Annotated in this window: 52 protein-coding genes, 1 pseudogene and 1 riboswitch; of the genes and pseudogenes, 18 read left to right on the top strand and 35 right to left on the bottom strand. The window is 74.6% G+C overall.

From position 1 onward, the window contains the following. Positions 1–94 precede the first annotated feature (94 nt). From ABZ573_RS27450 to ABZ573_RS27430, 5 genes are all read right to left on the bottom strand, one after another. A complete protein-coding gene (locus ABZ573_RS27450; RefSeq protein WP_358121890.1) occupies positions 95–1,027 on the bottom strand; it encodes a PfkB family carbohydrate kinase in 933 nt (310 codons plus the stop codon). A gap of 108 nt (positions 1,028–1,135) precedes the next feature. Further along, positions 1,136–2,746, bottom strand: a complete 1,611-nt coding sequence (locus ABZ573_RS27445) for an asparagine synthase-related protein (RefSeq protein WP_358121888.1) — start codon at positions 2,744–2,746, stop codon at positions 1,136–1,138. Between the two features lie 4 nt (positions 2,747–2,750). Then, entirely contained in the window at positions 2,751–3,713 is a 963-nt protein-coding gene (locus tag ABZ573_RS27440) for a DUF5715 family protein (protein WP_327028603.1), read from the bottom strand. Positions 3,714–3,851: 138 nt separating this feature from the next. Further along, positions 3,852–4,646, bottom strand: coding sequence for an isocitrate lyase/phosphoenolpyruvate mutase family protein (locus ABZ573_RS27435; RefSeq protein ID WP_151455268.1), 795 nt, complete (start codon positions 4,644–4,646; stop codon positions 3,852–3,854). A 575-nt stretch (positions 4,647–5,221) separates the two neighbouring features. Beyond that, positions 5,222–5,971 (bottom strand): winged helix-turn-helix domain-containing protein, encoded by a 750-nt coding sequence (locus tag ABZ573_RS27430; RefSeq protein ID WP_358121885.1) that lies wholly within the window; start codon positions 5,969–5,971, stop codon positions 5,222–5,224. A 132-nt stretch (positions 5,972–6,103) separates the two neighbouring features. Here ABZ573_RS27430 and ABZ573_RS27425 point away from each other — a divergent pair, with 132 nt between their 5' ends. After that, positions 6,104–8,323, top strand: a complete 2,220-nt coding sequence (locus ABZ573_RS27425; RefSeq protein ID WP_358121883.1) for a family 43 glycosylhydrolase — start codon at positions 6,104–6,106, stop codon at positions 8,321–8,323. Positions 8,324–8,495: 172 nt separating this feature from the next. Here ABZ573_RS27425 and ABZ573_RS27420 read toward each other — a convergent pair whose 3' ends face one another. After that, a complete protein-coding gene (locus tag ABZ573_RS27420; protein ID WP_151453519.1) occupies positions 8,496–9,023 on the bottom strand; it encodes a 2'-5' RNA ligase family protein in 528 nt (175 codons plus the stop codon). A 113-nt stretch (positions 9,024–9,136) separates the two neighbouring features. On the opposite strand from ABZ573_RS27420, the gene ABZ573_RS27415 reads away from it, so the two are divergent. Beyond that, a complete protein-coding gene (locus ABZ573_RS27415) occupies positions 9,137–10,933 on the top strand; it encodes a DEAD/DEAH box helicase (protein WP_151453520.1) in 1,797 nt (598 codons plus the stop codon). Between the two features lie 88 nt (positions 10,934–11,021). Here ABZ573_RS27415 and lon read toward each other — a convergent pair whose 3' ends face one another. The 5 genes from lon to ABZ573_RS27390 form a co-directional block, all read right to left on the bottom strand. After that, positions 11,022–13,352, bottom strand: coding sequence for an endopeptidase La (lon, locus tag ABZ573_RS27410; protein ID WP_358121881.1), 2,331 nt, complete (start codon positions 13,350–13,352; stop codon positions 11,022–11,024). Between the two features lie 38 nt (positions 13,353–13,390). Beyond that, the gene (locus ABZ573_RS27405; RefSeq protein WP_327028607.1) at positions 13,391–13,648 is read right to left on the bottom strand and encodes a hypothetical protein; all 258 of its coding nucleotides are present in this window, start codon (positions 13,646–13,648) and stop codon (positions 13,391–13,393) included. Positions 13,649–13,671: 23 nt separating this feature from the next. Further along, positions 13,672–14,778, bottom strand: coding sequence for a putative manganese transporter (locus tag ABZ573_RS27400; protein ID WP_358121879.1), 1,107 nt, complete (start codon positions 14,776–14,778; stop codon positions 13,672–13,674). A 67-nt stretch (positions 14,779–14,845) separates the two neighbouring features. Next, complete coding sequence (locus ABZ573_RS27395; protein ID WP_151453524.1) at positions 14,846–15,715, bottom strand: manganese catalase family protein; 870 nt, start codon at positions 15,713–15,715, stop codon at positions 14,846–14,848. Positions 15,716–15,801: 86 nt separating this feature from the next. Further along, entirely contained in the window at positions 15,802–16,533 is a 732-nt protein-coding gene (locus tag ABZ573_RS27390) for a HAMP domain-containing sensor histidine kinase (RefSeq protein WP_358121877.1), read from the bottom strand. Positions 16,534–16,591: 58 nt separating this feature from the next. Between ABZ573_RS27390 and ABZ573_RS27385 the strand changes: the two genes are divergently transcribed. Then, positions 16,592–17,233 (top strand): response regulator transcription factor, encoded by a 642-nt coding sequence (locus ABZ573_RS27385; protein ID WP_151453526.1) that lies wholly within the window; start codon positions 16,592–16,594, stop codon positions 17,231–17,233. Between the two features lie 136 nt (positions 17,234–17,369). Next, positions 17,370–17,717, top strand: a complete 348-nt coding sequence (locus tag ABZ573_RS27380) for an Lsr2 family protein (protein WP_132234604.1) — start codon at positions 17,370–17,372, stop codon at positions 17,715–17,717. Between the two features lie 34 nt (positions 17,718–17,751). On the opposite strand, the gene ABZ573_RS27375 is transcribed toward ABZ573_RS27380, so the two are convergent. Next, the gene (locus tag ABZ573_RS27375; protein WP_358121874.1) at positions 17,752–17,970 is read right to left on the bottom strand and encodes a hypothetical protein; all 219 of its coding nucleotides are present in this window, start codon (positions 17,968–17,970) and stop codon (positions 17,752–17,754) included. A gap of 65 nt (positions 17,971–18,035) precedes the next feature. Between ABZ573_RS27375 and ABZ573_RS27370 the strand changes: the two genes are divergently transcribed. After that, on the top strand, positions 18,036–19,286 hold the full coding sequence (locus tag ABZ573_RS27370; RefSeq protein WP_192581310.1) for an MFS transporter: 1,251 nt from the start codon (positions 18,036–18,038) through the stop codon (positions 19,284–19,286). A 52-nt stretch (positions 19,287–19,338) separates the two neighbouring features. On the opposite strand, the gene ABZ573_RS27365 is transcribed toward ABZ573_RS27370, so the two are convergent. Both ABZ573_RS27365 and ABZ573_RS27360 read right to left on the bottom strand, forming a co-directional pair. Then, positions 19,339–20,592 carry a hypothetical protein gene (locus ABZ573_RS27365; protein WP_358121872.1) on the bottom strand — a complete coding sequence of 418 codons (1,254 nt, stop codon included), beginning with the start codon at positions 20,590–20,592 and terminating at the stop codon, positions 19,339–19,341. Positions 20,593–20,916: 324 nt separating this feature from the next. Then, entirely contained in the window at positions 20,917–21,801 is an 885-nt protein-coding gene (locus ABZ573_RS27360; protein WP_358121870.1) for a hypothetical protein, read from the bottom strand. Positions 21,802–21,953: 152 nt separating this feature from the next. Between ABZ573_RS27360 and ABZ573_RS27355 the strand changes: the two genes are divergently transcribed. Further along, on the top strand, positions 21,954–22,520 hold the full coding sequence (locus ABZ573_RS27355) for a GNAT family N-acetyltransferase (RefSeq protein ID WP_327028612.1): 567 nt from the start codon (positions 21,954–21,956) through the stop codon (positions 22,518–22,520). Between the two features lie 19 nt (positions 22,521–22,539). Here ABZ573_RS27355 and ABZ573_RS27350 read toward each other — a convergent pair whose 3' ends face one another. Next, positions 22,540–23,412 carry a phytanoyl-CoA dioxygenase family protein gene (locus ABZ573_RS27350; protein WP_358121868.1) on the bottom strand — a complete coding sequence of 291 codons (873 nt, stop codon included), beginning with the start codon at positions 23,410–23,412 and terminating at the stop codon, positions 22,540–22,542. 143 nt (positions 23,413–23,555) lie between these two features. On the opposite strand from ABZ573_RS27350, the gene ABZ573_RS27345 reads away from it, so the two are divergent. After that, complete coding sequence (locus ABZ573_RS27345; RefSeq protein WP_358121866.1) at positions 23,556–24,284, top strand: helical backbone metal receptor; 729 nt, start codon at positions 23,556–23,558, stop codon at positions 24,282–24,284. Positions 24,285–24,308: 24 nt separating this feature from the next. On the opposite strand, the gene ABZ573_RS27340 is transcribed toward ABZ573_RS27345, so the two are convergent. After that, positions 24,309–25,235 (bottom strand): TerC family protein, encoded by a 927-nt coding sequence (locus tag ABZ573_RS27340; protein ID WP_358121919.1) that lies wholly within the window; start codon positions 25,233–25,235, stop codon positions 24,309–24,311. 420 nt (positions 25,236–25,655) lie between these two features. Next, positions 25,656–26,354 carry a CBS domain-containing protein gene (locus ABZ573_RS27335; protein ID WP_358121864.1) on the bottom strand — a complete coding sequence of 233 codons (699 nt, stop codon included), beginning with the start codon at positions 26,352–26,354 and terminating at the stop codon, positions 25,656–25,658. Between the two features lie 214 nt (positions 26,355–26,568). On the opposite strand from ABZ573_RS27335, the gene ABZ573_RS27330 reads away from it, so the two are divergent. Together ABZ573_RS27330 and ABZ573_RS27325 are read left to right on the top strand one after the other, a co-directional pair. Continuing rightward, entirely contained in the window at positions 26,569–27,144 is a 576-nt protein-coding gene (locus ABZ573_RS27330) for a DoxX family membrane protein (RefSeq protein ID WP_225852041.1), read from the top strand. A gap of 191 nt (positions 27,145–27,335) precedes the next feature. Continuing rightward, a complete protein-coding gene (locus tag ABZ573_RS27325) occupies positions 27,336–27,728 on the top strand; it encodes an FKBP-type peptidyl-prolyl cis-trans isomerase (RefSeq protein ID WP_151453536.1) in 393 nt (130 codons plus the stop codon). Positions 27,729–27,950: 222 nt separating this feature from the next. Here ABZ573_RS27325 and ABZ573_RS27320 read toward each other — a convergent pair whose 3' ends face one another. Continuing rightward, positions 27,951–28,301: an STAS domain-containing protein gene (locus ABZ573_RS27320; protein ID WP_151453537.1), complete on the bottom strand. Its 351-nt coding sequence runs from the start codon at positions 28,299–28,301 to the stop codon at positions 27,951–27,953. A gap of 153 nt (positions 28,302–28,454) precedes the next feature. Here ABZ573_RS27320 and ABZ573_RS27315 point away from each other — a divergent pair, with 153 nt between their 5' ends. Then, on the top strand, positions 28,455–29,471 hold the full coding sequence (locus tag ABZ573_RS27315) for an SMP-30/gluconolactonase/LRE family protein (RefSeq protein ID WP_358121861.1): 1,017 nt from the start codon (positions 28,455–28,457) through the stop codon (positions 29,469–29,471). Positions 29,472–29,631: 160 nt separating this feature from the next. Here ABZ573_RS27315 and ABZ573_RS27310 read toward each other — a convergent pair whose 3' ends face one another. The 5 genes from ABZ573_RS27310 to pdhA form a co-directional block, all read right to left on the bottom strand. Beyond that, positions 29,632–30,897, bottom strand: a complete 1,266-nt coding sequence (locus tag ABZ573_RS27310) for an Ig-like domain-containing protein (RefSeq protein WP_358121859.1) — start codon at positions 30,895–30,897, stop codon at positions 29,632–29,634. 340 nt (positions 30,898–31,237) lie between these two features. After that, positions 31,238–32,887, bottom strand: a complete 1,650-nt coding sequence (locus tag ABZ573_RS27305) for a right-handed parallel beta-helix repeat-containing protein (protein WP_358121917.1) — start codon at positions 32,885–32,887, stop codon at positions 31,238–31,240. A 139-nt stretch (positions 32,888–33,026) separates the two neighbouring features. Then, the gene (locus tag ABZ573_RS27300) at positions 33,027–34,439 is read right to left on the bottom strand and encodes a dihydrolipoamide acetyltransferase family protein (RefSeq protein WP_358121857.1); all 1,413 of its coding nucleotides are present in this window, start codon (positions 34,437–34,439) and stop codon (positions 33,027–33,029) included. Continuing rightward, on the bottom strand, positions 34,436–35,452 hold the full coding sequence (locus tag ABZ573_RS27295) for an alpha-ketoacid dehydrogenase subunit beta (protein WP_151453541.1): 1,017 nt from the start codon (positions 35,450–35,452) through the stop codon (positions 34,436–34,438). The genes ABZ573_RS27300 and ABZ573_RS27295 overlap by 4 nt, the downstream gene beginning before the upstream one ends. Then, positions 35,452–36,618, bottom strand: a complete 1,167-nt coding sequence (pdhA, locus tag ABZ573_RS27290) for a pyruvate dehydrogenase (acetyl-transferring) E1 component subunit alpha (RefSeq protein WP_151453542.1) — start codon at positions 36,616–36,618, stop codon at positions 35,452–35,454. The genes ABZ573_RS27295 and pdhA overlap by 1 nt, the downstream gene beginning before the upstream one ends. Before the next feature lie 104 nt (positions 36,619–36,722). Here pdhA and ABZ573_RS27285 point away from each other — a divergent pair, with 104 nt between their 5' ends. Continuing rightward, positions 36,723–37,229, top strand: a complete 507-nt coding sequence (locus ABZ573_RS27285) for an Lrp/AsnC family transcriptional regulator (RefSeq protein ID WP_132234638.1) — start codon at positions 36,723–36,725, stop codon at positions 37,227–37,229. 22 nt (positions 37,230–37,251) lie between these two features. Here the strand turns inward: ABZ573_RS27285 and ABZ573_RS27280 are convergent, their stop codons facing one another. Both ABZ573_RS27280 and ABZ573_RS27275 read right to left on the bottom strand, forming a co-directional pair. Continuing rightward, on the bottom strand, positions 37,252–38,223 hold the full coding sequence (locus ABZ573_RS27280) for a DNA primase small subunit domain-containing protein (protein WP_358121854.1): 972 nt from the start codon (positions 38,221–38,223) through the stop codon (positions 37,252–37,254). A 190-nt stretch (positions 38,224–38,413) separates the two neighbouring features. Then, a complete protein-coding gene (locus tag ABZ573_RS27275; protein ID WP_151453556.1) occupies positions 38,414–38,644 on the bottom strand; it encodes a hypothetical protein in 231 nt (76 codons plus the stop codon). 215 nt (positions 38,645–38,859) lie between these two features. On the opposite strand from ABZ573_RS27275, the gene ABZ573_RS27270 reads away from it, so the two are divergent. From ABZ573_RS27270 to ABZ573_RS27250, 5 genes are all read left to right on the top strand, one after another. Beyond that, positions 38,860–39,603: an alpha/beta hydrolase gene (locus tag ABZ573_RS27270; protein ID WP_358121852.1), complete on the top strand. Its 744-nt coding sequence runs from the start codon at positions 38,860–38,862 to the stop codon at positions 39,601–39,603. Positions 39,604–39,724: 121 nt separating this feature from the next. Beyond that, positions 39,725–40,456, top strand: coding sequence for a histidine phosphatase family protein (locus ABZ573_RS27265; protein ID WP_358121850.1), 732 nt, complete (start codon positions 39,725–39,727; stop codon positions 40,454–40,456). Beyond that, positions 40,440–41,309 (top strand): NAD(P)H-hydrate dehydratase, encoded by an 870-nt coding sequence (locus ABZ573_RS27260; RefSeq protein ID WP_151453546.1) that lies wholly within the window; start codon positions 40,440–40,442, stop codon positions 41,307–41,309. The genes ABZ573_RS27265 and ABZ573_RS27260 overlap by 17 nt, the downstream gene beginning before the upstream one ends. Positions 41,310–41,456: 147 nt before the next feature. Beyond that, positions 41,457–42,944, top strand: coding sequence for a S8 family serine peptidase (locus tag ABZ573_RS27255; RefSeq protein WP_151453547.1), 1,488 nt, complete (start codon positions 41,457–41,459; stop codon positions 42,942–42,944). Positions 42,945–43,056: 112 nt separating this feature from the next. After that, positions 43,057–43,557 (top strand): hemerythrin domain-containing protein, encoded by a 501-nt coding sequence (locus tag ABZ573_RS27250; protein WP_327028624.1) that lies wholly within the window; start codon positions 43,057–43,059, stop codon positions 43,555–43,557. Between the two features lie 42 nt (positions 43,558–43,599). On the opposite strand, the gene ABZ573_RS27245 is transcribed toward ABZ573_RS27250, so the two are convergent. Both ABZ573_RS27245 and ABZ573_RS27240 read right to left on the bottom strand, forming a co-directional pair. Continuing rightward, entirely contained in the window at positions 43,600–44,451 is an 852-nt protein-coding gene (locus ABZ573_RS27245; protein ID WP_327028625.1) for a metallophosphoesterase, read from the bottom strand. 89 nt (positions 44,452–44,540) lie between these two features. Beyond that, complete coding sequence (locus ABZ573_RS27240) at positions 44,541–45,347, bottom strand: SDR family NAD(P)-dependent oxidoreductase (protein ID WP_358121847.1); 807 nt, start codon at positions 45,345–45,347, stop codon at positions 44,541–44,543. Positions 45,348–45,519: 172 nt separating this feature from the next. Beyond that, a riboswitch (ZMP/ZTP riboswitch) is annotated at positions 45,520–45,609 on the top strand. Positions 45,610–45,626: 17 nt separating this feature from the next. Here ABZ573_RS27240 and ABZ573_RS27235 point away from each other — a divergent pair. Further along, positions 45,627–47,066 carry a glycine hydroxymethyltransferase gene (locus tag ABZ573_RS27235; protein WP_327028626.1) on the top strand — a complete coding sequence of 480 codons (1,440 nt, stop codon included), beginning with the start codon at positions 45,627–45,629 and terminating at the stop codon, positions 47,064–47,066. A 308-nt stretch (positions 47,067–47,374) separates the two neighbouring features. Here the strand turns inward: ABZ573_RS27235 and ABZ573_RS27230 are convergent, their stop codons facing one another. The 3 genes from ABZ573_RS27230 to ABZ573_RS27220 all read right to left on the bottom strand — a co-directional run bounded on the left by ABZ573_RS27230 (position 47,375) and on the right by ABZ573_RS27220 (position 49,001). After that, a complete protein-coding gene (locus ABZ573_RS27230; protein ID WP_151453552.1) occupies positions 47,375–47,776 on the bottom strand; it encodes a hypothetical protein in 402 nt (133 codons plus the stop codon). After that, positions 47,773–48,588 carry a methyltransferase domain-containing protein gene (locus ABZ573_RS27225; protein WP_358121845.1) on the bottom strand — a complete coding sequence of 272 codons (816 nt, stop codon included), beginning with the start codon at positions 48,586–48,588 and terminating at the stop codon, positions 47,773–47,775. The genes ABZ573_RS27230 and ABZ573_RS27225 overlap by 4 nt, the downstream gene beginning before the upstream one ends. A gap of 119 nt (positions 48,589–48,707) precedes the next feature. Beyond that, positions 48,708–49,001 carry a hypothetical protein gene (locus ABZ573_RS27220; protein ID WP_151453554.1) on the bottom strand — a complete coding sequence of 98 codons (294 nt, stop codon included), beginning with the start codon at positions 48,999–49,001 and terminating at the stop codon, positions 48,708–48,710. A gap of 55 nt (positions 49,002–49,056) precedes the next feature. Between ABZ573_RS27220 and ABZ573_RS27215 the strand changes: the two genes are divergently transcribed. Beyond that, entirely contained in the window at positions 49,057–49,701 is a 645-nt protein-coding gene (locus ABZ573_RS27215; protein WP_225852043.1) for a TetR/AcrR family transcriptional regulator, read from the top strand. Positions 49,702–49,873: 172 nt separating this feature from the next. Here the strand turns inward: ABZ573_RS27215 and ABZ573_RS27210 are convergent, their stop codons facing one another. The 5 genes and pseudogenes from ABZ573_RS27210 to ABZ573_RS27190 form a co-directional block, all read right to left on the bottom strand. After that, positions 49,874–51,565 (bottom strand): ribulokinase, encoded by a 1,692-nt coding sequence (locus ABZ573_RS27210; protein ID WP_358121842.1) that lies wholly within the window; start codon positions 51,563–51,565, stop codon positions 49,874–49,876. Positions 51,566–51,758: 193 nt separating this feature from the next. Beyond that, the gene (locus ABZ573_RS27205) at positions 51,759–52,019 is read right to left on the bottom strand and encodes a hypothetical protein (RefSeq protein ID WP_132234668.1); all 261 of its coding nucleotides are present in this window, start codon (positions 52,017–52,019) and stop codon (positions 51,759–51,761) included. 67 nt (positions 52,020–52,086) lie between these two features. Continuing rightward, complete coding sequence (locus ABZ573_RS27200) at positions 52,087–53,415, bottom strand: PLP-dependent aminotransferase family protein (RefSeq protein ID WP_358121840.1); 1,329 nt, start codon at positions 53,413–53,415, stop codon at positions 52,087–52,089. A gap of 3 nt (positions 53,416–53,418) precedes the next feature. Next, a complete protein-coding gene (locus tag ABZ573_RS27195) occupies positions 53,419–54,543 on the bottom strand; it encodes an alpha-hydroxy acid oxidase (protein ID WP_358121838.1) in 1,125 nt (374 codons plus the stop codon). Positions 54,544–54,653: 110 nt separating this feature from the next. Further along, positions 54,654–55,571, bottom strand: a pseudogene (locus tag ABZ573_RS27190) (alpha/beta hydrolase); the annotation flags it as partial. Positions 55,572–55,677: the final 106 nt, after the last annotated feature.

Here is a 55,677-nt window from a genome sequence, read left to right as displayed (position 1 = left end):
GTCCACCGGGATACCCGGGCCACTGAGGCGGAAAACCCTCCTCCGTGGACAAACCGTCCGCCGCCGCCGGCGTACCGTGGGAAGTGACCGCCCGTCACGTGGCCGGGATCCGGTCGAGCTGCGCGCGGATCGCCTCCGGCGTCAGCGCGGGCCGGCCGCCCGGATGGCCGACGGTCGCACCGGCCGCCGCGACCGCGTGCCGGGCGACCCGCTCCCGGGGCTCGCCGCGCAGCACGCCGAGGGTCAGCGCGGCGACGAACGCGTCTCCGGCGCCGGTGTCGTCCACGGTGGGCGTCTCGCTCAACGGCAGGAACAGCTCGCCGTCCGGCCAGACGAACGCGTTGCCCTTCCCGGCCACCTCGACGGCCAGCAGCGACGGGCCGCGACGCAGCAGCCCACGCCCGGCGGCGAGCCCCGCCTCGGCGTCGCGCGGCGCGTGGCCGGTGATCAGCTCCACCTCCTGCGCGTCGGCCCGCAGCACGTCGGCGAGGGCGAGCAGCGCGTCGGCGTCGGCCGCGTCGGTCGGCGCGCCGTCGAGCACGACCAGCCGGCCGGCCTCCCGGGCGATCCGGGCCGCGGCCAGGGCGGCCCGCGCCGGCTGCTGGAGCTGCACCAGCACGGCCCGTGCGGCCCGCAGCGCGGATGCCGCCCCGGCGACGTCGTCGCAGGTGAGCAGGGTGGCCTTGGCAACGTCCTCGAGGTAGCGCCAGTCGGCGTCGGCGTCCACGACGTCGACGATGAGCGCGGTCGGGGTGCCGGGCCGGCGCCGTACCCACTGGACGTCGATGCCGTCGGCCCGCGCCAGCGCCAGCAGCCGCTCCCCCACCTCGTCGTCGCCGACCACCCCGAGCAGACCGACGGCGGCGCCGAGCTGCGCCAGCCCGACGGCCTGGTTGGCCCCCTTGCCGCCGAGCAGCTCGCGCCGCCGCCGTACCGGGGCGGTCCCGCCGGCCTCCGGGACCTCGTCCACCCGCAGCACGAGGTCCCGCGCCAGCTGCCCGACCACCATCACGTCCAGTCCCGCCATGCCCGGAGCACTACCCGCGAGCGCCCGGGTTGATCCGCGCCGGGCGGGAGGCGTCGCCGTTGGCGAGGCGCGCCCCGGCCGACGACGCGAGGGGTGCGTGGCGCGCGGTCAACCGGGCAGCGGCGCCTCGTCGCCGCGCGTGCGGCGCGGCCCGACCAGCCGGCGCACCATCGGGGCGGCGTTCCACTTCGCCGCGCCCACCAGGTCGCGGGCGTGCTCCAGGACGGTGTAGTCGGGCCGGGCCCGGCCGTCGGCGATGGCCCGGTCCAGGTCGTTGCCGCACCGGGTCAGCACGCTGTCGAAGTCGCGGCGCACCGGTTCGAGCAGGTGGTAGCCGAACGAGCGGTGCAGCCGAGCGAAGAGCGGCTTGTAGAGCCGGGCCCGCTCATGCAGCCCCGAGGAGTACGACATCGGGTTCTTCGGCCGGCGCCGGACGTAGTCGGGCAGCAGGTCGGCAAAGGCCCGACGGACGATCCACTTCTCCTGCCCGTCGCGCATCTTCAGCCCGATCGGCAGCCGCATCGCCAGCTCGACCAGGCTCAGGTCGAGAAACGGCACGCGGGCCTCCACCCCGTGCCCCATGCTGGCCCGGTCGACGCGCTGCAACTCCGTACGGCAGAGGTTGCGGATCTTGTGCAGGAAGAGCCGGCGGGACGCCTCGGGGCCGACCTCGTGGTACATGGGGTAGCCGCCGAACAGCTCGTCGGAGCCGTCGCCGGTGAGCACCACCTTCACGCCCAGCTCCCGCAGCCGGCGGAACAGCGGCACGGTGACCACCGCGTTGATGATGTCGCCGTACTCGGTCAGCTCGGACATCCGGATGGCCTCCCGGATGTCGGCCAGCCGGATGTCGCGCGGGCGCAGCTCGACCACCTCGTGCGGCACCCCCAGGTCCTTCGCGAGCCGCCGCGCGTACGCGACGTCGGGGCTGTCGGGCACGCCGACCGTGACCGCGACGCAGTCGGGGTGCATCTCGCGCACGTGCAGCAGGGCCAGCGAGCTGTCCAGCCCGCCGGAGAGCACCACCCCGACGGTGAGGTCGGTGTCCACCCGCATCCGGATGCTGTCGGTGAGGGCAGCACGGACGAGCAGGGCGGCCTCGTCCGGGTCGTCCACCACCGGCAGCCCGTCGCCGAGGGTGAGCAGGTCGACGTACGCGCGCAGCCGGACCGGCCCGTCGGGCTCGACCCAGCCGTGGTGCCCGGGCGGCACCTCGACGATCGGCACGCGGTGCCCGACCAGCGCCTTGACCTCGCTGGCGACGTGCAGGCAGCCGGGCGTCCGGGCCCAGTACAACGGCTTGACGCCGAGCGGGTCCCGGACCAGGTAGGCCCGGCCGGTGGCCCGTTCCACGACGGCGAAGGCGTACTCGCCGCGCAGCCGGGTCACCATGCCCTCGCCCCACCGCAGGAACGCGGCGAGCACCACCTCGGTGTCGCCGGTGCCGCGGAAGCGGTGTCCCAGCCGGACCAGTTCCGCGCGCAGCTCGGGGTGGTTGAAGACCTCGCCGTTGTAGCAGAGCAGCCACCGCTCGTCGGCGGAGGCCCACGGCTGCACGGCGCGTTCGCGGTCCACGATCGGCAGCCGACGGGTGCCGGTGAGCAGGCCGTTCTCGTAGCGGGTCTCGGTGACCTCGCCGCGCGGGGCGAGGGTGGCGAGCATCCGCCGGAAGATCGTCGGATCGGCCTCGGGGCCCAGGCTCAACGCGATGCCACACATCGGCTCAGACCCCCATCTCGGCTTCGTACGCCCGACGCAGCCGCCGCCGCGCCGCCGGCGCGAGGCACAGGTGCCACGCCTGCCCCTCGTCGACCACGTTGACCTCGCCGGCCCGCTGCCGTGCCAGCAGCAGCTCGGCCAGGGTGTCCCGCGCGCCGAAGCGGCCGAACCACTCCATCTCGACGTCGACCGCCCAGCCGAGGCAGTGCCCGCTGGGCAACATGGCCGCGTACCCGAGTCGGCGCAGCCGGTGCTGGTGCTCGGCGCTGCGGACCAGGCTGGTCACCCACAGCGGCGGCGTGGCGGGCGGGGTGCTGGCGGCGAACTGCCGGGCGATGTCGTTGAGCAGCGCCACCATCTCGCGGCGGGCCCGCCGGAACCGCAGTCCGGCGGTGCGCGGCGTGGCGTCGGGCCGCAGCCGGCGCCGCACCGCCCGCAGCCCGCGGCGGAGCAGCGTCCGCGGCTGCTCGGTGTAGCGGAAGTTCAGCAGGTCCCGGCGGCGCAGCCACTCCAGGTCGACCAGGTCGGGGCTGGCGTCCACCTGGGCGTCGGTGAGGTAGGTCGGGGTGTCGCGCCACCACATCACGTCGACGCGGGAGAGCAGGTAGATCCGGACCAGCGCGGTGAGGTCGGCGGCGGAGCTGCGCGCGTTGGGCTGGTAGCGGGCCATCTCCAGCAGCAGCGTCTCGCGGGCGCCGATCAGCCCCTGCGGGGTGGCGTCGAGCACGGCGGCGATCGCGGGCTCGCGCAGCCGGTCGTCGATCAGCACCTGCCGGGCGGCGGTGCAGGACGCGCCGGCCAGGGCGCCGACCTCGACCAACAGCTCGGCCACGGCGGCCCGGTAGGCGTCGAGGTCCGGCGTTGCGGCGGGCCGCGTCGGGGTGGAGAACGCGCGCCGCCGGGCCGGGGCGGCGGGTGTGACGGAGGAGCCGGGCTGCTGTCCCGGGCTACGGCTGGGCACTCGCATGGTCGGGTCCTCTCTCCCGTCACGGCATCACTGTGCATCGCCCTGCACACACCGTAATCAGACTGGACGGGAGAAGTCCGAACAATCCTCCTATCTACTCCTTCGGAACGCACGGCGGTCACCGCCGCGCACGAAGGGTCACGGTCGGGACGCCCCGCTCAACCGCTGCACCTCGACGTACGAGGGCGGTTCCGCGCGCGGCGCGGCGCCGGACCGGACGGCGTCCAGGGCGTCCAGCGCGGCGCCCAGCGCGGCCCGGAACAGCAGCGAGCCCGTGCTCACCCGGGCCACGCCGAGCGCCCGCAGCTCGTCGAGGGTGGGCCCGCCCGGCCGGTGCAGCACGTTCAGCGGCGCGTCGATCCCCGCCACGAGCGCGGCGACGGTGGCGGCGTCCGGCGCCCCGGGCACGAAGATCCCGTCCGCCCCGGCGGCCAGGTAGGCGCGGGCCCGGCGCAGGGCCTCCGGCAGGGGATCGGGCGTGCCGAGCCACCACGGGTCGGTGCGGGCGTTGACGAACAGGTCGGGCGCCGCGGCCTTGATGGCGGCCACCTTCGCCGCCGCCAGCTCGGGCGGGTCGAGAGTGCCGTCCGCCCGCCCGTCCTCGACGTTCACCCCCACCACGCCGAGCGCGGCCAGCTCCGCCGCCAGCCCGGCGACGACCGCCGGGTCGTCGGCGTACCCCGCCTCCACGTCAACGGTCACCAGCACCGGCAGCGGGCGCAGCGCCCGGGCCAGGCGGAGGTTCTCCGCCCGGGTGGCGGCCGCCGCGTCCGGCACGCCGGCGGCAGCGGCGACCCCCAGGCTGGTGGTGCCGACCGCCGGGTACCCGCGCGCCGCGAACGCGGCGGCGCTGGCGTGGTCCCAGGCGTTGGGCAGCAGCAGCGGCCGGGCGGCGCGGTGCAGGGCGTGGAAGGCGGCGCAGCGCGCGTTCATCCGGGTTCCACCTCGATCATGGTCGGGCCCCGTGGGGCCGGCGACGGTCGTCTCCCGGCGACGGTAGGGCCGGAACCCTACGGCGCCCGCCGAAACGTCGGCTGCCGGCGTGTGCGCTGCCGGCGCGGTACGGGCCACCGGACCACTGCACGGATCGTCGCTATCGGTCGACGCCAGCCAGGCCGTCACTATGCGTGACATTCAGCGCGGCCGGCCATCATGCCTCCGGCCCCTTTGCTCTGCATCCACATACGCAACAGCTACTGACGGTCAACGAGACTCGCGCCCTCGATCATCTCGCCTCTTCGAATCTCCCAGATCAGCCCGGTGGTGCGTCGAGGAATGCAGAGCAAAGGGCGCACAGGGCACCGGGCTGCCGGGACGTCGACAGTTACAACAAGTGACCAACCCGACCGTCACGAACGGTAACGACGGCGGCGACCGGCTCCCTCGCCGTCCGTCTCAAGGAATGAGGTCAGGGCCGTCTCCAGACATCGCCAACTGCATCGAGAAACGAGGTCCGAAGGCGCCGAAAGGAGTCGGACGAGGGCGCGACCCGGTCAGGCGCGGCCCCCTCAGGCGCGCCCGCTGCCGCGGTCGGGCGCGGTCGCGGGCGGCGCGAGGTCGGCCGGGGCCAGACCGAGTGCGGCGGCCAGCGCCGGAGCACCGTCCGGGGTCAGCCGGACCTCCCGTCCGCCGCCGCGGGTCAGCCAGCCCGCCTCGAAGAAGCGGGCGTACAGCGCCGCGCCCAACGCGCCGGCGAGGTGCGGCCGACGCTCGGTCCAGTCCAGGCAGTCGCGCACCAGCGGACGGCGGACGGCCCGCAGCGGCGCGACCGGCACCCCCAGCTCCGCCAACCAGGCCCGCCCGGCCGAGGTGAGCGCCGGCCCGCCGGCGCCGTCGAGCAGCCCGCGCGCGAGCAGCCTGTCACGCAGCAGCACCCCGAGGTGCCCGGCCAGGTGGTCGTAGCAGGTGCGGGCGTACGCCAGGGCGGCGCCGGCACGGGCGGCGCGCAGCGAACGGGCCGGCTCGGACCGCCCGGGCGCGTAGCCAGCCAGATCCTCGACCAACTGGGCCGCCGAGGGACCGGCGAGCTGGACGTAGCGGTGTCGTCCCTGCCGATGCTCGACCAACAGCCCGCCCCGGACGAGCCGGGTGAGGTGATCGCTGGCGGTGGACGGGGCCACCCCGGCGAGCCGGGCCAGCTCCCCCGCCGTCCACGCCCGGCCGTCGAGCAGAGCCAGGCAGATGCGGGCCCGGGTGTCGTCGGCGAGCAGGGCGGCGAGCCGGGCCAGGGCCCGGCCGTCCGGCGCGGGGATGGTCACGGACACCATGCTGGCACGGGCACCCTGCGGCCGGCACCGAAGCTTCGCCACTCCTTTACAACGTTGTATCCAACGTTGTACAAACGGACACGCACCGATCCTGATCGAACTCCCGCACCCGAGGCAGGTCTGATGCGACATCTCCGCCGCGCCGGGGCGCTCGCCGCCGTCGTCGGTCTGGTCCTGGCCGCGACGGCGTCCGCGCCGGCCGCCGCCGCACCCGAGCCCCGCTACCGCAACCCCGTCTCGGCCGGGTTCGCCGACACCTTCGCCGACCCCGTGATCGTCCGCGGTGAGGACGGTTTCTGGTACGCCTACGGCACCACCGACCCGCTGCGCGAGGGCGAGGGGACGTTCCACGGGGTCCCGATCGCCCGCTCGGCCGACCTGGTCGGTTGGACGTACGTCGGGGACGCCTTCGGCGCCGGCCAACGCCCGGCGTACGCGGCTCCCGGCGCCGGCTTCTGGGCCCCCGACGTGCGCCGGGTCGGCGATCGCTGGGTCATGTACGTGACCGTCACCGACACGACCGTGTCCCCCGACGGGGGTGACTTCGCCGTCGGGGCGGCCACCGCGCCCACCCCGACCGGCCCGTGGACCTTCGCCGACGAGCCCGTGGTCGCGCCCCGCCCCGGCGGTGGCGGGGGCTGGCTGTGGACCATCGACCCGAGCCAGTTCACCGACGTCGACGGCAGGCACTACCTCTACCACGGCAGCTACTACGGCGGCATCTCGGTGACCGAGCTCTCCGCCGACGGGCTTCGCGCCGTCGGCTCACCCACCCTGGTCGCCGTCGACAACAAGTTCGAGGGCAGCCACGTGGTGCGCCACGACGGCTGGTACTACCTGTTCGCCTCCACGGCAAACTGCTGCGCCGGCCCGGCCACCGGCTACTCCGTGCACGTCGGCCGGTCCCGCGACCCGCGCGGGCCGTTCGTCGACCGCGACGGCGTCGCGCTGACCGCCTCCCGGGCCGGCGGCACGCCGGTGCTCACCCAGAACGGCAACCGGTGGATCGGCACCGGCCACAACGGCTTCCTCACCGACCTCTCCGGCCAGGACTGGATCGTCTACCACGCGATCGACCGCGCCGACCCGTACCTGGACGAGCCGTTCGGCATCAACGAGCGGCCGATGCTGCTGGACCGCCTCGACTGGATCGACGGCTGGCCGACGGTGAACGCCGGTGCCGGCCCCTCCGAGGGCCCCCGGCCCGCGCCGGTCACCACCGGCCGGGTGGACGAGCGCTTCGACGCCGGGCTGGCCGGCTGGCGACTCGGCTCCGGGGACTGGCGGGTCGCCGACGGCCGACTCACCGGCAGCGGCGCGCTGACCAGCCGTACGACCGTGGGCGGGGACCTGCGGGCGGAGGCCGACCTGCGGCTTCCCGCCGCCGGGACGGCTGGTCTCACGCTCGGCGACCGGGTCTCGGTGCGGGTGGACGCCGCCGCCGGCCGGCTGGTCGCCGCCGACGGCGGGCGCACCGCGAGCGCGCCGCTGCCCGCCGGCTTCGACGCCGCGGCCGGGCACCACCTCGCCGTCGAGGTACGCGGCCGGGACCTGGTGGCCGAGCTGAGCCCGGCCCGGCTCGGCGACCAGCTGGCGGCGGTGTCGCTGCGGCTGGCGCGGCCGGTGGCCGGGCGGCTCACGCTCACCGCGACCGGCGGGGCCGCCGGGTTCGACAACGTCAGCGTCGCCCGGCTGCACCGGCCGGTGCGCCACGCCGTCGCCGAACCGCGGGCGGGCCGCCTGCTGCCGGCGTTCTCCGACGAGTTCACCGGGGGGCTGGACCCGGCGTGGCGGTGGGTCCGGCCGGACCCGGCGGCCACCGTGTCCGGCGGGGCGCTGCGCTGGCCGGTGCAGGGCGCCGACCTGACCGGCACCGGCAACACCGCCGGCGTGCTGCTGCGCGACGCGCCGGGCGGCGACTACATCGTGGAGACGAAGGTGACCCTGGACCTCGGCGAGGAGACCGTCCGCAACTACCAGCAGGCCGGGCTGGTCGCCTACGTCGACGACGACCGCTTCGCCCGGCTGGCGCAGGTCGCGATCTGGAACACCAGGCAGGTGGAGTACGGCTACGAGCTGCCCTTCGCCGGCCAGCCGGTCTACGGCGGCAACATCGTCGGCACCCCGGCGACCACCACCTGGCTGCGGCTGGCGCACCGGGTCGACCCGGCCACCGGCGAGCACGAGTTCCGGGCCGGCTCCAGCCGGGACGGGCGGAACTGGACGTGGGGCGGGGTGTGGACCTTCCCGGCCGACACCACCCCCCGGATCGGGCTGGTCGCGCACGGCGGAGCCGACCCGGCGGTCACCGCGCACTTCGACTACCTGCGCTTCCACCGCTGACCCCCGCACGATCGGGCCCCCGCCGGACGGCGGGGGCCCGATCCCGTTCCCGGCGCCTGGCGGCGGGGCACCCCGGCGGTCACGTGCGGCGCCCGGCGGCGGGGCCGGCACGGCACGCCTGGCGGTCACGTGCGGCGGGCCGGCGGCGGGGCCGGGGCGGCACGCCTGGCGGTCACGTGCGGCGGCCGGCGCCGCCGAGCGGGCTGACCGTCCGGCTCTGTCCGTCGTAGCTGCGCCCGGCGACGAAGGCCCCGTCGGGGCGGTCGACGCCCGCCACCGCGCGGGCCAGCCGGCGATCGGCGTCGCGGAAGCGCAGCGCCAGGCTCAGGTGCGGACGCCAGTGCCCCGGCGCGTGCCAGGGACGCTGCCCCGGGGCCCCGGCGAGGACGTCCCAGACCGACGCGTGCAGGGCGGTCAGCTCCGGCGACGGGTGCACCAGCCACACCAGCGGGGCGCTGCCGTCGAGCACCGCGATCCGGTCCAGCCGCACGGGCAGCGGCAGCCCCGCGTCGAACAGGTCGGCCAGCCGCCGCTGCGCGCCGGGCGGGAACTCGTCGACCGCGGCGAGGGTCAGGTGCGGCCGGTTCGTCGGATGGGCGTTGCGGGCCAGGCTGGGCAGCCCCACCGCGGCCAGCCGCTCCCAGGCGCCGCGCACGGCGGCCTCCAGGTCGGGCGAGCAGACCAGTTCGACCGTACGCACGCCGCCAGGCTAGCCCGCCGGAGCACGGCGACGGGCGCCCGCCGGACCCGCGCGGGTGCTCGTTGTGCCGGTCGGCGAAACGGCGTCGCGGCGGTGATGAAAAGCTTGACGGCATGAGTTCCGCACCCGTACGGCACGACCCGCCCACCGAGCCCGGCCCCGACGCCCTCGACGACACGAGCCCCTTCGCGGACCTCGGACTACGCGCCGAGCTGCTGGGCGCGCTGACCGCCCTGGGCTACGAGGAGCCCACTCCGATCCAGCGGGAGGCCATCCCACCCCTGCTGGCCGGTCGGGACCTGCTGGGCCAGGCCGCGACGGGTACGGGCAAGACGGCCGCCTTCGCGCTGCCGCTGTTGCAGCGGATGCCCGACGACCGGCCCGGCGGCGCCCCGGTGGCGCTCGTGCTGGTGCCCACCCGCGAGCTCGCGGTGCAGGTCTCCGAGGCGTTCCACCGCTACGGCAAGGACCTGGGCGCGCGGGTGCTGCCGATCTACGGCGGGCAGCCGATCGGCCGGCAGCTGCGCGCCCTGGACCTCGGGGTCGACGTCGTGGTCGCCACCCCGGGCCGCGCGCTGGACCACATCGCCCGGGGCACGCTCGACCTGGGCTCGCTGGCCACGGTGGTGCTCGACGAGGCCGACGAGATGCTCGACATGGGCTTCGCCGAGGACATCGAGGCGATCCTGGAGCACGCGCCGGAGCAGCGCCAGACGGTGCTCTTCTCGGCGACGATGCCGGCGCGCATCGACGGGCTGGCCCGCAAGCACCTGACCGACCCGGTACGCATCCTCATCGCTCGCGAGCAGCCGGTGGCCGGCGAGGCGCCCCGGGTGCGGCAGAGCGCGTACATCGTCGCCCGGGCGCACAAGCCGGCGGCGCTGGGCCGGGTGCTGGACGTCGAGTCCCCCACGGCGGCGATCGTCTTCTGCCGCAGCCGCGAGGAGGTCGACCGGCTCACCGAGACCATGAACGGCCGGGGCTACCGGGCCGAGGCGCTGCACGGCGGGATGAGCCAGGAGCAGCGCGACCGGGTGATGGGCCGGCTGCGCACGGGCACCGCGGACCTGCTGGTGGCCACCGACGTGGCCGCCCGCGGCCTGGACGTCGAGCAGCTCACCCACGTGGTCAACTACGACGTCCCGTCGGCCCCCGAGTCGTACGTGCACCGCATCGGCCGGGTCGGCCGGGCCGGGCGGGAGGGCGTGGCGATCACCCTCGCCGAGCCGCGCGAGCACCGGATGCTCAAGACCATCGAGCGGGTCACCGGCCAGCGCATCGCCATCGACAAGATCCCGACGGTGGCGGACATGCGCACCCGGCGGTTGGAGCTGACCCAGGGCGCCCTGCGGGAGAGCCTGCTGGAGGACGACCTCGACCCGTACCGGGCGATCGTCGAGTCGTTGACCGACGAGTTCGACCTGGTGGAGGTGGCCCTCGCGGCGGTGAAGCTGGCACACGAGGCGACGTCGCCGGGCTCGGACGACGAGGAGGAGATCCCCCAGGTCCCCGTCCGGGGCCCGCGTGAGGGGCGGCCGGAGGCCGGTGGCCGGGGCGAGCGCCGGGGCGGTGCCCGGCCCCGCACCGGCGGCACCACCCAGGTCTTCATCGGGCTGGGCCGGCGCGCCGGGGTCCGCCCGCAGGACCTGGTGGGCGCGATCACCGGCGAGACGGGGGTCAGCGGCCGGGACATCGGCTCGATCGAGATCGCCGACCGGTTCTCGCTGGTGGAGGTGCCCCAGAGCATCGCCGACGAGGTGATCGCCGGGCTGCGTGGCAGCACCATCAAGGGCCGCAAGGCGACCGTACGCCGGGACCGTGACGGCGACGGCGGCGGCGAGCGCCGCTTCGACGGGGCCGACCGGCGCGAGCGCCGCGACCGGGACTTCGACCGCCGCGACCGCCGCTAGGACGGTGTGGGCAGGGGCCTTCCCCTTCCCGCGCCCTGGACGAAGGAAGGGGCCCCTGCCGCGTGGCGGGGGCCCCTTCCTCGACGCCTCAGGCGGCGGCGAGCGCCGGGTCGGGGCGGGTGTCGGCGTCGGCCGGGCGCAGCGCCAGGGCGAGCACGTCGGCGACGTCGGCCAGGGTGTGCACGGTCAGCGCCTCCCGGACCTCGGCGGGCAGGTCGTCGAGGTCCGGCTCGTTGCGGGCCGGGATGATCACCTCGGTCAGACCGGCCCGGTGGGCGGCGAGCAGCTTCTGCTTCACCCCGCCGATGGGCAGCACCCGGCCGGAGAGGGTCACCTCGCCGGTCATCCCGAACTCGGGCCGCACGGGCCGGCCGCTGGCCAGCGACGCGAGGGCGGTGACCATGGTGATACCGGCGCTGGGGCCGTCCTTGGGCACCGCGCCCGCCGGCACGTGCAGGTGGATCCGCCGCCCGGCGAGGGCGTTCGGGTCGAGTCCGAGCCGGCGCCCGTTGGAGCGCAGGTACGACAGCGCGATGTGCGCCGACTCCTTCATGACGTCGCCGAGCTGGCCGGTCAGGGTCAGCCCCGGCTCGCCGTCCATGCTGGTGGCCTCGATGAAGAGCACGTCGCCGCCCGCGCCGGTGACGGCCAGGCCGGTGGCCACGCCGGGCACCGCCGTCCGCTCCGCCGATTCCGGGGTGAACTTCGGCCGCCCGAGGTAGGTGGCGAGGTTGTCGGTGTCGACGCGGACCGGCGCCGGGTCGGTCGCCAGGGTCACCGCGACCTTGCGCAGGATCTTCGCGAGCGCCCGTTCGAGCTGCCGTACGCCGGCCTCGCGGGTGTACTCGCCCGCGATCCGGGCGAGGGCGTCGTCGGCGACGCCGACCTCCTCGGCGGTGAGCCCGGCCCGTTCCCGCTGCCGGGGCAGCAGGTGGTCGCGGGCGATGGCGACCTTCTCCTCCTCCGTGTAGCCGTCGAGGGTGACCAGCTCCATCCGGTCCAGCAGCGGCCCGGGGATGGCCTCCACCACGTTGGCGGTGGCCAGGAAGAGCACGTCGGACAGGTCGAGGTCGACCTCGAGGTAGTGGTCGCGGAAGGTGTGGTTCTGCGCCGGGTCGAGCACCTCCAGCAGGGCGGCGGCCGGGTCGCCGGAGTAGCCGGCGGCGAGCTTGTCGACCTCGTCGAGGAGCACGACCGGGTTCATCGAGCCGGCCTCGCGCAGGGCGCGCACGATGCGGCCGGGCAGCGCGCCGACGTAGGTGCGCCGGTGGCCGCGGATCTCGGCCTCGTCGCGGACACCGCCGAGGGACACCCGGACGAAGTTGCGGCCGAGCGCGCGGGCGATCGACTCGCCGAGGCTGGTCTTGCCGACGCCGGGCGGGCCGGCGAGGGCGAGCACCGCGCCGGAGCCCCGGCCGCCGACGACGCCGAGGTTGCGCTCGGCCCGCCGGTTGCGCACGGCGAGGTACTCCAGGACGCGGTCCTTCACGTCGGCCAGGCCGGCGTGGTCGGCGTCGAGCACGGCGCGGGCCGCGGCCAGGTCGGTGTCGTCCTCGGTACGGGTGCCCCACGGCATCTCCAGCACCGTGTCGAGCCAGGTCCGGATCCAGCCGGCCTCCGGGGAGGCGTCGCTGGCGCGTTCCAGCTTGCCGACCTCGCGCAGCGCCGCCTCGCGGACCTTGTCGGGCAGGTCGGCGGTCTCCACGCGGGCCCGGTAGTCGGCGGAGCCGTCCGGCTCGTCCTCGCCGAGTTCCTTGCGGATGGCGGAGAGCTGCTGGCGGAGCAGGAACTCCCGCTGGGACTTCTCCAGCCCTTCGCGGACGTCGGTGCTGATCTGCTCGGCGATCTCCTGCTCGGCCAGGTGGTCCTTCACCCAGCCGACGAGCAGTTCCAGCCGGGCGGTGACGTCCGGCGCGGCGAGCAGCTCGGTCTTCTGGGCGAGGCTGAGCCAGGAGACGTAGCCGGCCGAGTCGGCCAGCTCGGAGAGGTCGGTCATCCGCTCGATGGCGTCGATGACCTGCCAGGCGCCGCGCTGCTGGAGCACGGACGTCATGAGGGCGCGGTACTCGCGGGCGAGTTCGCGGGCGCGGCCGGCGGGGGCGGGTTCGTCGAGTTCGGTCGCCTCGACCCAGAGGGCGGCGCCGGGCCCGGGTACGCCGGAGCCGATCCGGGCGCGGGACAGGCCGCGGATGACGGCGGCCGGTTCGCCGCTGGGCAGCCGGCCGACCTTCTCGATGGTGGCGACCGCGCCGACGGGGCCGTACTCGCCGTCGAGGCGGGGCACGGCGAGCAGCTTGTGGTCACCGGTGGCGCGGGCCGCGTCGACGGCGGCCTGGGTGGTCGGGTCGAGGGTCACCGGGATGACCATGCCGGGCAGGAGCACGGCGTCGGTCAGGGGAAGTACCGGGAGAGTTGCCATCGAACACCTGCTATCGCGTTGAGTTGAGCGTGTCCAACTCAAGTAACAAATCGTTCCCCTTGTTCCGGGCTGTGACCCAGGCCACCTCCGCCCGTGGGACGGCGCTGCGGGCGCAGCAGCTCGCGCGCCAGGCCGCCGCCCCCGGCGACCGCCACGGCGAGCGGGATCGCCAGGCAGGTCAGCGCCAGCGCGGCGACGGTCCAGCCCGGCAGGCCGGCCACCGCGGCGACGCCGGTCAGCACGGCGAAGACGAGGAGCTTGCGACGGGTGCGGGCGATCGGGATCGCGACGGACATCGGGACCTCCCCTCCGTACGGGATCAGAGCAGGACGGGCAGGGCGGCGCCGACGGCTGCCGCCGGCACGGTGGTGACGACGGTGGCGAGCGCCGCCGAGTGCCGGCGCAGCGCGGCGAGCGGGATCAGCGCGTCGCCGTCCTGGCTGATCGCGTTGGCGACCAGGGTGGGCAGCGGCAGGCCGCCGCTGACGTACAGGCCGGTGAAGACGATCTGCACCGCGCACCCGGGGATGAGGCCGATGCCGGCGCCGACCAGCACGCCGACGAGCCCGGTGAGGGCGAGCTGGGAGCCGTCGAAGCCCGTCGTGGTGGTCACCACCTGCCAGCCCAGGTACGCCACGGCCACCCAGACGGTGACGAAGGACGCCTCGTGCGCGCTGTGCCGCAACGTCTCCCGCAGCGAGCGGGGCTGCGCGGTCTCCAGGCTGTCGTCGGCCAGCTTCCCCCGCCCTCCGGCGAAGATCAGCGCCGCGGTGAGCGTGCCGAGCACTCCCAGCGCCAGGTACGGGTCGACGCCCCCGAAGGATCGGGTCAGCGCGCCCGGGTCGACCAGTTGGAAGACCACCGGCACCGACACCGCGAACGCCGGCGTGGTCAGCCCCCAGAACGCCGTGGACGCCGGTACGCGGGGCAGCAGCCCGCCGAGCAGCCGCCGCGCGCCGGCGAGGTCCGGCCCGCCCGCGGCGGCCAGGCCGGCCGGCGCGGGCGCGGCGGCGACCCGGTGGTTGACCGCGCGGGCCGGGTCGATGCCGAGCGCGTCGACGACGTACCCGGTCACCAGGCCGACCGCGAAGAGCAGCGCGTGGATCTTGAGGGCGAACACGGGGTTCCAGGCGAGCACCACCCACGACGAGTCCCCCATGGTGGCCGCCAGGGCCGCGACCACGGTGCCGAAGGAGACCTTCCCCCGGGCGTAGAGCGGCATCAGGATGATCGCCCCGCCGCAGCCGGGGCTGACGCCCAGCAGCGCGCCGACCAGCGGACCGAGCCGGGGCCGGCTGGTGAGCCCGTCGGTGACCCGGTCGCCGTGGCGCCAGCGCAGCCAGCCGAAGAGCGCCACCATGACGGCGACGTAGACACCCACCTGCATGAACGCGTCCGCGAGCGGGCGGAGCACGAGTTCGGTCACGGCACACCTCCTCCGGTACGGCGCCGCCGGGCCGTCCGCCGCTCGCGGACGACCCGGCGCGACGGCGTCAGGTGAGCTTGCTCTTGACCTTGTTGACGGCGCCCTTGGCGAGGCCCGGGTTCGTGCCGTAGAGCCGCGGGTCGCCGGGCGGCAGGACCGGCTCGGGCGCGTGCGCGCGCGGGCTGTGGTCGTAGCGGAACTCGCCCTTGCCGTCGGGCGCCGGCCCGGACGCCCAGCGCCCCTCCGACGCGTCGGTGCCCGGCGAGAAGTCCAGGTACGTGTAGCTGAACTGCTCGGTGAACTCCTTGGAGTCCGGGAACGCGTCGGGCACCGGCATCTCCTCCAGGCCGTCCTCCTTGAGCTGCTCGATGGCCGCCATCCACATGTTCTGGTGCATGGTGTCGCGGGCCAGCAGGAAGCGCAGCATGTTCTTGACCCCGGGGTCGTCGGTCATGTTGAACAGCCGGGCCACCTGGAGCCGGCCCTGCGCCTCAGCGGTGACGTTGAGCTGGAAGTCGGCCATCAGGTTGCCGCTGGCGGTGATGAAGGCGCCGTTCCAGGGCACGCCGTTGCTGTCGGTCGGCAGCGCTCCGCCGCCGCCGTGGATGAAGTGCGCCGGGTTCGACCCGCCGTAGATCGCGCCCACCATCGGGTTGTCGGCGGCGGCCTCCTGCAACGACAGCGGCGCGTTCTCCAGCAGCCGGGTGATCATCGTGGCGATCATCTCGACGTGGCCCATCTCCTCGGTGCCGACGTCGAGGAAGAGGTCCTTGTACTTGCCGGGCAGGCGGCAGTTCCAGCCCTGGTAGAGGTACTGGTTGGCGACGGTCATCTCGCCCCACTTGCCGCCCAGGATCTCCTGGAGCCGGCGGGCGAACGCGGCGTCCGGGCCGTCCGGCTTAGCCTCGAACTGCAGATCCTTCATGTGGCTGAACACGTGTCCTCCTCGGTGCCGGTCGGGCTGTCACCGGGGCGGTTCCCGCGACGGCCGGCCCTATCGGGCCAACCGGCGGCCCGACGGGGTCAACCTGTCGCGGGGAACGCGGGCAGCACCACCTCGAGGGCCACCCCGCGCGGTCGCAGCCGGTGCAGGCGCAGCCGTCCGCCGTCGGCGGCGAGCAGCCGCCGGACGATCCACAGCCCCAGCCCGGAGGCCCCGGCGGCGGGAGCGGGCCGGCGCAGCGCCTCGACGAGGGTCGGGTCGACCCGACCCTCGTCGGTGACGACGATGCGCAGACCGGAGCGGCCGAGCGCGGCGTGGATGCCGACGCGGCCCTCGGCCGGACCGTGCCGCAGCGCGTTCTCCACCAGGTTGGTCACCACCTGCCGGGTCCGCCGCCGCGGCACCGGGCAGCCCCCGGCCCGCCGCGTCACCCCGGTCAGCCGCCGGTGCGGGGGCACGAGGGCCGCCGCACCGCGCAGGACCTGCGCCAACGGCGCCGCCGGGTCCGCCGCCGGCGCGAGGGCCCCGGTGCCGGCGGCGGCGTCCCGCAGCAGGCCCTGCAGGTGTACGGCCTGCTCGTGGGCCAGTGCCGTGATGGCGCGCCGGTCGTCGCCGGTGAGCGGGAGCCTCTCGTCGGCGAGCGCCCGGGTGAGCGAGGTGAGGGCGCTGACCGGGGTGCGGAACTCGTGGCAGAGCACGCGCAGCAGCAGTTCCGGGTCGGTGTCCAGGGCCGCCGGGTCGGCCGGACCGGGTTCGGGCCCTGCCCACGGGAGCAGCCGCAACGGTCCCCGCCCCCCGTGCCGTCCGCGCATCCGCCCGACCTCCCTCGTTCGGCCGCATGATCGGTACCCGCTCGGGAACGGACCAGGCATGCCCGCTCCCCCCGCCGTCCGGTTGGCCGTCGTGGACGACCACCCGCTGTTCGTCCGCGGGCTGGAACTGCTGCTGCCGGCCACGACCGACGGGCGGGCGGAGGTGGTGGGCTCCACCGGCGACGCGTCGGCCGCCGCCTCGCTGGTCAGCCGCTGCCTGCCCGACCTGGCGCTGGTCGACCTGCACATGCCGCCCCCGGGCGGGATCCGGGCCGTGGCGGCGATCCGGCGCACCACGCCTCGGGTGCGGGTGGTGGCCATGTCGGGCGCGGAGGACCCGGCTCCCGCCCTGGAGGCGCTGCGCGCCGGCGCCGAGGCCTTCCTGCCCAAGACCGCCGAGCCGGAGGAACTGCTGCCCCCGCTACTGGCCGTCCTCGACGGCTGGGCGGTGCTGCCGGGGCACCTGCTCCGTGCGTTGCTGCGTACCGGCCGGGCGACCCCGGTCGATCTGGACGACGAGGAACGGGCGATGCTCAAGGCCATAGCGGCGGGCCGCAGCACCGTCGAGATCGCCGAACGGATGCACGTCTCGGAACGCACCGTGAAGCGGATGACCGCCGCGCTGCTGCGGAAGTTGCGGGTCTCCACCCGCGCCGAGGCGGCGGCGCTCGCCGGTCACGCCGGTCTGCTCGGCGACTGACCCCGGGCTTTGCGCCGAGCCGTTTTCCCGCGATAACGCGACGCGCCGAAATGAGGACGACGCGCATTGTTGCGGATTAGCCGTGGGATACGTCAAACTTTGACCACACCCCGCCCCACACAGGGAGTAATTGACGATGGCGAGAAAAGTAATCACGGTCCTGACCGACGACCTCGACGGTGGAAAGGCCGACCGGACCGTCGAGTTCAGTCTGGACGGCGTGGCCTACACCATCGACGTATCCGACGAGAACGCGGGCGTGCTGCGCAAGGCCCTCGACCCTTACATCAACGCTGGCCGGCGGATCGGTCGCGGAACCGCCGACACCGGGCGGGCGCCCCGGCGGGCAGGCACGCCGGGCGGCTCGGGAATGGACCGCGAGCAGAACCGGGCCATCCGGGAATGGGCCACCAAGAACGGCTACAAGATTTCCGAGCGCGGCCGCATCCCGGTCGAGGTCGTGGAGGCGTACAAGAACCGCTGACCGGCGCCGGGCTCACGCTCGGGCTGGTGCGGGGTCACGCTGAGGAATCAGCGCGGCCCCGCCGGTCTTTTCCCACGGCGATCCATTCGCACGACCCGCGCCCGCCAGCGGGCCCATTCCCGGCCCGCCACGATTGCACTTCGACCATCGCCGGGTCGCCGGGTCGCTTCGGATCGGCCGACAACGGCCCGTTCACCGGCCCGGCGAGCGTGATCATCGCCACGATCGCCCCGGCGCGCAGCCGGGCCGCCACACTTCCCGAGTGTAATGAGCGACAGCTTTGTCGAGCATTACCGGCGCGGATCTCGGGGGTGGCGGATGACGCGATGGTGGAGCCAGACGGCCGGGGGCTTGCCCCGCGTCTTCTGGTACCTATGGTCGGCCACGCTGATCAACCGGCTGGGCAGCTTCGTCGCCATCTACCTCGGCGTCTACCTGGTGTCGGTACGCGGCCTCAGTCCCGCGTACGCCGGGATCGTGATCGGGTTGCACGGAGCCGGCAGCGCGGCCGGTGGCGTGCTCGGCGGGATCGTCGCGGACCGGTGGGGGCGGCGGCCCGCCATGCTGACCGGAAACGTGGCCGCCGCGGCGGCGGCGCTGGCGCTGGGCCTGAGCGGGCACCCCGTGGCGATCGCGGCCCTCACCCTGTTGCTCGGGCTCTGCCTGGGCGTCGCCCGGCCGGCCTTCACGGCGACCGTCATCGACGTGGTGGGCGAACGGGACCGCCTGCGCGCGCTGACACTGAACTACTGGGCGATCAACATCGGGTTCGCCGTCGCCGCGACCGTGGCCGGCCTGCTGGTCCGGGTCGAGCCGCTGCTGCTGTTCGCGATCAACGCGGCGGTACTGCTCGGCACCGCCGCGCTGATCGGCCTGACCGTGCCCGAGTCGCGCCCCGCCCCGGTGACCGTCGCGCAGGTCGCCCGCGTCGACTCCGGCGGGCTCGGCACCGTGCTGCGGGACCGGGTCTTCCTGACCTTCACGGCCCTCACCGGGTTGGCCTGGCTCTGCATCGAGAGCAGCGCGATGCTGCCGGTGGCGTTGCAGGCCGATGGGCTGCCGGCGTCGGCCTTCGGGCCGGTCATCGCGGTCAACGGCCTGATGATCGTGCTGGGGCAGCTCTTCGTGCCCCGCCTGATCGGCCGCTTCGACCGGTCCCGCACCGTCGCCGTGGCCGTCGTGGTGATCGGCGCCGGCTTCGCCCTGACCGCGCTGGCCGACGCCGTCTGGTTCTACGCGCTGACGGTGGGCGTCTGGACGCTCGGCGAGATGCTGATGACCCCGTCGAACTCGGCGCTGACCGCCGACCTGGCGCCGGCCGCCCAGCGCGGCCGCTACCAGGGCGTCTACTCGCTCGGTCACGCCTTCGCCAGCTTCGCCGGGCCGACGCTGGGCGGCCTGGTCGCCGCCCGGTTCTCCACCGACGTCCTCTGGCTGGGGCTGTTCGGGCTGGCCCTGCTGGTGGCCGCCGGCAACCTCCTGGCGGTGCGGCCCCGGGCCCGGCGGATCACCGCCCTGCGGGCCGCCGCGGCGCCCGCCGCCCCGCGCGAGGCCGCGGCGCTGGCGTGAACGCGCCGCCGCGGGGCCGCCAGGGTGCGCCCGGACGGCCCCGCGGCGGTCGTCAGCCGACCTGGATGCGCACCACGTCGAAGGCGGGCGTCTGGTTGGCCCGCTCCATCATCGGCACCCGGTGCGAGCCGTCGCCGGCCCAGACCGCGCACTGGGCGGTGCCGGATCCGGGCAGCCCGGGGATCTGGATGGTCACGTCGTCGGGCTCGGCGCCACCACGGCTGTCCTCGGTGGCGACGAAGAACGCCGGCACCTCCTGCGGCTGCGGCGGCTGCCGGAGGCTGCCCAGCATCCGGCAGGCGGTGTGGAAGTGGCCCCGCACCAGTCCCTGCTCGTTGAGCAGCGAGCTCTCCACGTAGTACCCGCCCTGCCCAGCGGCCAGGAAGCGGTCCCGTACGAGGTTGCGGGTGGAGACCCGGAGGGTGAACGGCTGGTTCGCCCCGACCCGGTCGGGGAACTCGGTGATCAGCAGCGACGGATTGTCGGCCGCGGGACCCACCTCGCCGAACGCGGTGCTGACGCAGCGGTTGCCGTTCTGGAAACCGTCGTGCGGCTGCAACCGGCTGTCCTCGCAGTCGTTCGCGATCACTCCCAGCCCGGCACCGGGCCCACCATTGCCGCCACCGTTGTTACCGCCGCCGTTGTTGCCGCCACCGTTGTTGCCACCGCCGTTGTTGCCACCGCCGTTGTTGCCACCCGTCGGCGCCACCTGGCACTCGGCGAGCCGGGCCAGGCCCTGCGGCCGGGGGCCCACCCGGTCGATCGCGATGGTGATCCGCTCCAGCGTCGCCCGGCGCTTGCCGGCCAGCGGCTGGAGGATCGAGGTGCGGACGAACTCCTCGCCCCGCCGGCCCTCGGCGGCCAGCCGCCGGTCCGCCTCGGCGATCTGGGTCTGCAGCAGGTTCAGGTTCCGGTCGACCTCGGCGCGGGCGCGGTCGGGCACCCGCGGCAGCCGGCTGGACACGTCCGGGCAGGCCACGGCCGAGCCGCCGTTGTCGGCGCCGCCGCCCCGCGTCTGCTCGCACTCGGCGACCGACTGCTGCCCGTCCCCCCAGTGGTTGCGCACCCACCGGCCGTCCTGCCAGGTCCGGCTGGTGCCCCGCCCGCTCGGCGCGGTCGCGCCCGGGCTGGGCTCCACGCAGGCGGCGGAGGCCGGTCGGGTGCTGGTCGGCCGCCGGTCCTCGGCCGACGAGATCTGGGTCACGGCGACGATCCCGCCGAAGACCGCGAGCGTGCCGACGACGGCCAGCAGTCGCTTGCTCCGCGCGCTACCGGATGACCGGCGCGCCCGTGTGGACCTGCGCATCGAATTGCTCTCCTTCGCGATCCGGTAGTTGATCTGAGACCTCGGCGGACCGACGGAATTGAGGGGCGCACCCGACGGGGACCGTCGGGCGAACCGGTGGCACGTCGATGACCGACGATGCCCTTCCGCACCGTCTTCCGCGCCGCGCGGCGCGGTCGGGGGATCCTGTCCGTTCCCGCAGGAGTACGGGACGACCGCCGCGAAGGTTCAACGCGATTCAGGGAATCCGGACGGGGCCCGGGCGTCGACCGGTGACGTGTGCCGGGCCGGTGAGCGGTGACGTGCGCCGGGCCGGCGACCGGTGGCGCATTGGAGAAGGGCGGGTCAGTCCGCGCAGAGGTGGGCGAACGCGAAGCCGCCCGTCAACTCGTCGTGCCGGGACTCCAGCCCCCGGATCTCGGCGAGCAACTCGTCCCAGGGCGTCAGGACCGCCTCGGCGGCGTCCAGCGCGCGCAGCCGCTCCCCGACGGCCACCGCCGCCAGGTCCTCGGCCAGCCGCCCCGGATCCACCCCGGCGGAGACGCGCTGCGGGTGCACCGTCACCCGCTCCACCAGGCAGGCGTCGGAGCGCACCCGTACCCAGCTCCACCCTTCGGCGGGCCCGCCCGTCCAGCGCACGTGCAGCCCCCGCACGATCGGGTCGGCCAGCCGCCGCGACACGTACGCCTCGACGGCGGCGGCCCGGGCCAGGGCGCCGAGGTCGTTGACGTGCCCGGTCCGCCCGTCGGGCAGCCGACCGAGGATGTCGCGGAAGCCGATCGGGGGCACCCCCGTGTCGTCGGGCTCCCCCGCACCGAGGGCCGCGTACGCGCGCGCGTCGATCACGTACGCCACGATCCGGCGCCCGTGCTCCTCGGCCCGCAGCGTCGGGGACCCGATTCGCAGCACCGCCAGGCCGACCGCCTCGGCGACCGCGTTCTTCAGCCGCTCGGCCCGCTGCGCGGCGGAGCCGGGGGCCGCGACGGGGCCGACCTCGACGGCGAAGACCGGCCGGCCCGTGTCGGCGGCGCAGACGACGAGGTCGTAGCCCCCCCGGCTGGCCGTGCTCCACTGGCTGCCGGTGACGCCCGGCGGACGCCCCTGCACCAGTTCGCCGAGCCGGCGGGGACCGTGCACGAGCTGGCCGCCCCGGGCGAGCAGCGGGCCGCGCCCACCGTCCCCGGCGACCGCGCGCAACCAGGAGCCGCCCCCACCACCGGTGCTCGTCATCCGCCTGATCCGTCCGTCCCGCCGACCGAGGCCGACGCGTCGGCCGGGGCGAGTCTAGGCGGTCGATCATGACCGGCGCGCCGGTGGTGCCCCTCGGGCCGTCGGCCCGCAATTCGCTTGAGATCGCCCGCCCGCGCCGGTGGGATGGGCGGGTGAGCGTCTTCCTGGGCACCGAGCGGCTGGTGCTGCGCGAGTTCACCGCCGACGACGCCGACCTGCTAGTCGAGCTGGACGGCGACCCCGAGGTGATGCGGTACCTCACCGGCGGGCGCCCCACCCCGCCGGAGGCGGTCCGGGAGCGGGTCCTGCCCCGGATCCTCGCCCACTACCGGCGCCCGCCGGGACTCGGGTGGTGGGCGGCGCTGAGCCGGGGCTCGGGCGACTTCCTGGGCTGGTTCGAGTTCCGCCCGACCCGCGACGGCGACGCCCGCGAGGTGGAGCTGGGCTACCGGTTGCGCCGGTCCGCCTGGGGCGTCGGCCTCGCCACCGAGGGCTGCCGGGCGCTGATCGACGAGGGCTTCACCGCGCTCGGCGTGCAGCGGGTCACGGCGAACACGATGTCCGTCAACGCCGCGTCGCGTCGGGTGATGGAGAAGTCCGGGCTACGGCTCGTGCGGACGTACGTCGGGGACTGGCCGGAGCTGATCGACGGCGCGGAGCACGGCGAGGTGGAGTACGCGCTGACCCGGCAGCGGTGGCTGCGCCGCGACGCCGGCTAGGCCCGGCGCGAGCCGACTGTCACTCCGCGCCCATCACCAGGCCCTCGATGGTGTGTTTCTGCCGGATCGGCGTCAGGGCGTCGACCACCGGGCAGGGCAGGTGGGCGCGCACCTGCTCGGGCAGGCCCGCCCAGTACCCCCGGGTGACCGCCATGTCGTGGTGCGCGGCGTTGCCCGCTCCCGGCGCGTCGACGCCGAGCACCAGCACCGGGCGGGACAGGGTGGAGACGTTCGGCGTGCCGCGGTGGACGGTCAGCGCGGACCGGGCGGAGATGTCGCCGCGCCGCGGATACTTGCGGACGGCCCGTTGCGCGTAGCGGGGGTGGCGCTCCCTGGGCGGGAACATCTGGTGGTCGAAGTCGCGTCCGTCGTCCCACTGGGTGCCCGGGGCGATCTCGAACGGGCCCATCTCCGCCACGGTGTCCACCGTGGTCAGGTTGAAGGCCAGCGAGGTCAGTCGCCGCTGCCGGCGGGTGTCCTCCGGCATCGGGAAGTCCCGGTGCCACGGCTGCATGGCCGCGCCGGGAAACGGGATGTCGAAACCGAGCTCGACGATCTGGTAGTCGGGCCCGAGCACGGCCCGGCACACCGAGACCACCCACGGGTGGGTCACCAGGTCGACGAAGCCGCGCAGCTGCTCGGGGTGGATCTCCACGTACCACCGCTGCGGGCCGCGGCCGACCGCGCCGTCGGGGCGGGAGCGGGCCTCCCGGAAGGCGGCCTCGACGTCCTCGCCGACCCGGTCCACCCAGTCCACGGCGAAGGCGCCCCGGCATGCGGTGATGCCGTCCCGGTAGAGGTCGCCGAGCGCCGCCAGGGGAACCTCCTCGTCCTCGACGGGGGCGACGGGCTGGTCGGTGCGCGGCGCGGGCGCGGCGGAGTGGGACCTCATCGAACCTCCTGACGGGACCAGCCGAGTATTACAACGTTGTAGAGACGCCGCAAGGCACGCCCGGGCCGCCACCCCCGCCCCGGGTCGGGGCATGATCGACCGGTACGCCGGTGGTCGGCGCACGGACCGGGGAGGTACGCGGGGTGCGGGTCGTTTCGCTGGTGCCGTCGCTGACCGAGGCCGTCGCCCTGACCCTGCCGGGTCTGCTGGTCGGCGCCACCGACTGGTGCACCCACCCGGCCGGGCTGGACGTGGCGCGGGTCGGCGGGAGCAAGTACCCGGACCTGGACCGGGTGCGCGCGCTGCGCCCCGACCTGGTCCTGCTCAACGTCGAGGAGAACCGCCGGGAGGACGCCGACGCGCTGACCGCCGCCGGCGTGCCGGTGCGGGTGACCTATCCGCGTACCGTCGACGAGGCGCTGACCGAGCTGGCGGACCTGCTCCGCGACCTGGGCGCCCCGGCCGAACCCGAGTGGCTCGCCGGGGCCCGCAGGGCATGGGCCGGGCTGCCCGCCGCCCGGCCGTCCCGCCGGGCGGTGGTGCCGGTCTGGCGGCGACCGTGGGTGGTGCTGGGCGCCGACACCTTCGCCGGTGACGTGCTGCGCCGGCTCGGCGTCACCAACGCGTACGCCGACGACGTCGAGCGCTATCCCCGGCCGAGCCTCGACGCGCTGCGCGCCCGCGCGCCGGAGCTGGTGGTGCTGCCCGACGAGCCGTACCGCTTCACCGCCGACGACGGGCCGGAGGCGTTCCCCGGCACCCCCTGCGCCCTGCTCTCCGGCAGGCACCTGACCTGGTACGGCCCGTCGCTCGCCGAAGCGCCCGCCGTGCTCTCCGCCCAGCTCGCCGACCCGGTCGTGCACCCGGCCTGACCGCCGCGGCCCCACCGCGACCGGTCACCCGCCCGCGCGCCGGCGCCGTTCCCGACGGGCGTCGACCATGCTCCACCCGATCGCGACCGACAGCGTCAGCACCACCACCGCGAGGGTCGACCAGACCGGCAGCTTCCCGACCGGCGTCTCGGCCAGGATCAGCTTCGCCCCGGCGAAGGCCAGCAGGAAGGCCAGCCCGTACCGCAGGTGGCCGAAGTGCCGCAGCAGCCCCGCCAGGCAGAAGTAGAGGCTGCGCAGGCCGAGCACGGCGAACGCGGTCGCCGTCCAGACGAGGAACGTGTCGGTGGTGATGGCCAGGATCGCCGCCACCGAGTCGATCGCGAAGACCACGTCGGTGGCCTCGATCGCGACCAACGCCACCAGCAGCAGGGTGGCCCTGCGCCGGCCGTCGACCCGGACGGTGAACCGGCCGCCGTGGTAGCCCGGCTCCGTGGGCACCAGCCGCCGGAACGCCCGCACCACGACGTTGCGGTCGGGGTCGACGTCCGGCTCGCCGCGTACCGCGAGCCGCCACCCCGTCCAGATGAGGAAGGCGCCGAGCACGACGCCGGCCCAGGTCAGCCGCTCCAGCAGCCCGGCGCCGACGAAGATGAAGGCCAGCCGGAACGCGAGCGCGCCGACGACCCCCCAGAAGAGCACCTTGTGCTGGTACGCGGCCGGCACCCGGAAGTACCCGAACAGCAGCGCGAAGACGAAGACGTTGTCGACGGAGAGCGCCTTCTCCAGCAGGTAGCCGGAGAAGTACGCCACCGCCGGCTCGCTGCCCCGCCACAGCCAGACGACCAGGCCGAAGGTGAGCCCCGCGGTGATCCAGACGCCGCTCCACAGCAGCGCCTCGCGCAGCTCGATGACGTGGTTGTCGCGGTGGGAGAGCAGGTCCACGGCGAGCATGACGGCGATGACCGCGCCCACCGCCGCCCAGGCCCACAGGGGTGCCGCGAACGTCGCCTCGTCCACCCGGCGTCCTCCGCATCCCCGACGGCGGCTCCGCTCCCGACGCGCGGCCCGGGCCGGCTCGCGCGGTCCCCGACGGCCTGCGGCGCGGACACGCCCCCAGCGGCCTGCGGCGCGGGTGCGCCCTCGGCGGCCTGCGGCGCGGGTGCGCCCTCGGCGGCCCGGCGGCGGGCCCGGAGCGCGTCCCGATCCCGAGCCTAGGCGAGCCGCCCACCGGCTGGCGGCGGTCCGGGCAAGTCGATGCCGTCGACGGGACGGTTCGACGCCCCGGCGGGCCGGACAGTTCGCGCCGCCGACAGGTCCGGCCCGTCCGGGCTTCAGGCCCTTCCGGGCTTTAGGCCTGTCCGGGCGCGCCCGGCCCGCACGGATGTCAGGCGGGCCGGGCGGGCCCGGACGTCAGGCCACCGGGGCGATCCGCGCCGGGTCCAGATCGGCGAGGGTGGTGTCGTCGACGTCGTAGGCGAGGGTGCTGGTCACCCGGACCACGCCGCTGACCTGCCCCGCGAGCCGGCCCGCCAGCTCGACGGCGCTGCGCCGGTCCAACCGGCCGTCGAGCGTCACCTCACCCCCGCGCACCCGGACGGTGACCAGCCCGTCCCGCACCGCGAGCACCCGGCGCAGCACCTCCTGCACCACGTCCTCCCGGATCTCCGCGTCGGTGCGCAGGTGCACCCGCAGCAGGTCACCGCGCGTGACGATGCCGACGAGGCGGCCCAGGTCGTCGAGCACCGGCAGCCGTTTGACCGACTCCCGGTCCATCTGCCGGGCGGCGGCGGAGATCGTCGCCTCCGGCCAGGTCGCCACCGCCGGGGCGGTCATCAGGTCACGCGCCAGCAGCGCCTCGGCCTTCTCCCGGGCGGTGCGGCGTCGTCGCCCCTCGAAGACCCGCCGCTCGTCGGGGTGGCCGGCCCGCTCGACCTTGTGCAGCAGGTCCGACTCGGAGACCACGCCGAGGACCCGACGGAAGCCGTCCACCACGGGCACCCCGCTGATGCCCCGCCGGACCAACGCGTCGACGATCTCCCGGTAGGGGGTCTCCTCCCCCACCATCGTGACCTCCCGGGTCATCACGTCGCCCACCTGCCACGTCCTCATCACGACCTCCCTGTCGTTCCCCACAGCGACGCTACGACCGCGACGCGCCGCCGGGTCAGGGCCGCCGGACCGGACCGGCACGGCCGTACGGACCGGTCCGGGAGGGGTCAAAGGTCCCGGTCCGGTGGGGCCCGGTCGGCCCTGCCCGCCCGGCGCCAACGGGCGTCCAATGGAGATGCCACCGGAAAGCGCGGTGCCAGGCACACGAAGGGACGTGGAGACAATGGCCGCGACGATCGAGCGCACCACCGTCGGGACCGACGCTGCGGTGGCGGAGACCCGGCACGTCGGCGAGACCCCCAGGGAACGGGCCGCCCGGTACGTCTTCGCCGGCATCCGGATCGCCCTCGGGTGGACCTTCCTCTGGGCGTTCCTGGACAAGGTCTTCGGTCTGGGGTTCGCCACCGAGGCGAAGAACGCATGGATCGACGGCGGCAGCCCCACCAAGGGCTTCCTGACCTTCGGCGCGGCCGGCCCGTTCGCGGACTTCTACCAGGGCATCGCCGGGGCCGCCTGGGCGGACGTGCTCTTCATGGCCGGCCTGGCCGCGATCGGCGTCGCGCTGCTGCTCGGCATCGGGATGCGGATCGCCGCCGTCGCGGGAGCGGTGCTCTACGTGATGATGTGGACGGTCGTCCTGCCTCCCGAGAACAACCCCTTCATGGACGAGCACCTGATCAACGCGGCGCTGCTGGTCGGTCTCGCACTGGTCAACGCCGGCGCGACCCTCGGCCTGGGCGCGACGTGGGCGAAGCTCCCGATCGTGCGGCGGTTCCCCTGGCTGCGGTGACCCGGCTCGGCACCTCCCCCTCGGCGGGCGTCACCACCGGTGACGCCCGCTTCGGCGTGCCCACCGCGTCACGTCGTCGCCCCGAGGGCCGGTCGCGACGCGTGCGCCGGGACCGCCATGCATCGTTCGGACGCCATCGGGCAGGATCTCGGGTGACGGACATCAGGACCGAAACGGTAGGAGACTCCCGAATGAACCAGGCAGCAGGCGCCCGCTCGGGCAAGCCCGAGGTGGGTCCGATCGAGGGCGCGCCGCCCGCCGACCTCGTCATCGAGGACATCACCGTCGGCGAAGGGCCGGAGGCCCAGCCGGGGCAGCTGGCCAGCGTCCACTACGTGGGGGTCGCGCACTCCAACGGTCGCGAGTTCGACTCCTCGTGGAACCGGGGTGAGGCGTTCGAGTTCCAGCTCGGCGCTGGTCACGTCATCTCCGGCTGGGACCGGGGCGTCGTGGGCATGCGGGTCGGCGGCCGGCGCCGCCTGACCATCCCGCCGCACCTGGGTTACGGCGACCGGGGTGCCGCCGGCGCCATCAAGCCGGGCGAGACCCTGGTCTTCGTCGTCGACCTGCTCGGCGTCCGCTGAGCGGAGGATGACCCACCGAGCGGTCGGGCACCGCCGGGCGGGGGATGATCCTCCGAACGGACGGTGCACCGCTCGAGTGGACGGCGAACCCCTGTTACGGGCCGGTGCGGACGGTGGACGACGCCGTCGGTACCGGCCCGCACCGGCCGGTGGACTGGCTGGGCGGGCTCCCGGTCGAGGCGCTACACGCCACCGTGCCCCCTGGGCCTCGGGCGCCGGAGGTCAGCAGGGCACCAGCTCCCGGTCGGCGCACGGGTCCACGATCGGGATGACCCGGTGCAGGCCGGTGGCCCGCAGCACCCGCTCGACCACCGGGTCGGGGCGGACCAGCACCAGCTCACCGCCCTGGGCGCGCACGCGCAGGTGCGCCGCGACCAGCGCCCGCACCCCGGCCGCGGAGAGCAGGCGGACGCCGGAGAGATCCAGCCGGAGAACGGGCCGGGCCGGGGCGGCCCAGAGCGCGGAGCGGAACGCGGCGACCGTGGCGATGTCGACCTCGCCGGTCGCCCGCACCTCCACCTCGTGGTCGGCCACGGTGATGTCCACGTGGAGCCGGTCGTCGCGCTGTCCCATGCGACGAACCTATCCCCCGCCACCGACAATTCCGCCCTGCTGAGGGACCGGATCCGGGTACGCCCAGGGTCATACCCCGAGACTCCCGGATCCCCCTCAGGGATGACGCGACGAGGGCCTGCGGGCTGCGCATCGGCGGGCGAGAATGAGCCGATGGTTGCTCCCCGCCGCGCGCCCCGGCTGATCCGCCCCGTCCGCGAGCCCGCCACGGTCCCGCCGCCGCTCGACGGGCCGTGGACGCCCGCCGACCGGCGGCTCGACTCGGTGGAGCTGCTGCCGCTGCCCGACGGGGTGTCCGGCCCGGAGGACGTGGTCGTCGACCCGTCCGGCCGGGTGGTCAGCGGGACGGAGGACGGCCGGCTCTGGTGGTGGCCGGTCGACGCGCCTCCCGGCACCCGACCCCGGTTGCTCGCCGACACCGGGGGCCGGCCGCTGGGCGTGGAGGTCGACCCGCTCGACGGCAGCCTCGTGGTCTGCGACGCGTACCGGGGGCTGCTGCGGGTGACCGGCGACGGTGCGGTGCGCGAGCTGGGCGGCCCCGGGGCGAGAGCGAACCTGGCCGACAACGCCACCGTCGCCCGCGACGGCACGGTCTACTTCACCGACTCGTCCGACCGCTTCCCGCTCTCGCACTGGAAGCGGGACCTGCTGGAACACCGGCCCAACGGGCGGGTGCTGGCGTACGACCCGCGCAGCGGGCGCACCGACGTCGTCCGCGCCGGGTTCTACTTTCCCAACGGGCTCGCGCTCACCCCGGACGAGTCGGCGCTGATGCTGGTCGAGACCGCCGCCCATCGACTGGTGCGGGTCGCGCTGGCCGACGGCGCGGTCACCGTGCTGGCCGACCTGCCGGCGTACCCGGACAACCTGACCCCGGTGGGCAACGGGACGTACTGGATCGCGTTGCCCAGCCCCCGCGTGCCGGTGGTCGAGCGGCTGCTGCCCCACCCCCGGCTGCGGCAGCTGGTGGCGGTGCTGCCGGCGGCGGTGCAGCCGAAGCCGCTGCGCTACGGCCTGGTGGCCCTCGTCGACGGCGAGGGGCGGGTGCTGCGGACCCTGCACGGCCCGCGCGGGACCTACGACATGGTCACCGGCGTGCGCCAGCACGGCGACCACCTGTGGCTGGGCAGCCTCACGGGCCCCGGGGTGGCCCGGGTGCCGCTGGGCTGAGCCCCGACGCCGGACGGGTCGGCGGGAACGCCCCGGTGCGACCGCCACGCCGGGGACCAGCCCGCCTGACGGGGTCGGCGGGAGACGCCGGTGCGACCGCCACGCCGGGGACCGGCCCGCGGGGCGGCGGACCGGTCCCCCGGGTGTGCGTACGGTCGGATCAGCCGCCGCGGACGGACGGCGCCGGCGCCGGCGAGCCTCCGGCCACCGCACCGGGGTGCGGCACGGCCGACGGGGACGGCCGCAGCCCGGCCGGCACGGGCAGCGCGCTGCCCTTGACGAACTCGTCCCAGCTGACGTTCCAGGCCGTCCAGCCGTTGCCCTCGGTCAGCTCGACCTCGGTGCCCTTGATGGTGACCAGGTCGCCGACCTGCGTGACGCCCATCAGCCAGTCCGCGGCCTCGTTGGAGACGTTGGTGCAGCCGTGCGAGACGTTGGTGTTGCCCTGGTCCCCCACCGACCACGGCGCCGCGTGGATGAACTCGCCGCCCCAGGTGAGCCGTTGGGCGTCCTCGACGTCGACCACGTAGGGGTCGGCCGAGCCCCGGGTGTCGAACGTCGTGAACTCGTGCTTCTCCATGATCACCATCTTGCCGCTGGAGGTCGGCGTGCTCGGCTTGCCCATGCTGACCGGGAGCTTGCGGACCACCTTCCCGTCGCGCAGCACGGACATCTGCTTTGTCGCGTTGTCGATCTCCAGGGCCACCTGCCGGCCGATCTTCGACGTGGCCGTGCGGTCGGAGTCGCCGACCCGGTCCTTGCCGATCGGCAGGCCCTCCAGCCCGGCCCGGACGCTGATGCTGGTCCCCGGGCGCCAGAAATCGGGAGCCCGGTAATAGGCCTGACTGCCGTCGGACACCCACGACCAGGCACCCGGCTGCGGCGGATCCGTCTTCACGAACAATCGGCGCTGCACGTCGTCCCTGGCCTCTTTCGGAATGGGTGGGTCAAACGCCACGGTCACCGGCATCGCGGTGCCGTACGTCCGATCACCGGCGAAGTACAACGTGCTGGTGATTACCGGCTTCGTCGATTTCGGCATCGTGGTGAAGGTGGTCTTCCGGGTCGTCGTCGTGCCCGAGTCGCCCGTGGCGGTCACCTCCGCCGTGTAGGTGCGCCGCAGCTTCAGGGGCGCCTTCGGCACCCAGCCCGAGCCGTCCTCCCGGGGCTCCGCCGCGACCTGCGCACCCTTGTCGTCGGTGATCCGCACGGCGGTGACCTTCCCGTTCCTGACCGCGGTCCCCACCTCGGCGGTGATCGGCACCTCGCGGGCGCGGTCGGTGGGCGTCACGGTCAACTCCGGCGCCGCCGCCTGCCCCTCGGCCGGCCGGGCACCCGGCTTGCGGTCGGCGGTGCACCCGCCGAGGGCCAACGGCGTGGCCGCGATGGTCACGGCCAGCACCGTCAGTCGCCGCCTCAACTCCATGATGCGTCCCCCCGTTGTCTGGTGTCCTCAGCCACATTCTCTCCACGCCGCGCCGGGTGGACGCGCAATTTCCACGGAATTGCAGAAAGCAATTATGGGAAGCATTTCCCGCACTGCACGGAAAGGGGCCGCACGCGCCGGTTTCCGGGTCCGTCCGGAATCGTCCGGCACGCCCACCGGCGGCCCCCGGAATCCCGTCGCGTCCGGGTTGGGCCACGGCGTCGTCGGTGTCGGCGCACAGCCGTCCCGCACCCGCGATCCGGCGGCGGGGCGACGCCGTACGGCAGGACGCGACCGGGCGCGCCGCCGCCGACGGGCCGGCCGCCCCGGCCGGTCGTCGTCAGCCGTGGTTGCGTTCCCACCGGCCGCCGACCGGTGGGGTGTCCAGTCGGACGGCGGAGCCCGCGTTGCCGGCGAAGTCGTTGTCCTCGACCCGGCAGTCCACGCAGCTGCCCTGCTCGGTGACCCACAGTCCGTGGTTCTGGGTGCTCGGCTCGCGGTTGTCCCAGATCCGGTTCCCCCGGATGGTGGCCGACTCGACGGCCGCGTTGATCGCGATGCCGGCCCGCACCGGCGGCCCGGCGGGCAGCTCGTACGGGGTGCCCGGTGCCGGAGTACCCCCGCTCCATGCGCTCGGGGAGTCCGGCCGGATCGGCGCGAGGGTGAGCTCGGTGTCGTCGTTGGCCGCCACCACGGCGATGCGCTCGCCGACCCGCACCACCTTGCCCCGGTGGCCGTCGTTCGGCCAGGTCGCCCGCCGGTCCACCACGGATTTCCCGGTGTAGCGCACCGAGTCGCCGTGTGCGCTCGTCGCGGGCGCCCACTGCCGCCCGTTGTTGCGGATCCGGTTGGCGACCAGGAAGACGTCGCGGACCGGACGGTCGATGCGGATGGCGTCGGCGCTGTTGCCGTAGAAGTCGTTGCTCTCGATGACGATCTCCTCGGCGACGTGCTCCTCGGACCCGCCGAGGTTGCGCTGGTGGTAGCCGTACCGGCCGTTGCCGCTGATCCGGTTGCCGCGGATCGTGTACGGACCGGGGGTGTTGCCGATGCTCACCCCGTCGCGCAGGTTGCCGTCGATGACGCAGTCGGTGAGGATGCCGCCCCGCCCGGCGGTGTGGGTGGTGCCCTTCGCCGAGACGTGGAAGCCCGCCTCCAGGTTCCCCGTCATGGTGCAGGAGGAGACGATCAGGCCGTTGGCACCCCAGTCGGAGATGCCGAAGCGGTTGCCCTGGGCGTGGCAGCCGATGATCCGCACTCCCCGTGGGCGCAGGTGGTCCGCCTCCTGCAACTCCAGGAAGATGCCGTTGGTGGCGTTGGCCACCGCGCTGCAGTTGACGATGTTGAAGCGCTCGACGCTGCCCCAGCCGCCGATGCCGATGCCGATGCCCGCGCCGCCCATCTCGGTGCCGTTGTCCAGCCGCCCGCACCCGGTGACCAGCACCCCCTCGATCAGGCAGTCCTGGAGGAAGTCGCAGCCCAGGCCGGTGGCGGCGGTGTGGTGGATGTACAGGTTGCGGAAGGTGCCCCGCACGACGTACTGCAACCCGAGTCCCTTGGCCAGCGGGTTGTAGTCCGCCGACGCCACCCCCGAGCCGTCGATCTCGAAGTCGGCGAACGTGCAGTCGGCCAGGTGCCGGTTCCGGTCGGCACCGTGCTCGATCGCGGTGTAGAAGGCCAGCGGCGCCGGATCGGCCCGGTTGCCCGAGTTGCTGAGCACGAAGCGGGTCGCCCCCGGGCCGGCACCGACGAGCGACACCCCGGTACGCCACACGGTGCCCGAGTCCCGCATCGAGTAGACCCCGGGCGGGCAGTAGATGATCCGGGCCCGGCCGTCGGCGGCGTACGCGTCGCCGAGCCGGTCCACCAGCGCGGCGAGCGCCGGCTGGTCGTTGGCCGTCCCGTCGCCGACCAGGCCGTGCTCCCGGGCGTCGCAGAGCAGCGGGGCGCCGGCCACCGCGTGACGGCGCACGCCGCCGGCGGAGGGCATGTCCGGATAGGCCACCTCGTCCTCCCCTCGGCGAGACTGCCCGGCCCGCATTCCCGGCCCGTCTGCCGGGAAACGCCTGCCGCGACGGCGACGGCCCCGGCGCCGCCGGGAGGCGGAGCAGGGGCCGTCGCGACCGGGATCAGACGTTGGCGATCAGCACCGCCGGCCGCTCGACGCAGTCGGCGACGTGCCGCAGGAAGCCGCCGGCCACCCCGCCGTCGCAGACCCGGTGGTCGAAGGTCAGGCTGAGCTGCGTCACCTTCCGCACGGCGAGCTGCCCGTCCACCACCCAGGGCTTGTCCACGATCCGTCCCACCCCGAGCAGCGCCGCCTCCGGGTGGTTGATGATCGGGGTGGAGCCGTCGACGCCGAAGACGCCGTAGTTGTTGAGCGTGAACGTGCCGCCGGTCAGCCGGGCCGGGGGCAGCGTGCCGGCCCGGGCGGCCGTGGTGGTCGCGGTCAGCTCGGCGGCCAGCTCGGCGGTGGTCAGCCGCTGCGCGTCCCGCAGCACCGGCACGACCAGCCCCCGGTCGGTCTGGGCGGCGATGCCCAGGTGCACCCCGGCGGACTGGACGATCCGCTGGCCCTCGGTGTCGACCCGGGCGTTGAGCTGCGGGTACCGGCGCAGCCCGGACAGGCAGATCCGGGCCAGCAGGGCCAGGATGCTCACCGGCGCGTCCGGGGTCGCCGCGTTGATCGCCGCCCGGGTCTCCAGCAGCCCGGTGGCGTCCACGTCCACCCAGATGGTCACCTCGGGGATCTCCCGCCGGCTGCGGGAGAGCTTGTCGGCGATCACCTTGCGGATGCCGGTCAGCGGGACGACCAGGTCCTCGGCGCCGGAGACCGCCGACGCGACGGGCTCGTCGGGCACCGCGGCGAGCCGGGCGGCCGGCGTCGCCGCCTCGGCGACGGCGGCCTCCACGTCCGCCCGGCGCACCACGCCGCCGGGGCCGGTGCCACGCAGGGCCGCCAGGTCGAGCCCGTGCTCACGGGCCAGCCGGCGCACGATCGGCGAGATGACCAGGGGCGCCGCCCCGCCCTGCGGGTGGTCGGCCGCGCCGGCCGCAGCCGCCGCCGGGGCGGGAGCCGCCGCCGGGGCGGGAGCCGCCGGCGGTGCGGCGTGGGTGGGAGCCGCCGGGGTGGGATCGGGTGCGGCCACGAGACGGGGCCGCCGACGCCGCCGCCCCGCGCCACCGTGGCCGGTGCCGTAGCCGATGAGGACGTTGCCGGACCCGGCCCGCTCCTCCTCGCGGTAGGTGGCGTGCGCGGCCGGCTCGTCGCCGGCCCCGCCGTCGCCGTCGAGGGGCGCGATGGTGATCAGCGGCTGGCCGACCGGGCGGGTCTCACCCGCCGCGCCGTGCAGCGCCACGACCCGCCCGGCGTACGGGCAGGGCACGTCGACGACGGCCTTGGCGGTCTCCACCTCCACGACGCTCTGGTCCACCGTGACCACGTCGCCCACGGCGACCCGCCACTCGACGATCTCGGCCTCGCTCAGCCCCTCGCCCAGGTCGGGCAGGAGGAAGACCTGCGCCCCGTCCACGGTGGTCACGCCGCGCTCTCCCGGCTCAGCCAGCGCCCGTCGGGCTGGTCGTCCCACTGGAGCCGGGCCACCGTGTCGAGGATCCGGTCCACCGACGGCAGGTGGGTGTGCTCCAGCATCGGCGCCGGGTACGGAATGTCCAGCCCGGACACCCGCAGCACCGGGGCGTGCAGGGCGTGGAAGCAGCGCTCCTGCACCCGGGCGGCGATCTCGGCGCCCACCCCGGCGAAGCCCTGGGCCTCCTGGATCACCACGCACCGGCCGGTACGCCGGACCGAGGCGGTGACGGTCTCGTCGTCGAACGGCACGATGCTGCGCACGTCCACGACCTCCAGGTCCCAGCCCTCCTCACGGGCGGCCTCGGCGGCCTCCAGCGCGACCGGCACCGCCGGCCCGTACGCGACGAGGGTGGCGTCGCGGCCGGGGCGACGCACGACCGCCCGGCCGATCGGCGCGGCGCTGGCCGGCAGTTCCGCCTCGGCGCTGGAGAAGTAGAGCTTCTTCGGCTCCATGAACACGACCGGGTCGGGATCGTCGATCGCCTGGCGCAGCAGCGAGTACGCGTCCTCGACCGTCGCCGGGGTGACGACCTTCAGGCCGGGGGTGTGCGCGTAGTACGCCTCGCTGGAGTCGCAGTGGTGCTCGACGCCGCCGATGCCGCCGGCGTACGGCACCCGGATGACGATGGGCACGCTGAGCGCGCCCCGGGTGCGGTTCCGCAGCTTCGCCACGTGCGAGGCGATCTGCTCGAACGCCGGGTACGCGAACGCGTCGAACTGCATCTCGACCACCGGGCGCAGCCCGGACATAGCCATGCCGACGGCGAAGCCGACGATGCCGGCCTCGGCGAGCGGCGTGTCGAAGCAGCGCTTGTCGCCGAAGCGGGCCTGGAGGCCGTCGGTGATCCGGAAGACGCCGCCGAGCGCGCCGACGTCCTCGCCGAAGACGACCACCCGGTCGTCGTCGAGCATCGCGTCGGCGAGCGCGGCGTTGAGCGCCTTCGCCATGGTCAGGGCGGCCATCAGCGCTCACCCTCCTCGTCCTGGGCGGCGGCCAGCTCGGCGCGGACCTGCTCGCGCTGCTCGACCAGTTGCGGGGTGGGCTCGGCGTAGACGTGGTCGAAGAGGCTCATCGGGTCGACCGTCGGCTGCGCGTTCATGCGGGTGCGCAGGTCGGCGGCGTACGCCTCGGCCTCCTCGGCGACCGCGGCGACGGCGGCGTCGTCGAGCGCGCCCCGGGCCCGCAGGTACGTCTCCAGCCGGGCCACCGGGTCCCGGTCCCGCCACGCCTCGACCTCGGCGCCGTCGCGGTAGCGGCTCGCGTCGTCGGCGTTGGTGTGCGCCTCCATCCGGTAGGTGTGCGCCTCGACCAGGAACGGGCCCTTGCCGGAACGGGCGTGCTCCACCGCGCGGGTGAGCACCGCGAGCACGGCCACCGGGTCGTTGCCGTCGACCTGTTCGCTGGGCACGCCGTAGCCCACGCCCTTGTACGCCAGCGACGGCGCGGCGGTCTGCCGCGACAGCGGGACGCTGATGGCGTACCGGTTGTTCTGCACGAAGTAGACGACGGGGGCCTTGAACACGGCGGCGAAGTTGACGCCCTCGTGGAAGTCGCCCTCGCTGGTCGCCCCGTCACCGATGAACGCCAGCGCGACGGTGTCGCGCCCCTGGTAGGCCTCGCCGTAGGCCAGCCCGGCGGCGTGCACGCACTGGGTCGCCAGCGGGGTGCACTGCGGGGCGGTGTGCCGCTCGGCGGGGTCGTAGCCGCAGTGCCAGTCCCCGCGCAGCAGGGTCAGCACCTCGACCGGATCGATGCCGCGGGAGACCAGGGCCATCGACTCGCGGTAGGTCGGGAAGACCCAGTCCGTGTCGCGCAGGGCGAGGACGGCGCCGACCTGGCAGGCCTCCTGCCCGCGCGAGGATGGGTAGACGGCCAGCCGGCCCTGCTTGGTCAGGGCGGTGGCCTGGACGTCGAAGCGGCGGCCGACGACCATCCGCCGGTGCATCTCGACGAGCGCCTCGACGGGCGGCTCGGGGTAGTCGGCGGGGGCGCGCAGTGGCGTGCCGGTGGGGTCGAGCAGGCGGACGGGCTCGGTGGCCGGGAGCAGCGGCTTGGCCGGGTCGGGCGGGGTGGCCTTCCGACGGCTGCGCGGGGATGCCCTGCGGACCGCCTCGGGTGTGGTCGTCACGGCGGGACCTCCTGGACGTGTGGTGGGCCTATGCTCCTGCTGTCGGATGATTGACTCAAGATCCAGGACAAACGCGGGACGGATGGCATGGGACAGGCGGCGAGATGAGCCAGGAGTCCGGGGGCGCAGCGGAGCCGGTGGCCGGAACGGGACGTTCGGCGCGACCGTTGGACGACGTCGACCGGCGGATCCTCGACGAGCTGGTCCGCGACGGCCGCACGTCGGTGCGTACGCTCGCCGAGCGCATCCACATCTCCCGCACCAACGCGTACGCCCGGGTCGAGCGGCTGCTGCGCGACGGGGTGATCACCGGTTTCCGGGCCCAGGTCGCGCCCGAGGCGGCGGGGCTGGGCACCTCGGCGTACATCGCGTTGAAGATCGAGCAGAACACCTGGCGGGAGGTGTCGGCGGAGCTGGCCCGGGTGCGCTACATCGAGCACGCCGCCCTGCTCGGCGGCGACCACGACGTGCTGGCCCTGGTCCGGGCGCCGGACAACGCCACCCTGCGCGACGTGGTGCTGGGCCGGGTGCAGAGCATCGCCGGCGTGCTCTCCACCCGCACCTGGCTGGTCTTCGAGGAGTTCGACGGCGAACGCAGCCCGTGGGAGTGAACGGGCGCAGCGGTCTGCCCGCTCAGCGCTCCGGTGGGGCCTCCAGCCCCTCCCGGTCGGCCAACTCCAGCAGCGGTTCCAGGGAGAACCGCCGGTCGTCGAGGCCGGCGTGCGGGTCGCCGCGCTCGGCGAACCGGGCGGGCATCGTGGTCACGGCGAAGTCCTCCGGCCGGGCGTCGTCCAGCTCCGACCAGTCCAGCGGCGCGGAGACCAGCGCCTGCGGGGTGGGACGGATCGAGTACGCCGAGGCCATCGTGTGGTCCCGGGACATCTGGTTGTAGTCGACGAAGACCGGCCGGTCCCGCTGCTCCCGCCACCACGTGGTGGTGACCAGCTCCGGCAGCCGGCGTTGCATCTCCCGGCCCAGCGCCAGCACCGCCCGCCGGCAGTCGCCGAAGCTCCACCGGGGCTCGATGGAGAGGTAGACGTGCAGGCCCCGCCCGCCGGTGGTCTTCGGGTAGCCGGTCAACCCCAGCTCGGTCAGGAACGCGTGCACCTCGTGGGCCACGGGCACCACCTGGTCGAAGCCCACCCCCGGCATCGGGTCCAGGTCGATGCGCAGCTGGTCGGGCCGCTCCACGTCGGCGGCGGAGACCGGCCACGGGTGGAACCGCAGTGTGCCGAGGTTGGCCGCCCAGATCACCACCGCCAGCTCGCTCGGCGCGACCTCGTCGGCCGTACGCCCGCTCGGGAAGGTGATGTGGGCGGTGCGGACCCACTCGGGCGCTCCCGCCGGCAGCCGCTTCTGATAGAAGGCGTCGCCCCGGCTGTCCTGCCGGGTGCCGATCTTCGCCCCCTCGAACACGCCGCGTGGCCACCGCTCAAGCATGGTCGGGCGGTCCCGCAGGGCGCGCAGGACGCCGTCGCCGACGGCGAGGAAGTAGGACACCACGTCCCGCTTGGTCAGCCCGAGTTCCGGGAAGTACGGCTTGTCGGGGCTGGAGACGCGCACCAGCTGCTCCCCCACCTGGATCTCCTCGGCCGGCGTCGCCACGCCTGACACCGTAACCCGCCCGGCCGGCCGGCACGGGCCCGCGCGCCGACACCTCGGCCGGCACATCCCGACACGGCCCTGCGTGCCGACACCTCGGCCGGCTGCCGGCACGAGATGGCGCGCTCCGGGCGGCCGTCCGCGCGGCGGCCGGGCGGGCAGTCTCCGGCCGCCCGGCCGCCGGCGGTCGAACTCAGCTCATCTCCTCCTGGAGGCGCGCCAGGAGCATCTTCTTGCCCTGTTCGCCCGCCTTGCGGTTGTTCTCCTGGATCTTCCGGAACCAGGTGGCCAGTTCCGTGTCGCCCCGCGCGTCGGCGTCGGCGACGTAGTTCTCCAGCTGCCAGATGTGCTGCAACGACATCTGCAGCGCGTGGATCAGGTCGTAGTTCTGGTCCTTCACCGGGCTCGCCGGCTCCCTGACCATGGTGGCCACGGCGCACCTCCCCGTCTCGGTGATCGGTGGAGGCAGCGCTTACCCGACCCGGCCCCGATCACGCCCCGGCCCGCCGGGCGCACCGCCCCCGGCGGGCCGGGTCGGGCCGGAACGGGACGCCAGTGGACGGCTCCGTCGGCCGTCGGCCGTCGTACCGGTGGGTTACGGTTCGTCGACCATCGGTGACCGGCACGGGGAGAGAGATCGTGGGCGAGCCTGACGGACCACTGACGACGGCGACGTACGTGCTGATTCCCCCCGCGGGCAGCGGGCCCTGGTACTGGCACCTGCTGGCCGAGCAGTTGCGGGACCGGGGGCACGACGTGGTGGCGGTCGACCTGCCGTGCGCCGACGACTCGGCGGGGCTGGCGGAATACACCGACGCCGCCGTCCAGGCCATCGGGGACCGCACGGACCTGGTCGTCGTGGCCCAGTCGTTCGGCGCGTTCACCGGTCCGCTGCTGTGCGACCGGGTCCACGCGGACCTGCTCGTGCTGCTGACCCCGATGGTGCCCGCCCCCGGCGAGTCGCCGGCCGAGTGGTGGGGCAACACCGGCTACGCGCAGGCCAGGCGGATCCAGGCGGAGCGCGAGGGCTGGACGCCGGAGCAGGACGAGGACCCGAACGTCGTCTTCTTCCACGAGCTGCCGCCCCGGCTCGTCGAGGAGGCCACGGCGCACGCCCGGGACCAGTCCGGCACGCCGTTCGAGAAGCCCTGGCCGCTCGCCGCCTGGCCGGACGTGCCGACCCGGGCGCTGCTCTGCCGGGGCGACCGCTTCTTCCCGATCGACTTCCTGCGCGGGCTGGTGTCCGAGCGGCTGGGCATCGCCCCGGACGAGATGGACGGTGGGCACCCGGTGGCCCTGAGCCGGCCACGGGAGCTGGCGGACCGGCTGGAGGAGCTCCGGCGGGAGGCCCGCGGGGTCGCCCGACCCGCCCAGCGGGGTTGAACGGCGGGTGGACGACGGAGGGCCCCCGCGGCAACGCGGACCCGGCCGCGGCGGCGCACACGGTCCCGCCCGGCGGGCTGGCGCGGTTACCCCGGGCGGGCTGGCGGGTAGGGGTTGCCGCATGGCGGAACTGGCGACGCTCTGGATCGTCCGGCACGGCGAGAGCACGGCGAACGTGGCGGCCACGGCGGCCGAGGCGTCCGGCGCCGAGCTGATCGACCTGACCCACCGGGACGCGGACGTGCCGCTGAGCCCCACCGGGGAGGAACAGGCGCGGGCCACCGCGCGGTGGCTGGCCGGGCTGCCCGAGGCCCACCGGCCCGACGTGGCGGTGGTGTCGCCGTACCTGCGGGCGGTGCGGACCGCCGAGCTGGCCCTGGCCGGCACCGGGATCCCGCTCACCCGCGACGAACGGTTGCGCGACCGGGAGCTGGGCATCCTGGACGGCCTGACCGGGCAGGGGGTGCGCCGGCGGCACCCGGAGGAGGCCGCGCGCCGCGACCGGCTCGGCAAGTTCTACTACCGGCCGCCGGGCGGGGAGTCCTGGACCGACGTGGCACTGCGCCTGCGTGCCCTCCTGGGCGACCTGCGCCGCGACCACGAGGACCGGCGCGTGCTGCTGTTCGGCCACGACGCCCTGGTCTTCCTGACCCGTTACCTGGTGGAGGGGCTCACCGAGACGGAGCTGATGGCGTTGACCCGCGAACACGTCATCGCCAACTGCTCGATCACCGGGTGGTCCGCCGGCGCCGACGGCCGGCTGACCCCGGACGTGTTCAACGACGTCGGTCACCTGCACGAGCAGGGCGCCCGGCCGACCAGGGAGGACGAGGTCCATGCCGAACCGGTCTGACACCCGGGTGATCACCCCCGGTCTGCTGCGGGACTGGACGCTGCCCGTGCCGACCGGCGGCAAGGAGGCCCGGGGCACGGTGCTGGTGGTCGGCGGCTCACGCTTCACCCCCGGCGCGGTGCTGCTCGCCGGGGTGGCCGCGCTGCGGGCCGGGGCCGGTGTGCTCCAGCTCGCCGCCGCCGAGTCCACCGCCGCCGCGCTGAGCATCCAGGTGCCCGAGGCGCTGGTGGTGGGGCTGCCGGAGACCACCGACGGGGCGGTCGCGGGGCAGCCCGGCGAGCTGCTGGGCGAACTGGTGGCGGAGGCGGACGTGGTGGCCGTCGGCCCCGGCCTCAAGGACATCGACGAGACCGGCCGCCTGCTGCGTCTGGTGCTCGACGCGGCCGGTCCGGAGACGTCGCTGGTGCTCGACGCGTACGCCCTGGGGGCCCTCAGCCACGCCCCGGACCTGCTGGTCGGGTCCGGGCGGCCGGTGGTGCTCACCCCCAACCTCACCGAGGCCCGGCACCTGCTCGACCGGGAGCCCGGCGACGACCTCGACGCCGAGGCGACGGAGCTGGCCCGCCGGTACGACGCGGTGGTGTCGCTCTACGGCCACATCGCCACCCCCGACGGCCGGAGCTGGCGGGAGGAGAGCGGCGACGCCGGCCTGGGCACCTCCGGCAGCGGGGACGTCCGCGCCGGCCTGCTGGCCGGGCTGCTGTCGCGGGGCGCGCAGCCGGCACAGGCCGCGTGCTGGGCGGCGTTCGCCCACGCGGTCAGCGGTCAGCGGCTGGTCCCCCGGTTCGGCCGGATCGGGTTCCTCGCCCGGGAGCTGCTCGACGAGATTCCCCACACCCTGGCGACCGTCTGACACCTTTCGTCCGGACCCGCGCAGGCGTGTAACGCCAGCTCACGGCGCGACGCTGGTGGTTGCGGAGGCAGGCATCCCGCCCGCCTCCCGCCGGCCGCTCCCCGCCAGGGGGCGTACCCCGGCTGGAAACAGCCCCTGGGAGTCTGTGTGAAGAACCTCCGTCGCAAGACACTGGCTGCCGCGTCCGCCGTGACGCTCGGCGTCGGCCTCGCCGTCGCCGGCGGGGTGGCCCCGGCGGCGTCGGCCGCCGGCCCGGACACCACGTTCCTGGTGCTCGCCCCGCAGGGTGACAAGACCGACAAGGCGGCCGCCCGGGTGGCCGCCGCCAACGGCACCGTGGTGGCCAGCTACGACCAGATCGGCGTGCTCGTCGTCCGGTCGACAAACCCCGACTTCGTCACGGACGTGGCGGGCGCGGGCGTCGACTCGGTGGCGTCCACGGCCGGTCTGGGCAGCGCCCTCGACGAGGGCGAGACCCTGGAGGTCTCCGCGGCCGAGGCGGCCAACACGACCGCCGACCCGACCAAGGAGCCCCTCTTCGGTCAGCAGTGGGACATGCCGATGATCGACGTCCCGCAGGCCCACGCCGTCAACGCCGGCCGCGCCGACGTGGTGGTGGGCGTGCTGGACAGCGGCATCTCGTCCAGCCACCCCGATCTGGCCACCCAGATCGCGAAGAACAAGAGCACGTCCTGCATCGGTGGCGTCACCGACACCACCGAGGCCGCCTGGAACCCGACCACCTCCGACCACGGCACCCACGTGGCCGGCACCATCGCCGCCGCCGTCAACGGCGTCGGCGTGACCGGGGTCGCCCCGGGCGTCAAGGTGGCCGCCGTCAAGGTGGTCAACGACGACGGCTACATCTTCCCGGAGGCCGCGGTCTGCGGGTTCATGTGGGCCGCCGAGCAGGGCATGCAGGTGACCAACAACAGCTACTACATCGACCCGTGGCAGCTCAACTGCCGCAACGACGCGCGCCAGCGTCCGGTGTGGAAGGCGGTCCAGCGGGCCCTGCGTTACTCGCAGGGCAAGGGCGTGCTGCACGTGGCGTCCGCGGGTAACAGCAACTGGGACCTCGCCCACAAGATCACTGACACGGGCAGCCCGAACAACGGGACGCCCGAGGAGCGCGCGAACCTCACCAACTCCTGCCTCATCCTGCCGGGCGAGGCGCCGGGCGTGGTGACCGTGTCGGCGGTCGGCCCGACCGGGCAGAAGAGCTACTACTCCTCCTACGGCCAGGGCGTGGTCGAGGTGACGGCGCCGGGTGGCGACACCCGCTTCCGTACCCGGGGGGTCAGCTCGACCTCCTCCGACGGCATCCTGTCCACCACCTACAACACCACCACGAAGACCAACGGCTGGGGTTACAAGCAGGGCACCTCGATGTCCTCGCCGCACGCCGCCGGCGTGGCCGCCCTGGCGGTCTCGGCGCACCCGGGCATGGCGCCCGGTCAGCTGTCGGCCTTCCTGGGCAACACCGCCGAGGCGATCTCGTGCCCCGGCGGCGTCTACAACCCGGTGCCGCTGATCGCGGCCGGCCCGAACGCCTACGACGCGAACTGCTCCGGCGGCAAGCGCAACGGCTTCTACGGCTTCGGCATGGTCAACGCGTACAACGTGGTGCGCTGACACCACGGCACGACAGTGGCAGGGCCCGGCGGTTCACCGCCGGGCCCTGCCCGTTTTGGCTGCTCACCCCGGGGGTACGGGAGAAGTCGTCAGCCGAGCGAGGAGGTCAACGGTGTCCACCGATGCCATCGTCCTGTTGAAAGAGGACCACAAGGAGATGCGCCGCCTGTTCAAGGCGTTCCAGGATGCCGAGGAGGGTCCGGCGGCGCGGCGGCAGAAGCTGGTGAACGAGATCCTGGAAGCCCTCACGGTCCACACCTACCTCGAGAACGAGGTGATGTACCCGGAGGTCCGCAAGCTCCTGCCCGACCTGGAGGACGACATCCTCGAGTCGTACGAGGAGCACCACGTCGCCGACGTGCTCTGCGCCGAACTGTTCACCATGGACGCCGGCGACGAGCGCTTCAACGCCAAGACCACGGTGCTGATCGAGAACGTCCTGCACCACGTCGAGGAGGAGGAGCAGGAGTGGTTCCCGAAGGTGCGCGAGGCCCTCGGCCGTAAGCAGCTCCAGGAGATCGGCGAGCGGATGATCGCACTGCGCGCGGACGCGCCGCGCAAGCCGACCGACCCGAAGGCGATCAAGAAGTCGCTGGACGCCGTGGCGGCCTGAGCGGACGAACCTCCACGGGCCCCGGTGCGCCGGGGCCCGTCGTCACGCCGGGGGCGCGGGCAGGATCCGCCGCAGCGCCGGGGGCGCGGCCCGGGGCCGCCACTCCCGCGGGTAGCCCACCGAGACCTCCTCGAAGCGCACCCCGTCGTGCCAGGTGGTACGGGGAATGTGCAAATGGCCGTAGACCACCGCGGCGGCGTCGAAGCGCAGGTGCCAGTCGGCGGTGGACTCGGTGCCGCACCACTGGGCGAAGATCGGGTAGCGCAGCACCCGGGTCGGCTCGCGCAGCAGCGGCCAGTGGTTGACCAGCACCGTCGGCAGCCCCGGCTCCCGTTCGGCGAGCCGACGCGCGGCCTCGGCGACGCGGGCGGCGCACCACGCCGACCGGCTCGGGTACGGGTCGGGGTGCAGCAGGAACTCGTCCGTGCACACGATCCCCGTCCGGTACGCCTCTTCCAGCGCCGCCTCGGGGGTGTCGAACCCGTCCGGGCGCCAGCTGTGGTCGTAGAGCAGGAACAGCGGCGCCACCAGCACCGGGCCGCCCACCCCCCGCCACACCGGGTACGGGTCCTCCGGGGTCAGCACGCCCAGCCGCCGGCAGGCGTCCACCAGGTACGCGTAGCGCGCGGCCCCGCGCAGCGCCACCGGGTCGGCGGGCGGCGTCCACAGCTCGTGGTTGCCCGGCGCCCAGACGACCTTCGCGAAGCGGCGGCTGAGCAGGCCGAGGGCCCACTCCACGTCGGCCACGGTGTCGCCCACGTCCCCGGCGACCAGCAGCCAGTCCTGCGGCGACGCGGGGCGCAGCCCCTCGACCACCTCCCGGTTGCCTCGGTGACCGACGTGCAGGTCGCTGATGGCGAGCAGGCTGCCGCCCTCGCCGTCCTCCCCCGCCATGCCGCTGATCCTAGGCAGCGGCGCGCCCGGCCGCGAGGCCCCCGTCCCGGCGGCGGGCCGCACGACCCGCCGCCGGGACCCGCAAGGGGTCAGCTGCCGGAGCCCGGCTCGGCCATCCTGCGGTGCTGCGCCGCCTTGAGCTTGTCCGGGACGATCTTGCCGGCGGCGGTCTGCACCTTGTTGAGCAGCGAACCCGCAGTCACCGTCTGGTCGCCCCGCAGCATCGCCGCGAAGCCCTGCTCGGCCACGGTGCGCGGGTCGTCCTTGCGTCCCGAGCCGACCCGGGTGTCCGCCATCTCGGCACGGTCGAAGAACTCCGTGTCGGTCGGCCCCGGCATCAGCGAGGTCACCGTCACCCCGGTGTCCTTCAGCTCGTTGCGCAGCGCCTCCGCGAAGGACTGCACGAACGACTTCGAGGCGTTGTAGACGGCCTGGAAGGGTCCCGGCATGGTGGCGGCGATCGACGAGGTGAACAGGACCCGCCCGGCGCCGCGCCGCACCATGGCGGGCAGCAGCAGCTTGGCCAGGTGCACCGTCGAGCGCACGTTCAGGTCGACGACGGCCAGCTCGTCCGCGAGCGTGGTGCCCCCGACGAACTCCCCACCGGCGCCCCGCCCGGCGTTGAGCGCCAGCGCGTCGACCGGGCGGCCGGCCGCGGCCACCGCCGCCGCCAGCTCCTCGACCCCCTCGGCGCGGGTCAGGTCCACCCGGACGGGATCCACCCGCGGCCCCCCGTCGCGCCGCAGCCGCTCCGCCACGGTGCCGATCCCGTCGTCCTCGGCGGCGACAACCAGGTCGTACCCGTGCTCGACGAACTGGACCGCCAGCTCGTACCCGATGCCGCTGGACGCGCCGGTCACCACGGCGAACGGCCGGCCCGTGCCCGATGTGGTCATCTGCTCGTCACTCCCCTCGTCGGCGGGCGGCCCGTGCACCCGAGGCCGTCCCGGATGTGCTGTGCCCCGGTCCGGGCCGCCTAACCCCCACGTCCGCACCCGCCCACCTCGCCGGGGTCCCGCCGCCGGGGCGAGGTGGGCCGGGAACCGCCGAGGTCGACCCGGTAGGATCGGCGCGGGCCGTGACTGGCGCGTTGGGATGGAGAACCATCGGGAAGCGGTCCCGTCATGAGGACGCATGCCGAGCGCCTGGGCCTTCCGCACGTCACTGGAGGTCGCATGTCGTCGCTGAACGCCGAATCCACCGCCTTCCGCAGCGCCCTCGAGGTGATCCGCGCCGTCGAGCCCCGGGTGGCCGACGCCATCGGCGCCGAGCTCGCCGACCAGCGCGAGTCGCTCAAGCTCATCGCCAGCGAGAACTACGCCTCCCCCGCGACCCTGCTGACCATGGGCAACTGGTTCAGCGACAAGTACGCCGAGGGCACCGTCGGGCGCCGCTTCTACGCGGGCTGCCAGAACGTCGACACCGTCGAGGCGCTCGCCGCCGAGCACGCCCGGGAGCTGTTCGGCGCCGCCCACGCGTACGTGCAGCCGCACTCCGGCATCGACGCCAACCTGGTGGCGTTCTGGGCGATCCTGGCCGACCGGGTGGAGTCGCCGGCGCTGAAGAAGGCCCAGGTGCGGCAGGTCAACGACCTGACCGAGGCGGACTGGTTCGCGCTGCGCCGGGAGCTGGGCAACCAGCGGATGCTCGGCATGTCGCTGGACGCCGGTGGCCACCTCACCCACGGGTTCCGGCCGAACATCTCCGGCAAGATGTTCGACCAGCGCAGCTACGGCACCGACCCGGTCACCGGCCTCGTGGACTACGACAAGGTCGCCGAGGCGGCCCGCGAGTTCAAGCCGCTGATCCTGGTCGCCGGCTACTCGGCGTACCCGCGGAAGGTCAACTTCCGGATCATGCGGGAGATCGCCGACTCGGTCGGCGCCACCTTCATGGTCGACATGGCGCACTTCGCCGGCCTGGTCGCCGGGAAGGTCTTCACCGGCGACTTCGACCCGGTGCCGCACGCGCACATCGTCACCACCACCACGCACAAGTCGCTGCGCGGCCCGCGCGGCGGCATGGTGCTCTGCCAGCCCGAGCTGGCCGACCAGGTCGACCGGGGCTGCCCGATGGTGCTCGGCGGCCCGCTGCCGCACGTGATGGCCGCCAAGGCCGTCGCCCTCGCCGAGGCCCGCCGCCCCGACTTCGCCGACTACGCGCAGCGGATCGTCGACAACGCGCAGGCGCTCGCCGAGGGGCTGCTGCGTCGCGGCGGCAAGCTGGTCACCGGCGGCACCGACAACCACCTGGTGCTGATCGACGTCTCCGGCTACGGGCTGACCGGCCGGCAGGCCGAGCAGGCGCTGCTCGACTCGGGCATCGTCACCAACCGCAACTCCGTCCCGCAGGACCCGAACGGCGCCTGGTACACCTCCGGTATCCGGATCGGCACCCCGGCGCTGACCAGCCGGGGCCTGGGCACCGCGCAGATGGACGAGACGGCCGAGCTGATCCACACCGTGCTCAGCCAGACCAAGCCGGGCGCCAACCCGGACGGCACCCCGTCCAAGGCCAAGTACGTCCTCGACCCGGCCGTCGCCGACCGGATCAGCAAGCAGGCCAGCGACCTGCTGAGCGGCTTCCCGCTCTACCCGGCCGTCGACCTCGGCTGAGCGCCGCCCACCGCGACGACGCCGCCGGCCACCCTCGGGTTCCGGCGATCGTCGCAGCACCCACCCCCTGGGGACAGCGATGACGTCGGCATCGACAAGCGCCCGGTGATCGGTGGCGCAACGGCCGGAACCCGGGTGGAAGCAGGATGGGGGCGGCGCCGGCGACCCCGGCACCGCCCCCTGTCCGAGGGGTACGTCGATGAACTCGGTCGCACCGTTCGTCGCATCGGTGATGTCGCCGGGATGCACCACGTCGTCGTGGCGGTAGTTCGTCCAGGACACCTGGCCTGCGCGGCGGTCGTCGGCGGCTACAGCCGCTCGAAGCTCTCCATGCCGGCGAGTTCGAGCACCTTGATCCGGGTCGCCGGGCATTCCTGCCGGGTCTGGTCGTCGATCTGACGGCCGGTCGGCACGGCGCCCTGCTTCTCGTACCAGGAGTAGAGGTTCACGGTGAGGTTGGCCATCGTGCCCGTCTCGGAGCCGATCCCCCTCAGCGTCGGCAACTGGCCGTCCAGGTAGGCACACACCTCCTTCGCCGACACCGGCGTCGCGCCACCGGCCGGAGCGGATCCGATCGCGCTGGACGCGGCGTCGGCTGCTGCGGGGGTGCCCGCCGTGGCCCCGGAGGGCTCGGGCGCGCCGCCGTCGGCACAAGCCGTCAGGGCGAACACGAGACAGAGGGTCGGCGCGAGCATTCGGATCGATCTCATCGGTTCTCGTCCTGACATGGTTGTCGGTGGTGGGCGACCGGCGGCGGGGCCGGGGCGGACGGCTTGTCAGCCTTGGCGGCGATCGCGGTGACGAGCCAGAGGCCGGCGGGTAGTCGGTAGCCGACCCCAGGTTCACGAAACCGGTCGAGCAGCCGGGCCGCCCCCGCCCGGGCCGAAACCTGCCCAGCCAGCGGAGCCGCCCGGTACGCGGCACCGGCGGGGCCGACCTCGATCAGCCACTCGGCCACCGCATCGGCGTCGTCCGGAGCATTCATGACGACGTCACACGGCGTGATCGTGACGGCGGTCAAACCGGCGATGGTGAGGACGCGGACGAGCCGCGCCGGGTCGGCGAAGGAGAACGGACCGGGCTCGTCACCCACCGGCAGCGGTGGTAACGGCCCGAGGTGCGGTGCTGCGCCGAGCAACGCCGCGGACATCCACGGGTTGACGCTGCCGTCGCGAAAGACGGTCGCGGCGAGGCGCCCTCCCGGGCGCAGGGACCGCCGGATCGTGGTGCAGCCGGCGACCGGATCCGCCAACAGCATCAGGGCCATTCGCGAGTACGCCGCGTCGAACGGTGCCCCCGGCACGACATCGAGGGTCTCGATGTCGGCCGCGTGGAACCGGATACCCGGGTACCGGTCCGTGGGGAACCGTTGCCGGGCGGCGGTCACCATCGCCTCGGCGATGTCGATACCGACCGCCGCGCCGGTCTCGCCGACCGCCGCGGCGAGTTCGGCCGTGGTGCCACCGCAGCCGCAGCCCACATCAAGGATGTGTTCGGCGGGCCGCGCGGCCATTCGCTCCATGGCCGGCGCTCCCAGCGGCCGGCCGATCTCGTCCTGCCGATCGGCGTGCCGAATCCAGCCAGCCGCCGCTCCCGTCCAGAAAGCGGTGTTGTGGGACCGCAAGGTGGCGGCGTCGGCCATCAGAACGGCATCTCGGCACCGTCGACGCTCAGCGATCGGAAGCTGGCCGCCTTCGTCGGGTCGAAGCCGTCCTCCTGCGCCGCCAAGCCTGCGGCCCGGACCAGCCGTTCGGACTGGAACCGACGGAACGCGGCTTCGTCCTGCCAGATGTTGATGATCCGCCAGCCACCCTCGGTCGGACCGGCGACATGGGCGACGAGTCCCGGCGGCCGGTCCGGTCCGAGGTGTCGCTCCACCTGCTGGTACTCCGCCTCGCTGACGCCGGGCATCTCCTGCAACACACCGAACGGCATGGCCGCTCCTTTCGATAGAGTCAGAATCTATCCAATAGAGCACTACACTTGACCAGTGGTTGTCAAGAGACGCTATGACTCTTCCCGGCGGCAGGAGCAATCCCGACAGACCCGGCGGGCGATCCTCGAAGCGGCTGGTCGGTTGTTCGTCGACCCCGGCTACGCGGCCACGCCGCTGACCGTCGTCGCCGCGGAAGCCGGCGTCGCGGTCCAGACGCTCTACGCGGTGTTCGGCAGCAAGCGGCAACTGCTCTCCCATCTGGTTGACGTCACCCTGGCCGGTGACGACGAACCGGTGGCCCTGCCGGACCGGCCCTTCGTCGCCGAGATCCGCGCGCTCGCCGATCCCCGCGCCAAGCTCGCCCGCTACGCCCGCCATCTGGTCGAGGTGAACGCCCGGCAGGCCCAGGTGATGCTCGCGTTGGCCGCAGCGGCCACAGCCGATCCGGACGCCGCCGCGATCTGGCGCAAGAACATCGAGGAGCGCCGCCGCGGCATGGCCATGTTCGCCGCGGAACTCGTCGGCACGGGAGCCCTCCGCCCTGACCTGGACGTCGAACAGGTGGCCGACATCCTCTGGCTGGCCCAGGACGTCCGCAACTTCGACTGGCTCGTCCGGCAACGCGGATGGCCGCTGGAGCAGTACCAGCGGTGGTATGTGGACACCGTCAGCGGCGCCACCATCGCCGGTGCCGAATAGCGGACAGGCTCAGCCACTCGGGGACTCGAACCTCGACCTCTTCGATCCAACCAGGAGAAGGAAGCGCCCCCGTGGCGTCCTTGCAGCCAGGACGGGCATGGTCTAACAGCAGCACGACGCAATCCGCTCGAGCCGTGGTTCCCACGGCTCACGCGTCACGGTGTCGCCGAGATCAAGGTCCTGTCCTCGCGCGGTGGCGGAGGGTGCGGAGGCGGTGCAGGACGTCGGTGCCGCCCCGGCCGAAGTGGTCGTGCAGGGCGCGGTACTCGGCGTACAGGTCGTCGTAGGCCGCCGCCCGGGCCGGGTCGGGGTGCCAGGTCTCGCGCCGGCCGGCGCCCATCGCCGCCGAGGCGGCCGGCACGTCCGGGTACGCCCCGGCGGCGACCGCCGCGTGGATGGCCGCGCCCAGCGCCGCCGGGTGGGCGGAGTCCAGCACGTGCAGCGGCCGGCCGAGCACGTCGGCGTAGATCCGCAGCAGCAACCGGTTGGCGGTCAGCCCGCCGGCCACGGTCAGCTCGTCGACGGCCACCCCGGCGGCGGTGAACGCGTCGACGACGGTCCGGGCGCCGAAGGCGGTGGCCTCCAGCAGCGCCCGCCAGATCTCCTCGGGGCGGGTGGCGAGGGTCAGTCCGACCAGCACGCCGCTCAGCTCGTGGTCCATCAGCACCGAGCGGTTGCCGCTGTGCCAGTCCAGGGCCAGCAGCCCGTGCCCGCCCACCGGCTGGTCGGCGGCCAGGGCGTCCAGCAGCTCGTACGGGCTGAGCCCACGGCGCCGCGCCTCGTCGGCGTAGCCGGCCGGCAGGGCGGTGCGGGCGTACCAGGCGAAGATGTCGCCGACCCCGCTCTGTCCCGCCTCGTAGCCCCAGGCCCCGGTGGTGACGCCCCCGTCGACCACGCCGCAGACGCCGGGCACCTCGCGGTACGCCGCCGCGTTCATGATCAGGCAGGTGGAGGTGCCGAGCACCGCAAGCATCCGGCCGGGCTCGACGGCGCGGGCCGCCGCGGCGGTGACGTGCGCGTCGATGGCGCCCGCCGCGACGGCGGTCCCGACCGGCAGCCCGGTCCACGCGGCGGCTGCCGCGGTGAGCCCGCCGGCCCGGGCGCCCACGGGCACGAGCGGACCGTCGACGCGCGGCAGCAGGCCGTCGAGGCGGGGGTGCAGGGCGCGCAGGAACTCCGCCGACGGGTACCGCCCGTCCTGCCGCAGCCCCTTGTAACCGGCGGCGGAGACATTGCGGGTCTCCCGGCCGCAGAGCTGCCAGACCAGCCAGTCCGTGGTCTCGATCAAGCGCTCCGCCCGGTCGAAGACCGCCGGGTCCTCCTCCAGCACCTCCAGCGCCTTGGCGAGCTGCCACTCGGCGGAGACCCGGCCGCCGTAGCGGGGCAGCCAGCGCTCGCCGCGTGCGGCGGCGACGTCGTTGATCCGGGCGGCCTGCCGCTGGGCCGCGTGGTGCTTCCACAGCTTCGGGTACGCGTGCGGCCGGCCGCCCAGGTCGGGCAGCTCGCAGAGCGGGGTGCCGTCGGCGAGGGCGGGCAGCATCGTGCAGGAGGTGGCGTCGACGCCGATGCCGCACACGTCCCCGGGCCGGATCCCGGCGGCGCGCAGCGCGGCGGGCACCGCGACGCGCAGCACCTCGCGGTGGTCGTCGGGGTGCTGCAACGCCCAGTCGGGTGGCAGCGGCGTGCCGTCGGGCAGCCGCTCGCTGATCACCCCGTGCCGGTACGGGTGGACGGCCTCGCCCCGCACGGCGCCGTCGGCGACGTCGACCACGACCGCCCGGCCGGAGAGGGTGCCGAAGTCGACGCCGACGACGAACCGGGCCGGCCCGGCCACCGGCCGCGTCGCGCCTTCTCCTGCCGCCACGGCTGCTCCCTCCCGCCGCGGCGCGCCGGCACCCGGGCGGGCGACCGGTCGGCGGCGGCGGGAGGAAACGGTAGCAACACCGCCGCGCCCGCGGCACGTGCCCGACAGCCGGCGGCCCGCCCGGGGAGCGGAGGGGTGAACGGACGGAGGTAACGGAGCCGGGGCGGCGGGGAGGGAGGGGCGGACCGGGTCGTCAGGCCACCGGCCGCTTCAGGTGGTAGCGGTGCACCTCGGTGCTGCCCTGGACGTTGTTCACGTCCTCGGCGGCGGAGACCAGCTCCCAGCCCTCCCGGCCGGCCCGGTTGAGGTGCGCGATCGCCGTGTCGCCGTACGCGGTGATGTCCCGGCGCGACCCGTCCGGGCCGTACCAGGTGAAGCTGACGTGAAAGGCGCGGCCCTGCCCCTGATAACGGCGGACCAGCAACGCGTACTCCCAGGCGACCATGGCGTCCATTATGAGTGTCCACCCAGGACGGCGGAACACGGGCAGTCGCGCTTTGCCATGCGGTGAACGCGGTGTGTCATCCCACCTCGGCGTTCGCCGCCCGGCGGGCCGTCTCGTCGGCGACCAGCGCGGCCAGCCGGTCCAGCCCGAGGTCGATCTGCTCCGGGGTCACGGCGCTGACCGACAGCCGCAGCGCGTCGACCGGGGCGCCGTCGTCGTAGAAGTGCGCCATCGGCGTCCAGAGCAGGCCGTACTCGCGGGCGGAACGGTGCAGCAGCGCGTCGTCGACCCCGAACGGCACGGTGACCACGACGAAGAACCCGCCGGCCGGGACGTTCCACCGCACCGGCGAGGTGCCCGCCGGGAAGCGCCGGGCCAGGCCGTCCACCAGGTGGCGCAGGTTGCGTCCGTACGCGGCCCGCTCCCGGACGGTGGCCGCCACGAGGCTGCACCCGTGCTCCAGCAGCGCCCCGCCGACGACCGCCTGGGCGATCGGCGAGGTGTTCACCGTGACCATGCTCTTGATCTTGGCGAGCTGGTCGGCGAGCAGCCCCACCGTGCCGTCGGCGCCGGCGACGCGCTGGTCGGCGACCACGTAGCCCACACGCGCGCCGGGCAGCACCGTCTTGGCGAACGAGCCCAGGTAGACCACCCGCCGCGCGGTGTCCAGCGCCTTCAGCGTCGGCGGCCGACCCGACTCCGCGGCGGGGAAGAGACCGTACGGGTTGTCCTCCAGCAGCAGCAGGTCCTCCTCGGCGGCCAGGTCGAGCAGCCGCCGCCGGTCGGCCAGGCCGATGCTGGTCCCGGACGGGTTGGCGAAGTCCGGCATCACGTAGCAGGCGCGCGGGCGCAGCCCCGCCGCCCGGGCGAGGCGCACCTGCTCGCGCAGGTCGGCCAGGTCGATCCCGGCGGGGCCGCCCCGCACCGGCCGCACCGGCAGGTCCAGCAGCCGGGCGGCGCCGGTCAGCCCCACGTACGTCGGGGCGACGGCGAGCAGCACGTCGCGCGGGTCGGCCCGCAGCGCCCGCAGCACCAGGAACATCGCCTCCTGGCAGCCGACGGTCACCACGATCGCCTCCGGGTCGACCGTCAACTGCTCGTCGACGGCGAGGTTGCGGGCGACGAGGTGGTGCACGATGCCCTTGGTGCGGCCGTACTGCAACAGCGTCCGGTGCACCTGCGCGGGGCTCTGCCCCAGGTCGTCGGCCAGGTGCCGGCGGAACGTCTCCAGGTGCCGGTGCAGCGCCGCGACGTCGAAGAACTCCTCGTACGGCCGGCCGGCCGCGAGCGACACCGCGTCGGGGTAGTGCTGGGCCACCTCGTTGAGGAAGTTCATCGAGTTCAGCGCCGGGTCGTCGACCGCCGGGTGCAGGTCGGCCACGCGCAGGTCCACCGTCTCCGTCACCGGTCAGCCCTCCCTGATCACGCGCAGCTCGCGGGCCGCCTCCGGGTCGGCGCAGCCGGCCAGCGCGAGGGCGTCGCGGAACTCGCCGGCCAGCAGCGCCAGCGCCGTACGCGCCCCGGCCTCGCCGCCGGCGGCGAGCGCCCACAGCATCGGCCGGCCGACCAGCACCCCCCGCGCGCCGAGGGCGAGGGCGCGCAGCACGTCGACGCCGTCGCGTACGCCGCTGTCCAGCAGCACCTCGCACCGGTCCGCCACCGCCGCCACCACCTCCGGCAGCACGGTCGCGGTGGCCGGCGCCCCGTCGAGCTGCCGGCCGCCGTGGTTGGAGACCACCACGGCGTCCGCGCCGGCGGCCACCGCCAGCTCCGCGTCGCGCGGGTCCAGCACGCCCTTCACCACCAGCGGCAGGGCCGTACGGCCGCGCAGCCACTCCAGGTCGGCCCAGGTCAGCGCGGGCGCGAAGACCTCGCCGGTGTGCGCGGCGATGGCCGAGACCCCCGGGGTGGCGGTGTGCGCGAGGTCGTCCCGGCCGGCCGGCAGGTTGGCCGCCACGACCTGCGGCGGGATGGCGAACGCGTTGCGCACGTCGCGCCGCCGCGGGCCGAGGATCGGCACGTCCACGGTGACCGTCAGCGCCGTGCAGCCCGCCGCGTGCGCCCGCTCCAGCAGGTCGGCGACCAGGCCCCGGTCACGCAGCCAGTAGAGCTGGAACCAGACCGTCGCACCGGTCTCCGCGATCTGCTCGATCGGCACGCTGCTCAGGGTGCTGGCCACGTACGGCACGTCGGCCGCGCGGGCGGCGGCGGCCAGCGCCAGCTCCCCGTCGGGGTGCACGAGCCGCTGGTACGCCATGGGCGCCACGGCCACCGGCATGGCGTACGACGCGCCGAGCAGCCGCGCCCCGGTGCGGGGGGTGTGCACCCCGCGCAGCACCCGGGGCAGCACGGCCACCCGGTCCAGCGCGCGGCGGTTCGCGGCGAGCGTCGTCTCGGCGCCGCTGCCGCCGTCGACGTAGTCCCACACGTCGGGCGGCAGCACCGCCCGGGCCGGCCCCGCGAAGTCGGCCAGGCTGGCCGGCGACGGCTGCGCCACCGGCAGGTCCGACTTCGGCAGTACGCCCTCCACCATCACCGCTCTCCCTTCCCACCGGCGCCGCCCCCACTGGCGGTCGCCGCGCTGCCGGCCGTTCCACCGCCCGCCGCGTCGCCGCCCGCCGCGTCGCCGCCCGGCGTGCCGAGCCGGCCGCGCAGGAACGCGGCGGCCTGGTCCTGGGCGCGGCGGCCGTCGTCGAACGCTCCGGGCATCGCGAAGAAGCCGTGGATCATGCCGGCGTACCGGGTGAGGGTGGTGGGCACGCCGGCCTCGCGCAGCCGGTGCGCGTACCGCTCCCCCTCGGCGCGCAGCGGGTCGTGCTCGGCGGTGATCACCAGCGCCGGCGGCAGACCGGTCAGGTCCGCGGCGAGCAGGGGCGACGCCAGCGGGTGCCGCGCGTCGGCCGGGTCGGTGAGGTAGTGGCCCCGGTACCAGGCGACCGAGCGGCGGTTGAACAGCAGCGGGTCCTCGCCGTCGCCGTCGGGTACGGCGCTCTGGTCGGTGTTCGGGTACACCAGCAGTTGCGCGGCGAGGCGGGGCCCGCCGCGCTCCCGGGCCAGCAGGGTGACGGCGGCGGCGAGGTTGCCGCCGGCGCTGTCCCCGCCGACCGCCACGCGCTCCGGGTCGACGCCGAACTCCTCCGGGTGCGTGGCGAGCCACGCGGTGGCCGCGTGGCAGTCGTGCACGGCGGCGGGGAAGGGATGCTCCGGGGCCAGCCGGTAGCCGACGGTGACCACCTGGCAGGGCACCGCGTTGGCGAGGCGCCGACAGATGCCGTCGGCGGTGTCGACGCTGCCCAGCGTCCAGCCGCCGCCGAAGAAGTAGACCAGGGTGGGCAGCGGCCCCTCCCCCGCCGGCCGGTGGATGCGCACCGGCAGGTCGCCGGCCGGGCCGGGCACGTGCGTGTCGCGTACCTCGTGCACCGGCTCGACCGCGCCGCCGCCCGCGCGGATCGCGGCGAGGTCGGCGGCGCGGGCCTCGGCCAGGGTCTGGGTGTACAGCGGCGGGGTGCCGGCCGCCGCGCGGGCGGCCCGGTACGCCGCCACCTGCGGATGGACGCTCACGCGGGCCCTCCTCGGGTAAGGCGGCGCGGGGGGGGGGGGGGGCCCCCCCCCCCCGCCGGGGTGAAAGGGCGCGGCCTCGCCGCCGGACCGGGTTGGCCCCCCCCGG

It is taken from the genome of Micromonospora sp. NPDC007220, from assembly GCF_040634035.1.
GTDB classification, from domain to species: Bacteria; Actinomycetota; Actinomycetes; order Mycobacteriales; family Micromonosporaceae; genus Micromonospora; species Micromonospora reichwaldensis.
The sequence above is the reverse complement of the archived record's forward strand: the minus strand, read 5'-3'. Positions and strand labels throughout refer to the sequence as shown.

What these genes read in the sequence shown, in the direction of transcription:
- ABZ573_RS27335 (WP_358121864.1), bottom strand. Translation starts at nt 26,354, where the DNA reads ATGAGGACGTGGCAGGTGGGCGACGTGATGACCCGGGAGGTCACGATG.
- ABZ573_RS27445 (WP_358121888.1), bottom strand. Translation starts at nt 2,746, where the DNA reads ATGTGTGGCATCGCGTTGAGCCTGGGCCCCGAGGCCGATCCGACGATC.
- ABZ573_RS27450 (WP_358121890.1), bottom strand. Translation starts at nt 1,027, where the DNA reads ATGGCGGGACTGGACGTGATGGTGGTCGGGCAGCTGGCGCGGGACCTC.
- ABZ573_RS27260 (WP_151453546.1), top strand. Translation starts at nt 40,440, where the DNA reads ATGCCGAACCGGTCTGACACCCGGGTGATCACCCCCGGTCTGCTGCGG.
- ABZ573_RS27230 (WP_151453552.1), bottom strand. Translation starts at nt 47,776, where the DNA reads ATGAGATCGATCCGAATGCTCGCGCCGACCCTCTGTCTCGTGTTCGCC.
- ABZ573_RS27240 (WP_358121847.1), bottom strand. Translation starts at nt 45,347, where the DNA reads ATGACCACATCGGGCACGGGCCGGCCGTTCGCCGTGGTGACCGGCGCG.
- lon (WP_358121881.1), bottom strand. Translation starts at nt 13,352, where the DNA reads ATGGCAACTCTCCCGGTACTTCCCCTGACCGACGCCGTGCTCCTGCCC.
- ABZ573_RS27245 (WP_327028625.1), bottom strand. Translation starts at nt 44,451, where the DNA reads ATGGCGGGGGAGGACGGCGAGGGCGGCAGCCTGCTCGCCATCAGCGAC.
- ABZ573_RS27225 (WP_358121845.1), bottom strand. Translation starts at nt 48,588, where the DNA reads ATGGAGCGAATGGCCGCGCGGCCCGCCGAACACATCCTTGATGTGGGC.
- ABZ573_RS27285 (WP_132234638.1), top strand. Translation starts at nt 36,723, where the DNA reads ATGAGCCAGGAGTCCGGGGGCGCAGCGGAGCCGGTGGCCGGAACGGGA.
- ABZ573_RS27365 (WP_358121872.1), bottom strand. Translation starts at nt 20,592, where the DNA reads ATGCGCAGGTCCACACGGGCGCGCCGGTCATCCGGTAGCGCGCGGAGC.
- ABZ573_RS27425 (WP_358121883.1), top strand. Translation starts at nt 6,104, where the DNA reads ATGCGACATCTCCGCCGCGCCGGGGCGCTCGCCGCCGTCGTCGGTCTG.
- ABZ573_RS27380 (WP_132234604.1), top strand. Translation starts at nt 17,370, where the DNA reads ATGGCGAGAAAAGTAATCACGGTCCTGACCGACGACCTCGACGGTGGA.
- ABZ573_RS27390 (WP_358121877.1), bottom strand. Translation starts at nt 16,533, where the DNA reads ATGCGCGGACGGCACGGGGGGCGGGGACCGTTGCGGCTGCTCCCGTGG.
- ABZ573_RS27235 (WP_327028626.1), top strand. Translation starts at nt 45,627, where the DNA reads ATGTCGTCGCTGAACGCCGAATCCACCGCCTTCCGCAGCGCCCTCGAG.
- ABZ573_RS27350 (WP_358121868.1), bottom strand. Translation starts at nt 23,412, where the DNA reads ATGAGGTCCCACTCCGCCGCGCCCGCGCCGCGCACCGACCAGCCCGTC.
- ABZ573_RS27435 (WP_151455268.1), bottom strand. Translation starts at nt 4,646, where the DNA reads ATGAACGCGCGCTGCGCCGCCTTCCACGCCCTGCACCGCGCCGCCCGG.
- ABZ573_RS27265 (WP_358121850.1), top strand. Translation starts at nt 39,725, where the DNA reads ATGGCGGAACTGGCGACGCTCTGGATCGTCCGGCACGGCGAGAGCACG.
- ABZ573_RS27415 (WP_151453520.1), top strand. Translation starts at nt 9,137, where the DNA reads ATGAGTTCCGCACCCGTACGGCACGACCCGCCCACCGAGCCCGGCCCC.
- ABZ573_RS27295 (WP_151453541.1), bottom strand. Translation starts at nt 35,452, where the DNA reads ATGGCCGCCCTGACCATGGCGAAGGCGCTCAACGCCGCGCTCGCCGAC.
- ABZ573_RS27385 (WP_151453526.1), top strand. Translation starts at nt 16,592, where the DNA reads ATGCCCGCTCCCCCCGCCGTCCGGTTGGCCGTCGTGGACGACCACCCG.
- ABZ573_RS27195 (WP_358121838.1), bottom strand. Translation starts at nt 54,543, where the DNA reads ATGGTGGAGGGCGTACTGCCGAAGTCGGACCTGCCGGTGGCGCAGCCG.
- ABZ573_RS27220 (WP_151453554.1), bottom strand. Translation starts at nt 49,001, where the DNA reads ATGCCGTTCGGTGTGTTGCAGGAGATGCCCGGCGTCAGCGAGGCGGAG.
- ABZ573_RS27370 (WP_192581310.1), top strand. Translation starts at nt 18,036, where the DNA reads ATGACGCGATGGTGGAGCCAGACGGCCGGGGGCTTGCCCCGCGTCTTC.
- ABZ573_RS27310 (WP_358121859.1), bottom strand. Translation starts at nt 30,897, where the DNA reads ATGGAGTTGAGGCGGCGACTGACGGTGCTGGCCGTGACCATCGCGGCC.
- ABZ573_RS27440 (WP_327028603.1), bottom strand. Translation starts at nt 3,713, where the DNA reads ATGCGAGTGCCCAGCCGTAGCCCGGGACAGCAGCCCGGCTCCTCCGTC.
- ABZ573_RS27205 (WP_132234668.1), bottom strand. Translation starts at nt 52,019, where the DNA reads ATGGACGCCATGGTCGCCTGGGAGTACGCGTTGCTGGTCCGCCGTTAT.
- ABZ573_RS27320 (WP_151453537.1), bottom strand. Translation starts at nt 28,301, where the DNA reads ATGGGACAGCGCGACGACCGGCTCCACGTGGACATCACCGTGGCCGAC.
- ABZ573_RS27405 (WP_327028607.1), bottom strand. Translation starts at nt 13,648, where the DNA reads ATGTCCGTCGCGATCCCGATCGCCCGCACCCGTCGCAAGCTCCTCGTC.
- ABZ573_RS27275 (WP_151453556.1), bottom strand. Translation starts at nt 38,644, where the DNA reads ATGGTCAGGGAGCCGGCGAGCCCGGTGAAGGACCAGAACTACGACCTG.
- ABZ573_RS27360 (WP_358121870.1), bottom strand. Translation starts at nt 21,801, where the DNA reads ATGACGAGCACCGGTGGTGGGGGCGGCTCCTGGTTGCGCGCGGTCGCC.
- ABZ573_RS27315 (WP_358121861.1), top strand. Translation starts at nt 28,455, where the DNA reads ATGGTTGCTCCCCGCCGCGCGCCCCGGCTGATCCGCCCCGTCCGCGAG.
- ABZ573_RS27305 (WP_358121917.1), bottom strand. Translation starts at nt 32,887, where the DNA reads ATGCCCTCCGCCGGCGGCGTGCGCCGTCACGCGGTGGCCGGCGCCCCG.
- ABZ573_RS27325 (WP_151453536.1), top strand. Translation starts at nt 27,336, where the DNA reads ATGAACCAGGCAGCAGGCGCCCGCTCGGGCAAGCCCGAGGTGGGTCCG.